Source organism: Autumnicola psychrophila, from assembly GCF_031846645.1.
GTDB lineage: Bacteria > Bacteroidota > Bacteroidia > Flavobacteriales > Flavobacteriaceae > Autumnicola > Autumnicola psychrophila.
Genome location: NZ_JAVRHN010000004.1, coordinates 1 through 57,671 on the forward strand (window position 1 = coordinate 1; position 57,671 = coordinate 57,671).

49 protein-coding genes (1 of these 49 running past the window's edge) are annotated in these 57,671 nt (G+C 38.0%); 33 read left to right on the forward strand and 16 right to left on the reverse strand.

What is annotated here, in order from left to right:
* Positions 1-322: 322 nt before the first annotated feature.
* The gene (locus RM541_RS05880) at positions 323-679 is read right to left on the reverse strand and encodes a DUF4870 domain-containing protein (protein ID WP_311499295.1); all 357 of its coding nucleotides are present in this window, start codon (positions 677-679) and stop codon (positions 323-325) included.
* 183 nt (positions 680-862) lie between these two features.
* Between RM541_RS05880 and mnmE the strand changes: the two genes are divergently transcribed.
* The 5 genes from mnmE (at position 863) to RM541_RS05905 (ending at position 5,708) form a co-directional block, all read left to right on the forward strand.
* Positions 863-2,278 (forward strand): tRNA uridine-5-carboxymethylaminomethyl(34) synthesis GTPase MnmE, encoded by a 1,416-nt coding sequence (gene mnmE / locus RM541_RS05885; RefSeq protein WP_311499296.1) that lies wholly within the window; start codon positions 863-865, stop codon positions 2,276-2,278.
* Between the two features lie 224 nt (positions 2,279-2,502).
* Positions 2,503-3,645, forward strand: coding sequence for a tyrosine-type recombinase/integrase (locus tag RM541_RS05890; protein ID WP_311499297.1), 1,143 nt, complete (start codon positions 2,503-2,505; stop codon positions 3,643-3,645).
* The gene (locus tag RM541_RS05895) at positions 3,635-4,354 is read left to right on the forward strand and encodes a hypothetical protein (RefSeq protein ID WP_311499298.1); all 720 of its coding nucleotides are present in this window, start codon (positions 3,635-3,637) and stop codon (positions 4,352-4,354) included. Before RM541_RS05890 ends, RM541_RS05895 begins: the two co-directional genes overlap by 11 nt.
* 162 nt (positions 4,355-4,516) lie before the next feature.
* On the forward strand, positions 4,517-4,876 hold the full coding sequence (locus RM541_RS05900) for a glutaredoxin family protein (RefSeq protein WP_311499299.1): 360 nt from the start codon (positions 4,517-4,519) through the stop codon (positions 4,874-4,876).
* Between the two features lie 211 nt (positions 4,877-5,087).
* A complete protein-coding gene (locus tag RM541_RS05905) occupies positions 5,088-5,708 on the forward strand; it encodes a Crp/Fnr family transcriptional regulator (RefSeq protein ID WP_311499300.1) in 621 nt (206 codons plus the stop codon).
* Here RM541_RS05905 and RM541_RS05910 read toward each other — a convergent pair.
* From RM541_RS05910 to RM541_RS05950, 9 genes are all read right to left on the reverse strand, one after another.
* Positions 5,705-7,069, reverse strand: coding sequence for an alkaline phosphatase family protein (locus tag RM541_RS05910; RefSeq protein ID WP_311499301.1), 1,365 nt, complete (start codon positions 7,067-7,069; stop codon positions 5,705-5,707). The genes RM541_RS05905 and RM541_RS05910 overlap by 4 nt on opposite strands.
* A 107-nt stretch (positions 7,070-7,176) precedes the next feature.
* Positions 7,177-10,353 (reverse strand): TonB-dependent receptor, encoded by a 3,177-nt coding sequence (locus RM541_RS05915; protein ID WP_432264664.1) that lies wholly within the window; start codon positions 10,351-10,353, stop codon positions 7,177-7,179.
* Between the two features lie 781 nt (positions 10,354-11,134).
* Positions 11,135-12,085, reverse strand: coding sequence for a HipA domain-containing protein (locus RM541_RS05920; RefSeq protein WP_311499302.1), 951 nt, complete (start codon positions 12,083-12,085; stop codon positions 11,135-11,137).
* Positions 12,075-12,410, reverse strand: a complete 336-nt coding sequence (locus RM541_RS05925; RefSeq protein WP_311499303.1) for a HipA N-terminal domain-containing protein — start codon at positions 12,408-12,410, stop codon at positions 12,075-12,077. Before RM541_RS05925 ends, RM541_RS05920 begins: the two co-directional genes overlap by 11 nt.
* Positions 12,411-12,412: 2 nt before the next feature.
* Positions 12,413-12,616, reverse strand: a complete 204-nt coding sequence (locus RM541_RS05930; RefSeq protein WP_311496399.1) for a type II toxin-antitoxin system Y4mF family antitoxin — start codon at positions 12,614-12,616, stop codon at positions 12,413-12,415.
* Positions 12,617-12,761: 145 nt separating this feature from the next.
* The gene (locus RM541_RS05935) at positions 12,762-13,187 is read right to left on the reverse strand and encodes a hypothetical protein (protein WP_311499304.1); all 426 of its coding nucleotides are present in this window, start codon (positions 13,185-13,187) and stop codon (positions 12,762-12,764) included.
* A 17-nt stretch (positions 13,188-13,204) separates the two neighbouring features.
* Positions 13,205-13,471 carry a protealysin inhibitor emfourin gene (locus RM541_RS05940; protein WP_311499305.1) on the reverse strand — a complete coding sequence of 89 codons (267 nt, stop codon included), beginning with the start codon at positions 13,469-13,471 and terminating at the stop codon, positions 13,205-13,207.
* 58 nt (positions 13,472-13,529) lie between these two features.
* Positions 13,530-14,636, reverse strand: coding sequence for a M4 family metallopeptidase (locus RM541_RS05945; RefSeq protein WP_311499306.1), 1,107 nt, complete (start codon positions 14,634-14,636; stop codon positions 13,530-13,532).
* A gap of 14 nt (positions 14,637-14,650) precedes the next feature.
* Positions 14,651-15,220: a hypothetical protein gene (locus tag RM541_RS05950; protein WP_311499307.1), complete on the reverse strand. Its 570-nt coding sequence runs from the start codon at positions 15,218-15,220 to the stop codon at positions 14,651-14,653.
* Positions 15,221-15,745: 525 nt separating this feature from the next.
* Between RM541_RS05950 and RM541_RS05955 the strand changes: the two genes are divergently transcribed.
* The 19 genes from RM541_RS05955 to RM541_RS06045 all read left to right on the forward strand — a co-directional run bounded on the left by RM541_RS05955 (position 15,746) and on the right by RM541_RS06045 (position 33,564).
* Positions 15,746-16,039: a helix-turn-helix domain-containing protein gene (locus tag RM541_RS05955; RefSeq protein WP_311499308.1), complete on the forward strand. Its 294-nt coding sequence runs from the start codon at positions 15,746-15,748 to the stop codon at positions 16,037-16,039.
* 15 nt (positions 16,040-16,054) lie between these two features.
* Positions 16,055-17,239 (forward strand): VapE domain-containing protein, encoded by a 1,185-nt coding sequence (locus tag RM541_RS05960; protein WP_311499309.1) that lies wholly within the window; start codon positions 16,055-16,057, stop codon positions 17,237-17,239.
* Positions 17,240-17,433: 194 nt separating this feature from the next.
* Complete coding sequence (locus tag RM541_RS05965) at positions 17,434-18,300, forward strand: DUF8464 domain-containing protein (RefSeq protein WP_311499310.1); 867 nt, start codon at positions 17,434-17,436, stop codon at positions 18,298-18,300.
* A 221-nt stretch (positions 18,301-18,521) separates the two neighbouring features.
* Complete coding sequence (gene mbpA / locus RM541_RS05970) at positions 18,522-18,818, forward strand: mobilization protein MbpA (RefSeq protein ID WP_311499311.1); 297 nt, start codon at positions 18,522-18,524, stop codon at positions 18,816-18,818.
* Positions 18,815-19,678 carry a relaxase/mobilization nuclease domain-containing protein gene (locus RM541_RS05975; RefSeq protein ID WP_311499312.1) on the forward strand — a complete coding sequence of 288 codons (864 nt, stop codon included), beginning with the start codon at positions 18,815-18,817 and terminating at the stop codon, positions 19,676-19,678. Before mbpA ends, RM541_RS05975 begins: the two co-directional genes overlap by 4 nt.
* A gap of 17 nt (positions 19,679-19,695) precedes the next feature.
* On the forward strand, positions 19,696-20,154 hold the full coding sequence (locus RM541_RS05980; protein WP_311499313.1) for a DUF6730 family protein: 459 nt from the start codon (positions 19,696-19,698) through the stop codon (positions 20,152-20,154).
* A 441-nt stretch (positions 20,155-20,595) separates the two neighbouring features.
* Positions 20,596-21,051, forward strand: coding sequence for an Xre family toxin-antitoxin system antitoxin (locus RM541_RS05985; protein ID WP_311496416.1), 456 nt, complete (start codon positions 20,596-20,598; stop codon positions 21,049-21,051).
* Positions 21,048-21,503 (forward strand): RES family NAD+ phosphorylase, encoded by a 456-nt coding sequence (locus RM541_RS05990; protein WP_311499314.1) that lies wholly within the window; start codon positions 21,048-21,050, stop codon positions 21,501-21,503. The genes RM541_RS05985 and RM541_RS05990 overlap by 4 nt, the downstream gene beginning before the upstream one ends.
* A 417-nt stretch (positions 21,504-21,920) precedes the next feature.
* Positions 21,921-23,540 (forward strand): type I restriction-modification system subunit M, encoded by a 1,620-nt coding sequence (locus RM541_RS05995; protein ID WP_311499315.1) that lies wholly within the window; start codon positions 21,921-21,923, stop codon positions 23,538-23,540.
* A 92-nt stretch (positions 23,541-23,632) separates the two neighbouring features.
* Positions 23,633-24,319: a hypothetical protein gene (locus tag RM541_RS06000; protein ID WP_311499316.1), complete on the forward strand. Its 687-nt coding sequence runs from the start codon at positions 23,633-23,635 to the stop codon at positions 24,317-24,319.
* Positions 24,320-24,325: 6 nt separating this feature from the next.
* Positions 24,326-24,754, forward strand: a complete 429-nt coding sequence (locus RM541_RS06005; protein ID WP_311499317.1) for a TIR domain-containing protein — start codon at positions 24,326-24,328, stop codon at positions 24,752-24,754.
* 28 nt (positions 24,755-24,782) lie between these two features.
* Positions 24,783-25,154 (forward strand): TIR domain-containing protein, encoded by a 372-nt coding sequence (locus RM541_RS06010; RefSeq protein ID WP_311499318.1) that lies wholly within the window; start codon positions 24,783-24,785, stop codon positions 25,152-25,154.
* Between the two features lie 11 nt (positions 25,155-25,165).
* Positions 25,166-26,131, forward strand: coding sequence for a caspase family protein (locus tag RM541_RS06015; RefSeq protein WP_311499319.1), 966 nt, complete (start codon positions 25,166-25,168; stop codon positions 26,129-26,131).
* A gap of 4 nt (positions 26,132-26,135) precedes the next feature.
* On the forward strand, positions 26,136-27,095 hold the full coding sequence (locus tag RM541_RS06020) for a DNA/RNA non-specific endonuclease (RefSeq protein ID WP_311499320.1): 960 nt from the start codon (positions 26,136-26,138) through the stop codon (positions 27,093-27,095).
* Positions 27,096-27,617, forward strand: coding sequence for a hypothetical protein (locus RM541_RS06025; RefSeq protein WP_311499321.1), 522 nt, complete (start codon positions 27,096-27,098; stop codon positions 27,615-27,617).
* On the forward strand, positions 27,598-28,185 hold the full coding sequence (locus RM541_RS06030) for a toll/interleukin-1 receptor domain-containing protein (protein ID WP_311499322.1): 588 nt from the start codon (positions 27,598-27,600) through the stop codon (positions 28,183-28,185). The genes RM541_RS06025 and RM541_RS06030 overlap by 20 nt, the downstream gene beginning before the upstream one ends.
* A 152-nt stretch (positions 28,186-28,337) precedes the next feature.
* The gene (locus RM541_RS06035) at positions 28,338-29,510 is read left to right on the forward strand and encodes a restriction endonuclease subunit S (RefSeq protein WP_311499323.1); all 1,173 of its coding nucleotides are present in this window, start codon (positions 28,338-28,340) and stop codon (positions 29,508-29,510) included.
* Positions 29,507-32,509, forward strand: coding sequence for a type I restriction endonuclease subunit R (locus RM541_RS06040; protein ID WP_311499324.1), 3,003 nt, complete (start codon positions 29,507-29,509; stop codon positions 32,507-32,509). Before RM541_RS06035 ends, RM541_RS06040 begins: the two co-directional genes overlap by 4 nt.
* A gap of 50 nt (positions 32,510-32,559) precedes the next feature.
* Positions 32,560-33,564, forward strand: coding sequence for a type I restriction enzyme HsdR N-terminal domain-containing protein (locus RM541_RS06045; protein WP_311499325.1), 1,005 nt, complete (start codon positions 32,560-32,562; stop codon positions 33,562-33,564).
* Positions 33,565-33,900: 336 nt separating this feature from the next.
* Here RM541_RS06045 and RM541_RS06050 read toward each other — a convergent pair whose 3' ends face one another.
* Both RM541_RS06050 and RM541_RS06055 read right to left on the reverse strand, forming a co-directional pair.
* On the reverse strand, positions 33,901-35,628 hold the full coding sequence (locus tag RM541_RS06050; protein ID WP_311499326.1) for a tetratricopeptide repeat protein: 1,728 nt from the start codon (positions 35,626-35,628) through the stop codon (positions 33,901-33,903).
* Between the two features lie 426 nt (positions 35,629-36,054).
* Positions 36,055-36,819, reverse strand: a complete 765-nt coding sequence (locus RM541_RS06055; protein ID WP_311499327.1) for a universal stress protein — start codon at positions 36,817-36,819, stop codon at positions 36,055-36,057.
* A gap of 1,598 nt (positions 36,820-38,417) precedes the next feature.
* On the opposite strand from RM541_RS06055, the gene RM541_RS06060 reads away from it, so the two are divergent.
* From RM541_RS06060 to RM541_RS06100, 9 genes are all read left to right on the forward strand, one after another.
* Entirely contained in the window at positions 38,418-39,455 is a 1,038-nt protein-coding gene (locus RM541_RS06060) for a LacI family DNA-binding transcriptional regulator (protein WP_311499328.1), read from the forward strand.
* A 221-nt stretch (positions 39,456-39,676) separates the two neighbouring features.
* Complete coding sequence (locus RM541_RS06065; RefSeq protein ID WP_311499329.1) at positions 39,677-42,097, forward strand: hypothetical protein; 2,421 nt, start codon at positions 39,677-39,679, stop codon at positions 42,095-42,097.
* A 36-nt stretch (positions 42,098-42,133) separates the two neighbouring features.
* Positions 42,134-45,172 (forward strand): SusC/RagA family TonB-linked outer membrane protein, encoded by a 3,039-nt coding sequence (locus RM541_RS06070; protein WP_311499330.1) that lies wholly within the window; start codon positions 42,134-42,136, stop codon positions 45,170-45,172.
* 19 nt (positions 45,173-45,191) lie between these two features.
* The gene (locus RM541_RS06075; RefSeq protein WP_311499331.1) at positions 45,192-46,682 is read left to right on the forward strand and encodes a RagB/SusD family nutrient uptake outer membrane protein; all 1,491 of its coding nucleotides are present in this window, start codon (positions 45,192-45,194) and stop codon (positions 46,680-46,682) included.
* Between the two features lie 17 nt (positions 46,683-46,699).
* Positions 46,700-47,857, forward strand: coding sequence for a glycoside hydrolase family 130 protein (locus RM541_RS06080; protein WP_311499332.1), 1,158 nt, complete (start codon positions 46,700-46,702; stop codon positions 47,855-47,857).
* A gap of 20 nt (positions 47,858-47,877) precedes the next feature.
* A complete protein-coding gene (locus RM541_RS06085) occupies positions 47,878-49,188 on the forward strand; it encodes a sugar porter family MFS transporter (protein WP_311499333.1) in 1,311 nt (436 codons plus the stop codon).
* A 726-nt stretch (positions 49,189-49,914) separates the two neighbouring features.
* Complete coding sequence (locus RM541_RS06090) at positions 49,915-50,475, forward strand: aminotransferase (RefSeq protein WP_311499334.1); 561 nt, start codon at positions 49,915-49,917, stop codon at positions 50,473-50,475.
* A 97-nt stretch (positions 50,476-50,572) separates the two neighbouring features.
* The gene (locus RM541_RS06095) at positions 50,573-50,956 is read left to right on the forward strand and encodes a transposase (RefSeq protein ID WP_311499335.1); all 384 of its coding nucleotides are present in this window, start codon (positions 50,573-50,575) and stop codon (positions 50,954-50,956) included.
* Positions 50,916-51,338 carry a type I restriction enzyme endonuclease domain-containing protein gene (locus RM541_RS06100; protein WP_311499336.1) on the forward strand — a complete coding sequence of 141 codons (423 nt, stop codon included), beginning with the start codon at positions 50,916-50,918 and terminating at the stop codon, positions 51,336-51,338. The genes RM541_RS06095 and RM541_RS06100 overlap by 41 nt, the downstream gene beginning before the upstream one ends.
* Positions 51,339-51,357: 19 nt before the next feature.
* Here RM541_RS06100 and RM541_RS06105 read toward each other — a convergent pair whose 3' ends face one another.
* The 4 genes from RM541_RS06105 to RM541_RS06120 all read right to left on the reverse strand — a co-directional run.
* Positions 51,358-52,506 (reverse strand): helix-turn-helix domain-containing protein, encoded by a 1,149-nt coding sequence (locus RM541_RS06105; protein WP_311499337.1) that lies wholly within the window; start codon positions 52,504-52,506, stop codon positions 51,358-51,360.
* Positions 52,507-53,340: 834 nt separating this feature from the next.
* Positions 53,341-54,183 carry a DUF1206 domain-containing protein gene (locus RM541_RS06110; protein ID WP_311499338.1) on the reverse strand — a complete coding sequence of 281 codons (843 nt, stop codon included), beginning with the start codon at positions 54,181-54,183 and terminating at the stop codon, positions 53,341-53,343.
* A gap of 425 nt (positions 54,184-54,608) precedes the next feature.
* Positions 54,609-54,992, reverse strand: coding sequence for a hypothetical protein (locus tag RM541_RS06115; RefSeq protein WP_311499339.1), 384 nt, complete (start codon positions 54,990-54,992; stop codon positions 54,609-54,611).
* A gap of 124 nt (positions 54,993-55,116) precedes the next feature.
* Positions 55,117-57,671, reverse strand: the 3' portion of a protein-coding gene (locus RM541_RS06120) for an ATP-binding cassette domain-containing protein (protein WP_311499340.1). The gene runs 1,936 nt beyond the window's last position; only the last 2,555 of its 4,491 coding nucleotides appear in the window; the start codon falls outside the window, past its right edge; the stop codon is at positions 55,117-55,119.

A 57,671-nucleotide genomic window follows, 5' to 3' on the forward strand; every position in this document is an offset into this window, starting at 1 on the left:
AGGTGACATCCAGGTTACAGTCAAGCTGAGCCTGTCGAAGCGCATTTAATTAACTAACCATAGAGCTTTCGACTCCGCTCAACCAGACATTTAAAATAAAATAATTTGGATTAAAGGTCGATAAATGTCATTTTTGATGTGTGCCTAAAGACCTTATTCATTGTGATGAGATACTGAAACAAGTTCAGCATGACACCCCCGAAAACTCCAAGCCAATAACTGCCATTTTCAGCACTACTCTTGAAAAGGAAAGAGAAAATTACAACTTTACACCTCAAAAGGCTAATAATTGCCTTATTTGAGCCGCCTCCATCAGAAGAAATTAAGAAATCAGCTTCAGGGAAAATGGATAATTGCAGGGTTCACCATTACTTGCTTTTATAGCATTAATTATAGGAAGCACTATTCCAAAAATCCAGATTATTCCTAGCAACAACAGCCCAATTCCGAAGAGAAAAATAAGCGGTATACAAATGATGCTATAAAGAAAAAGGCTAATCTGAAAGTTCATGATCATCTTCCCGTGCTCGTCCATTCCCATGACCCTATCCTTTTGAGTTGCCCATAAAATAAGCGGAACGATGAATCCGCCAATTCCGGTAATTAAATCCAGTAACTGACTTATATGCGTTATAACCAGCATTTGCCGGTCCTCTCTCATTGCTGTATAACTTTCCATTTTTTGATGATTATAGTTAAATTTTCCAACGATCCCGTCAGAAAAAGATGGTCTTTATAAATAAGACGACCTGGTTTTTAAATTGTTACAGGATTTCTGAAATTGAAGCTGATTTCTACTTAAGATTTTCAGCTTACAAAGTCGAATACGGGCAAATTGGTGGCGGTTTCTTACCTTTGCCAAATGAAATTGAACGATACTATTGTTGCCCTCGCCACGCCTTCTGGAGCAGGTGCAATTGCAATTATAAGAGTTTCAGGACCTGAAGCCATTTCTATTGTTTCTCCACTTTTTACAGCTAAGAGCGGCAAGAAACTAGAGGATCAGCCATCCCACACCCTTCATCTGGGAAATATAATAGATGCTGAAAGAATTATAGACGAAGTTTTAGTATCTGTCTTTAGAGCTCCGAAATCCTATACCGGCGAAGAAACCATAGAAATTTCCTGCCATGGAAGCCCTTATATCCAGCAGGAAATCATCCAGTTAATGATTCGGAAAGGGTGTCGTTCTGCGGAAGCTGGGGAATTCACCCTGCGCGCTTTTCTGAACGGCAAAATGGATTTGAGCCAGGCTGAAGCTGTAGCCGATTTAATTTCTTCTGAAAATCAGGCATCCCATCAAATGGCCATGCAACAGATGCGTGGCGGATTTTCCAATGAAATCCAGCGGCTTCGTCAGGAATTACTTGATTTTGCTTCTTTAATTGAACTGGAACTGGATTTTGCTGAAGAAGATGTGGAATTTGCCAATCGCGATCAATTTAAAGAGCTTATTGCCAGGATTCAGCAGGTTCTAAAACGACTTATAGATTCTTTTGCAACAGGAAATGTGCTGAAAAACGGAATTCCTGTCGCCATTGTAGGCGAACCGAATGTAGGAAAATCGACTTTATTAAATTCCCTTCTTAATGAAGAACGCGCAATAGTTTCTGAAATTGCAGGAACAACAAGGGATACCATTGAAGATGAAATGGCCATTGGCGGAGTCGGTTTCAGGTTTATCGATACCGCCGGGATTCGGGAAACGCAGGATGTAGTTGAAAGTATCGGGATTAAGAGAACTTTTGAAAAGATAAGTCAGGCGCAGGTCGTGGTTTTTCTGCTGAACGCGGAAAAATTTACAGAGTTAAGTTCTGAATTTAAGGTTGAAATAGAAAAGATCATAAACAAGTTTCCGCAAAAACCAATACTTATTATTGCCAACAAAACAGACAAAATTGAAGAAACAGAGCGGGAAAGGCTAATTACAGAGCTAAATGCCATTTCCGGAAAAAATGAGAGATCACAAGTCTTACTACTTTCAGCCAAGACCGGAGCAGGAGTTGAAGAATTAAAAGATAAGTTACTGAACTTTGTAAACACAGGAGAACTGCGGAACAATAACACGATTGTCACTAATTCAAGACATTACAACGCGCTCCTGCAGGCATTGGAAGAGATCAATAAGGTTCAGGACGGGCTTAACGCAAATCTCTCCGGAGATCTTTTGGCAATAGACATTCGGCAGGCACTCCACCACTTTGGAGAAATAACCGGCGAGATCACCAACGATGATTTATTAGGAAATATTTTTGCTAATTTCTGTATTGGCAAATAAACAGCAAATTTTATTTGATATCATTTGGTATCAAATAGCATCAAATCCCAACAAACAAGAGGCCTAATAGCCTCTTTATATTTTCCATTCTTTTCTAGTAAAAGGAGGTTGGTACACCTCATTTTGCACCTTTGGTACACCTCGTTGTTAATATTTGTACCCCAGGTGTACTTTGGTACACCTCATATCTTTTTTTTATTTATCTTTATGAAAAAGAAGGGGTTATGAAAATTAAACTTAAGAAGAAGAAACTAGCCACAGGAAAGTATAGTCTATACATTGAATACTATAAAGGTAAGGTTAGAGATGCAGATGGAAAACAAACCCATAAAAGGGAATTTGAATATCTAAAGGAGTACCTATATATTTCACCACAAACACCTTCTGAAAAAAAGGAAAATGCCGAGACACTTTTAAGGGCCGAGCAAATACTATCTATTCGACGGGCAGAATATGCCCAGGGGAAATACGGGATTAAAGACAGATCTAAAGATAAATTATTGTTCCTTACCTATTATGAGAAACTAAAGGAAGAAAGATATGAAAGTAAAGGAAATTATGATAATTGGGATGCTGCCCAAAACCATATAGAAGACTACTGCAAGAAAAGAAAAATAACTTTTGAGGACATTGACGAAGAATTTGTAATAGGGTTTAAACAACATTTAAATAAAAAAGCCAGGACAAAATCTAATGTTCCTCTATCTCAAAACTCTAAGTATGCCTACTATAATAAATTCAAAGCAGCTTTAAAAAAGGCCTTTGAAGATGGTTACACCCGAAGAAACTTCGCTACCACCGTTAAAGCTTTTGCCCAGGGAGAAACTTCCAGAGAGCACCTTACCCATGAGGAACTTCAGGCAGTGGCTAAAGCACGCTGTAAACATCCTGTTCTAAAATCAGCCTTTATGTTCAGTTGTTTAACAGGACTGCGATGGAGTGATATCAATAAACTTACTTGGTCTGAAGTTAGGGACGAAGAAGACGAAACCCGTCTCATTTTTAAACAGAAAAAAACCTCCGGACAGGAGTATCAATTTATTTCAGAACAAGCCAGAGAACTTTTGGGCAAAAGACGACAGGAAAAGGATCTTGTTTTCCAGGGTTTAAAGTATGGAGCCCATTTCAATGCGGAAATCCTCAGGTGGTGTATGCGTGCCGGTATTACAAAGCATATCACCTTCCATAGTGCTCGTCATACACATGCAGTTCTCCTACTCGAGAATGGAGCAGATATCTATACTGTTTCTAAGATACTCGGCCATAAAGAAATCAGAACCACTCAGGTTTATGCAAAAATTGTAGACAAGAAGAAAAAGGAAGCGGCTTATTTAATTCCTAAGCTGGAAATGGATTATGAAAATTGATCTCTTTCAATACCTGGCTAACCTTAGTTTTATCTACACCTATGGGCGATTAGCAATTCACTTTGCCCCAAAACTTTTCTGCTATTTTTTTAATGAGCCCATTGCCTGGCAGCAGCAGGTAGAAAAACCAAGGATATTTCTACACTTGATCGGACTTGGCTTTATGCATCTTATGGCCTACGCCAATTCATTTCTGGAAAATACTGGATTACTTATTCAATTAATCTTGTGGCTTACATTTATTCTTGGCTTCCATGCTTGTCAATTTACCTGGACGAAAAATTTTGAAGTCACTTTTGCGCCACAGCTTAAAAGATCTACAGCTAAATCTTCTGAAAATTTTAATCTCTCTATTTCAGATCTTCAATTAATTCAGCTTTACAATGAACTAGTAAGATTCGATCTGTTAAACCAGGATTTAACTACCGTAGAGGATTTTAAAAATGTCATGCGAAAGGATTGGAAGGAACACAATTCTAAACTTCACTTAAAGATGGACGGCCCCAGCTGCAGGGAATTTTACGAATATTTGGTAAAAACTTTTCCTTCTAATACCTTAACTTTAAAAGGATTCTTTAATTCCTCCCAGCTTGTTCTAAGACCAGATGGTAACACATATAAGTACAACACGGTGAAGAATGCTCCGACAAGAAGCAACTATTCCAAAAGGCACGCCGATTTAAATAAAATCTTCCAGAAGTTCAATTAGGGTATAGTAATCTCATTAAGGAAATCGAGCAATAAAAGAATAATTTAGGGGGACGGATACATTTTAATAACTATATCCTAACTAAAAGAACATTTCAGGAACCTACAATTGACAATATTTTCAGCGAAATTCGTCCAAAGAGCACTAAAACAATAAAACAAAATGAAGCCCTTAACAATTGTAATATTTTTTTTATTTTTTACTCATATCGGTTCATCTCAGGAGAATGTTTCTAAAGGTTTCTCTGAACATCAATCCGTCATTAACAGCTTAGCAATTTATGGTAGCAGTGATTGCCATTATTGCCAGGATACCAAAGCATACCTTCAAGAAAAAAATATCCCTTTTAAATTTTATGATATTTATGAAAATCAAAAAAACATGCAAGAAATGCTTCTAAAGCTAAAAAAGTCAGGCATGAGTCTTAATAACATCAGATTACCAGTTGTAGTACGATCCGATAAGTTGCTGATGAATTCAACCGATTTCGAAAGTTTTCTAAATGAACTTACCAAAGAATAATTTGAAGCCCATAGGGTATATAGTATTAGCTAAAAAAAAGCAATTTATTATTAACACTCTATTTAAAATGTAGATAACAATAAAATAAGAATCTTCAACTATTTATTATTAATGAATCAGGTGAAGTTTATTTTTCTACACAACAGGTTTAAATCTTAACAGAGGTTTATACAATGTATGTAAATAAGCAAATTTTATAAAGACTTTAATTTTGATGATTGAAAGACCCGTTCTTCCCAATAATTCTTATAAAAATTTAGATCGTTTTAATTTATTTGAATATTTGAGCTCAAAATATCTTCTTGAAAAAAATATAACAACAATAGAAATGGGGCCTAACAAGTATATTTATCGTCCCCCAGAAAATCCTGATTTTTATTATGAAATCATAAGTGGCGCCATAAAATTGGGTTCCTACACTCAAACAGGTGAAGAATTTGTGCACGACATTATTTGGACTGGTGATTATTTTGGGAATCTTAAATACTTAAACGGACAATTTTTTGAGTTTTCAAAGACCCTCGTTGCCACTAAAATTCGTTGCTATGATCTAAATGTATTTAAATCCATTATTGTAGAGGACGGTAAAATCTCGGAATGGTTTATTTCTTACCTGGTATCACGGTGGTGCCGTTCTGAGAAAAAAAATAGTATTATAAAAGAAAAAGATCCCAAGAATAAAATTAAATTCTTGAGATCCTATTTTAATAGTACAATCTACGATAGTAACAACGTTAAAAGTGTTCTTTACGAGCTACTAACTCAGAAGGATCTTGGAGATTTTGCAGGTCTTAGCAGGCAAAGTATTGCTTTGGCTCAAAATAAATATTAATCTTTATCTTCAGCCAGTAGTCCAGGATAACAAACCCCATCTGGAGCATCAAATTTGAGGTTCAGTAGATGCGCAATAAAAGGCGCTACATCTTCCAACCCCATCTTCGGAACAGCCTTTCCTGATGAGACACCAGCGCCCCAGGCTATAAAACCGGTCTCGATCTCACGAAAATCAGGATAGTAACCATGGGTCCCACCAGAACTTGAAATTAAAACCTCTCCAGAGGCTTTGCTAGACATTGAAACTCCAGGTATAGGTGCCAGTGCCAAGGAAGCATGAGGATCTGCCCCTATTACTCCCAGTTCAGATTTATCAACAACTCTAAAGAGCTTTCGGTACTTAAGAGGTAAACTATTCAACTTCTCTTCTACCTTCTTTAAAGTAATACTATCACTAGCATCCTTTAAGTGTAAGAAAGCGGAAGCACCGGAGGTATGGAATGCCGCTGTCCAATTTCCACGATCTTCTTTGTCTTCTATTACTCCTAATTCTTTTAGCCATACATTGGGTTTCAAAGCGGAATGTATATTTACGAAACCGTGATCGCCAGTTACAACAAAAGCGGTTTGCTCTAAAATAGAGGCTCGGTCTGCAGCTTCTATTATTTTACCAATTGCACGATCTATAGCACTGATGGCTAGATGTACCTTTTCACCCTCACGACCCTGCTCATGTTGAAAATGATCTGCAGCGATAAGGTGCACGGTAATTAGATCAGGTTGGTAATTTTCTAAAACATATGCTGCCATTTCACCGATACGATCTTCACGGTTGAGATAATCGCCGTTAAAATTGGTCTCATTCATTTTACCTAATACATTTTCTTCCATTTCCGCTAGTAGTCCTTCAGGGTTTTCGTGATTTCGCATGGGTGCAATACGCCCGTAATCGCTATCCAGTGTCCAAACTTCTGGAATGTTATAATCAATGGGCGCTCCTACCGATACAGGCCAGATAAAACTAGCACTCTTGCCGCCTTTTTCCCTTACTGCGTCCCAGAGGGTAGGAGTTTTAATTGTTGCGCTTTCCCAATACCAGCGACCGGTTTGCCCCTCCGGTTCGAACGGACTATTATAAAAAATGCCGTGTTTTGCTGGTTTTGCCCCGGTAATCAGCGTTGTGTGTGATGGATATGTGACTGAAGGGAATACTCCGCGTACACCATCAGAGTAAACTCCATCTTTTTTCATCATCTTAAGATTGGGAGCGGGCCACTTGGCTTCCTTATAAAATTCTGGACGAAATCCATCTATCGAAATTAGGACAACATGTTTTGCAGGCCCAGGCACCTGTTTCTGAGCATTCAAGCTGTTTAAGCCGAAAAGGAAGATAATTGTAAATTTTAGGAGTTGCTTCATCATTATAATGTTTGTTATAAATATTGTGATTTCTACTACTAGAAAAAATTCAGTTGTAGTATTATAATCTTATAGTTTTTTTAGAGTGACTTTACTACGTTTATCTGTTAGTCAAATGAATACCGTGCACCGAGCTGGAAACGCCAAGGCGTACCGTTTATAGGCTCTATTCCTGCACCGGTCTGTACATCATATTTGTAAGAATTGTTACTAGGTTCAAAACCAACAATACGCGAAACGTCTCGATTTCCGAAATTATTATTTACTCCCCAATCTCTATTAAGAAGATTCGCAAAATTGAACACATCGGCAGATAACTCTAAAGAATGATTAGACAACCCGGGAAGTTTAAATTCCTTTTGCAAACGAATATCCACAATGGCTGAAAATGGATTTTTTCCACCATTTCTTTCGGCAAAACCCCCAAAGCTGTCTCTCAAATATTCTTTAAAGCCGTCGGCCGTTTCGGGATCGTTCAGTACCTGATTGTAGGCATCAACAATATTCTGTGGTGTGTTAGGATCGTTAGGGTCATAAATATAGGCGATATCGTTACGCAGATTAAAATCGCCGTTACTACTGGTATTCCCAGCATTGGTAAGGGTATAACGTGTCCCTCCAGTACCGGTAATAGTTGCTCCCAATACAAAACCTTTCCAGGTAGGTGTAGCTCCATTTACGACAAGTTTGGTGTCGAATTGATTATCAGAATACCCATAATTTAAATCTCTGGGATCGCCCGAAACCGGTAAAAAGGTAGAAGTATTGGCTACACAACAATTGTAGGAAGAGTTGTCTTTTGCCCGGTTAAGGGTGAAACTAGCATTTACATAACCATCATCACCTAAACGTGCTGAACCTTCAAAAATTAATGATGCATTATCGAGAATACCATCTGAAGTTAGTAATAGGGCACGGCCTACTTCATTAGAGATTCTTGAATTTAACCAGTTAGAATTTCCATTTTCTGCAATGGTCGATGCCGGAACAAAAACTTCCCTGCCTTCTGGAGTCACAAAATAGGGTTCAGCAACCAAATTTGACTCTTGGTACACATAATTATTGGTAGTATGGCTAAGGAGGGCATTAATACCTATGCTATAGCGTGAACCGAAAAAACGTGTGTAACTTAAATTTGCTTTATAGATGTTAGGTACTTCAAAGTCATCGCTCACGGCATTTATAGTCGAAAAAGGGATGACTCCTGTAGGCACCCCAGGTATCGAGCTTGGATCTTCCCGATACCCTATAAAATCGGGATTAGGTATTTGATCCCCTGTAACATCTACAGCACCTAGCATGGTACCGCTATTTTGGATATTGTTTACCTGGGCGTAATAATGTGGTTGGGCAGAAAAAATACCGCCTCCAAATTTCAGAATATCCTTGTTTTCACCTTTTACATTCCATGTGAACTGAAATCGAGGTTGGATGTTATTGTAATCAGTAGGCCGGTTATCGGTACGTATTCCCAGCCCTTCATAAACCGTAGGGTTAAATTCAGCATTATCTAAAAAAGTTGTCGCATCCCAGCGTACCCCTCCTGTAAAGTTCAGGTCTGGATGTAAATTCACATCTACCTGGGCAAAAAGGGATAAATCTAGAACGGTCTGCTTTACAACAGGAAGCCCTTGTAAAGGTACTTCACGAGCAAATCGGGAAGGATTTATGTTTTCAAAATCGTCTAGTGAATCAAAGAAAAATCGGCCGTTTTGCTCATTTGATAACAAAGTTTCTAAATAAGTGATCATATTATCTGTACCAAAAGTAAAGTTGAATTTACCGGCACTTAAATATGTGGTATTAATTAGTTGAAACTGATTCTCCAAATTCGTCTCCGGGCTGTAGCGCTGTCCACCCAGTTGTACACTTTGTGTTCTACTATTCCCATTAGGAAGTTCAGAAGTTACCTGAACGATTGCTCGCGGGATATTTGAAGAAGGTAATAATGGGCTGGGCAAAAAAGCTCGTTCCGCATGCTGATATTGAATTTTAAATTCATTGGTCACGCTGGGAGAAAATACGGAGCGCAGGGAAAGAAAAGTACTATTTTCTTTTGATTCAAAATCGGAGTACGATTCTAAAAGATTAAAATTACTATTATCGTTATTTCCCAAAGGATTATCCCAGCTGTTATAAAGATTTCTTAAGGTTAAAGTGTTCTTATCGTTTATTTGCCAGTCCAATCTTAAAAAGAGATTATTGGCTACTGTTTCCCTGTCAAACTGACCTACCTGTTGCGTATCTCCAAGACCGTATGATTCCCGTCCAATTTGTAAAAATCTATCCAAATTATTTTGCGTTATACCAAGCCTGTTCTCATCGTCTGTACTTTGAATATCCGCTATGCTCACCGGGTCTCCGGCGTCCTGTCGCTCATATACCAAGAAAAAATGCAATTTATTTTCTATGAGTGGTCCTCCTAGACTAAGACCATATTGTGAATTGTAAAAATCAGCACTACGATCTTCACCTCGTATATTGTACTGGCTTTGCAGGTTATCAGCACGGTGGTAAAAAAATGCACTACCTTCGAGATTATTAGTTCCCGATTTTGTAACCGAAGTAATTGAACCGCCTCCCTGACGCCCCTGAGTAACATCATAATCGTTCGTAGAAACTTCGAACTCACGTATAGCTTCAAGAGAAATAGTGTACGGTCCTCGACCGGCCTCACCCGCAGTAAGCATATTTCTAAAATTAACACCGTCAATGGTAACATTAGTTGATGTCCTCCGCTGCCCGGCAAGGTTTATTCCGCCGCCGCCTTGAAGGGGTGATAAGCTGGTAAGATTTGTAAAATTCCGACCCTCAGTAGGTAATTTTTGGATCTGATCCTCACTAATTTTAGTAGAAGCCCCTAGTTGATCGATTCGTTTATTAAGACCACTACTTTTTATTACGACTGCATCTAATGCGGTTGAAGATTCTTTCATTACAAAATCGAGTGTGACTACATCACTCAGATCAAGTTCGAAATCATCCTTCACCACCTCTTCAAAACCTAAATAGGAAGCAGTAACTTTATAGGGTCCGCCTAGAGGCAACTGGTTTACAGTATATTGCCCGTACTCATTAGTAACACTACCAAAGGTAAACCCAGTAGACAAGTTTTGCACAATTATTTCTGCGCCCAGAAGTGGGATTTTATTTTCATCTACAACAGTTCCTTGTATTTTGGCATTGGTTGCCTGTGAAAACGCTGAATTGAAACACAGACAAAAGCATACAAACACAAATACCTGTGAATAAAAATTAAATGTTTTGGATAATTTGAAATTCATAATTATTATTTGAAAAGGTTTAGAAAGCCAAAAGTAATAGCTGCTTCATGCTTTGTAATGTTAGATTTTAACATGGTCTTCTTATTTGATAATGGCTTAACCTTAACTTAAAATCCAACGTTCAAAACTACTAGTATAGGCTCTATAGAAGTATCTATTGATTATGATAAGTCTTAGCAGCATTTTACTTCAGTTATTGATAGCTATTGTTTTTATCCTAGGATTCCTCTTTTGCCATTTATCCTGGACCGAAAGATTTAAAATTTCATTTCAGGTACAATTAAGAAAAGAAGCTGAAAATTTTTTGAGAATTTTGATCTCTCTCTTCCGGAATTAAATTTGATTCATTTGTAGGGGGAACTCTTTAGAGTCGATTTAGGAACTCAGGATTCAACTTCTTTGGAAGATTTTAAAAATGTTATGCGAAAGGATTGGAAGGAACACAACTCGAAGATTCACTTAAAGATGGACGGACTCAGCTGCAGGGAATTCTACGAGTATCTCATCAGAACCTATTTGTTACTTCTAAGCTGGTTCTGCGTCCTGATGGCAAGAGTTACAATTATAACACCATCAAAAATACTCCTATTAGAAGCAACTTTTCAAAGAAACATTTAGAATTGAAGAAGGTCTTTCAGAAAGAGTAACTGAAAAAAAATAAAATCGTAAATAACTGCTTCAATTAGAAACAACTCTTTTGTATTCAGCCTCCACAATTTGGGAATTATCTTCTAAGCTTTACACTTTGTAGCACCTTAAATTTCTGTTTGGAAAGAGAATCTTAATTTTCCTCAAGTTTGGAATATCTCTCTTCTAATAATCCGATATATTTTTCCTGATATTCCTCCGATAAAAAAGAACTCCTGATCCAGCTTGAAGCAAGCTTTTTATTTCGGAAAAATCTTTTGAAAACACCATTGATTTGTTTCCTGTTCAGTTCCAGGTTCTCTCCCAATCGTTCAAAATGTTCTTTCTTTAATTTTTTCTTTTTGCCTTCAAGGGTCAAGGCCAGTTCCTCATCGTCATCCGGATTAACAATAGACACATTTAACAAATCATAAGCAGGTGATAAAACCCAAAGTTCTTTTCTTTTGATCAATGAAAAATTCTTCAGGTGCATATCATTATTTCCAGTAAGGAAGCTGAAAACGGCTAATTCTAAAAAATAAAGCTTATCCAGTAAGGTATTATTGGAATAGGCACCTATGGCTTTCCCCACCCTTTCCATAGAACCTTTATATTTATCAAAAGCTTCCAGTATCTGGAACATATCCAGCATGTGTATCTTTTCATTGGATTCAGTGCGATCAACTCTCCTGGTAATATATGATAGGTCACCACTTTGCAGCCTGATTAAACTGGACGAAACCGTTCTTATTCCGAAAGCTTCTGCAATTCTCATCGTCACATGTTCATTCTGTGGCATTTCAGGAAAGTTTTCAGAGGGTGGTTTTAAAATATAATTACCTCCTAAAGCACCCACTACAGTTAGCCGCCCCTTTTTTTCTGCAAGAGAATTTTTTACAAGGGATAAGGAAAGTTTCGGTTGTACTCCCGGTACTGTGATTCTTCTTTCCACTACATTTTTTGCCAATTCTGCCATTTGCTCCACAGAATAATTAAGATGTGGTGGCTCTTCTGTACCGAAAAAGGCCAGACTACATCTCTTGTGGAAATCCTTCGGGTCAGAGCTTTTTAATTCCTGATAACAGTAAAGGCACTTAATCTTCATTTCCTTCAAAAATTTGATGAACACTTACTGCACCTATACAGTTCTTACAACAGGCTAATAGAAGTCCCATTCGGTCGTTCCTGTTTATTTTCCAGTTTTTGGAAGCTATGTCCAGTAACCATCCTTCAGGAATAAGGCCTTCAAAAAAAGGAAATAATCTGTTGTCAATGTATAATTCCTTTTTTACAGGCATTGTAAAAGTGATAAACTGGTCAGGGTATTCTTTAATATAGGAGCTGTTATACTGAAATGTATATTCCCCATCATTGGTTTCAGTCAAAATACCTGCTACTTGATCCTGATAATATATTTTGGCTCGTCGCATGATTAAAGATCTTTCTCATTTACAGGAGCCAAAACATGGCCAAACATCCTGAGAACCTGATTGACTTTTTCCAGATTCAAATTCTCTTTACCTTGTTCAATTTTCCGCACTACTGTCAGTGCCACTCCTGCACGTTCAGCAAATTCTTCCTGAGTAAGATTATTTTCTTTCCTCTTTTCCTTCAAAAATTGAGAGAGATTTTTCACTATATGCAAATAAGTATAATTATGTAAATATAGCTTTTTTATATGTAATAGCATACAAATCTATAATTCATGAAGATCTATATGTAATTACGTATAAATATCGGGGATGAAATTTGGATTCTATAATGAGGTATACCTAGAGGAATTATCTTCGGAGAGGCACCAGTCCGCTAATCAGGCTAAAAGCAATAAGAATGATAGAGGCAATATCGGCATCATAAATTAAGCTGCTAAATTTTTCCCCGCTGGTCACGTACGCCCAGATTACAAAGGCAAGAGATGATAAAATAAGATGTATGATCTTAGGCTTGTTCTTTTCGGCCTGAAAATATAAATATATCGGAGTTAGAATGAAACAAAGAAAAAAGATCCCGATTAAAAAATTTTGTTTTTCTACCAGAAGACTTCCTTCTTCTTTATCTAAAAAGCCAACCATGGCTAAATAGCCGGCAATAATTTCAGCTGGGACCAGGGTTGAAACTTTTTCCAGATAGCTGCCTGTTTTGCTTTGCTTTCCTTGCTCCACCCTAAACCGGGTTATTTCCTGATCTTCATAATAAAGCCTGCTCATCTCGATTTCCTAAAAATTTAATTTAATTTGTGATCCACTTTTCTTATAAAAGGCATCATTTCTTCTTCTAAACAGGTTTCTTCTACTACTATTTCTTTTTCTAAATTGTTTTCCTGGAATTTAAAATAATAAATAAAGGTGTCCCTCACATTTTCATCCCTACGGCTCTCTTTTTTAACTTTTTCAAATGCCTTTTTTTCAGACTCGTCTAAATCATTTGTTTCTATCTCACAGCTTCGCTGGAGACCTAAAAAACCACCACTTTTTATACAGTTGATCTTCATGCCACTTTAAAACTTTATTAAATCTAATGTACCTTATCTTTGCAATTCTTTCCATTCTTCATAAAGAATAGTAATCATAATTCACATCATTTAAACCTACTGTTTCCCATCCGTGTACTACAGCTTTAAATTCATCACTGCCGGGTCCATAAAATTTTATGCTAATATCCTTTGTCAGCTTTACCAGCCTTTCAAAATTGCTTTCTGGTGTGAGTTGGAGCATAGCTTCGTACCATATCCTCCCCGCCTTTTCCCAGGAATATCCACCTATTGCTATAGCCGTTTCACAAAATGCTTTATTTGGAATTCCTGAATTTATATGTACCCCGCCATTATCCTGCATTCCGGTGTATTTATTTGAAATGTGGTCAGGCTGGGGATCAGTTCCATTAAGGTCCGGGTCATTTATATATGCAGTTCCAGGATTCTTCATATCACGAATGCCTCTTCTTGTAGGTGCGGGAATTATAATATCATTTCCGATAAGCCAGTCTGCAGAATCTGCATCCTGTTTTAGTATCCATTGTTTCACCAGAGATCCAAATACGTCTGCTAAATGTTCATTTATAGCCCCGGCTTCATCTCTGTAAACTAGGCGTGATGTATAGGAAATTATTCCGTGTGTAAGTTCGTGGCCAATAACATCCAGGCCTTTTGTAAAACGGTGGAAAATAATCCCATCTCCATCACCATAAGCCATTTGGCTTCCGTTCCAAAAGGCGTTATTGTAATTCACATCTAAATGTACCGAAGAAATAAGGGTTAGTCCATTATCGTCAAGGGAATCCCGGTTGAAAATCTCATAAAAAAAATTGTAAGTGTGACCTGAATAATCATATGCTTCATTCACAGCAGGATCATTCACAGGCTCTTCTCCTTCCCACCTCTCCAATTTCCCCGGCATAAGGTCCCGCCGATTCGGTTTATTTTGCATATCATATACCTCCCGGTATTTTCCTTCTTTATTAGTTAAAATAGAAGCCACTGTTTCAGGCCAGATTAGACGGCGTTCCGTTCTAATTTCTGCTGCAGTTTCCATATTCTTTATAGCCCTCATCCTTACAACCTCATTGGATGATGTTGCCATTGCTTCCAGCATATAAGGTGGAACAATACAATGAAAGGGATTGCGGTTTCCACAAGAGCATTCCTTTATCTTTTTCATAAACCTCTTCTTTTCTAATTAATACAGTCGTAGGCCTGACTCGAAGGAATCTTGAAATTCTCCAGGCTCTGGATTACGGCAACTTTTTTTTCTTCATTTCTCCTATTCGTATCGCGTATAATGTCTAAAACTGATGTTGCAATTTGAGTTAATTCTGCTATAGTCACTACCGTTGGAAGAAAGGGTTGATTTTCACAGTCACCCGCTTTTGTTTTACTTAGAGCTATTAAAGCCTCGTAAGCATGATTTAAATTAGGATCAGCCCTGACAAATTCTGAACTATTTATCTGCTTAAAGGTGTTCAGTCCCTGCCGGGATTTGGCAAGCATTAGGTTGTGGATGTATGAGTTTAGAAAGGCATTGTAAGATGCTCTAACTTCCTGGTAAGTAATAATGAAAGCTTCATTTCGGGAGCATTGGCAATAATTAAGGAGCATATGCCCTTCGACCCATATATTTACTTCAGTCAAATATTCTATGAGGTTCCCGTTATAAATCTGCGGGTTTAGCTTTTCCTGTGCGTTTAACTTTCGCATCGGCAGCAGAATAAGAAGGACGAACACTATGGTATTATATATCTTCAAAATATTTTTTTTTAAATATTTCTTTGTTGACAAAGCGACGTAAACACGAGCTTTCACAGTTCCCTTTTCACTGGTTTTCAGGAATTCATATAACAAACATTAATTTATAAAATAAAAAGATACAGTATCCCTTTCCACCTCATATTTTATTTTAAAAGATGAAAATATTCCAGGTGAAAAACTAGCTTGACATAAGTGCAGGTATTTTGAGGAGACATTTTTAGTCTTAAATTCCTACGGAAGAGTAGTACCTGCAACTTAAAATAAAACCTGCTGCCAGACATTGACCTTCTATTATTACTGCACATTGACTCTCCGCGATTATAAATGCTGAAAATTTTATTCTTTTAAAATCCCATTCTTAGCTATTCCAAACTGGAAATCTGTTTATGTGAATACCATAAGTAAAATTTTACATACCATGTATCTAAAGCATACATTCTTCATTATTTCCCTTCCTAGTTTAGCTCCATGAACCGAAAAGCCAAAGCGCTTTTTTCAGTATCAACCTTAAACAATTTAATTATGGACACAATTAAAATTCTGGAACAACTGGATCGTATTGAGAAGCTATTACGGGCAAGTAAAACCGTCATGTCTTTGGAGGAAGCAAGTGAATATACGGGGATCTCCCGGAGTTACCTCTACAAGCTGACAGCTAAAGGAGAAATTCCTTTTTCAAAACCCAGGGGTAAAATGATCTACTTCTCCCGGGAAAAACTGGATCACTGGCTTCTTTCCAATTCAAAAAAATCAGCTGGTGAATTAAAGACTGAAGCATTAAACTACACCTTCAGGAACAAGAAAAGATTCTTCTAATCTAAACTTTTTGTTATGTCCGGTAACGAGGAAAAAATGTATGGGGTTAAGGAACAGAAAAAGAAAACTGTCTATGACTTTATTTGTGAATATGCATCAGAGAAATATGATCTTCGGTACGATGAATTAGGACATGAATTTCAGATTTCATTTAAGGATGAAAACAAATGGGAAATATTGGATGTGAACTCCTTTTTAATTGAACTGGATCAGTCTAATATTCAGGTCAACCCTGCCAAACTGGAAATCTATTTAAGGTCCCAATATGTTCCAAAGTTTAATCCCATTGAGGAATATTTTCGGTCTTTACCTCATTGGCACGGAGAGGATAATATAAAGGCATTGGCATCATACCTACCATTAAAGGAACCTTTACTATTCCAGTACCACTTTAAGAAATGGCTGGTGCGTGCGGTAAGGTGTGCACTTGAAAAGGAATACTTTAATAAACAATGTCTGGTTCTTGTTCACCCGCATCAGAATTCAGGGAAATCAACCTGGTGCAGGTTCCTTTGCCCTCCTGCCCTATCGAAATACTTTGCTGAGGATATGACCACCGATAAAGATGCAAGGATTCAGCTAACAAAAAATTTCCTAATCAACCTGGACGAGCTATCTATTCTGGCAAAAAAAGAAATAAATGCACTGAAGGCCTATTTCTCCAAAACGATGATCAATGAGCGGTTACCTTATGATCGTAAAAATTCCACGCTGTACAGAACCTGTAGTTTTATCGGCTCTACAAATCGTGCAACTTTTCTCAATGATGAAACCGGTTCTGTACGCTGGTTATGCTTCGAACTGGAAAGCACCATTAACTTTTCCTATTCCAGGGAAATAGATATTAATAAAGTCTGGTCCCAGGCCTATTACCTCGCTTACATAGATGAAAACTTCTATCCGGAACTTACTTTAAAGGACATAGCTGAAAACGAAGAAAGGAACAAAACTTACCGGGAAACTACCATGGAAGAAGAGCTGCTATGCAAATATTACTCACAAAGTTCCAATCCTGCTGATTTTAAAACCGCTTCAGATTTGGTTGTTCAATTAGCCTGTATTAATCCCCGCCTGAACATGTACTACATGGGAAGGGCTTTAAAGGCTTTGGGCTATGAAAGAATAAAATCCCCTCAAAATCGGATTTACGGTTATCTGATTAAAAAAAGGTTTAAGTCCTCTCCTTTAGAACTTTTATAAAAAGTATTTACCTAATTACCCCAATGAGCTTGAACACTGATGAACAGTAACTTAAGGTGTGGTAAATAGATTTATTAAACTATTTACCCATAACTACCCCCGGGTAATTAGGTAAATAGAAAAAATAGCTAAAAAAGAAAGAAAAGCCAGCATTCATAGGGGCTGGGTAAATAGGTAATTAAAAAATAGAAAAAATGGAATTAAATCAGTTATCGTGGAGAAGCGCCCGTAATATTTGCATCGTGAAAATACTCGCAAAATTAGGGCACTACCCCACCAGAAAATCGGAAAAAGAAGCTTGGTTTCTGAGTCCCTTACGGACAGAAACTCAAGCCTCTTTTAGCGTCTCTTTGATCAAAAACTTGTGGTTTGACTTCGGATTAGGAATAGGAGGTAATACCATAGATCTTATTATGGTAATGAAATCCTGGTCCGCAAGGGAGGCTCTGGAATTTTTAGAACACGATATAGAATCTTTTTCTTTCAGCCCGCCGGATGTTACGCATCTTTCCAAAGAACCAGAAATCCAAATATTAGACGTTCAAATTATTCAGCTACATGCTTTAATTGACTATTTAAATTTTCGGAATATACCTTTTGAGATCGGTAGGAAATACTGTAGACAGGTTTGGTATGGATTTAAAGGAAAACGATTTTTTGCTATTGGTCTGCAAAATTATAAGGGAGGATGGGAGCTGAGAAATAGATACTATAAAACCTCCAGTAGCCCAAAAACCTATTCTTCTTTCGAAAGAGGGGCTAAAAATCTACTGATTACAGAAGGGATGTTTGATTTTCTTTCCGTGGCTACCATAGATGAAGACTTAGTACAAAACTCAGATTATATCATTTTAAATTCTCTGGCTTTTCTGGATAGGATTAAAATGCTCATACCTAAATATGACAAGGTTCTGATCTATTTGGATAATGATTCGGCAGGAAAAAAAGCAGCCACTTCACTTTTAAACCTTTTTGATAATGTTACGGATTGTAGTGATTTGTATGGGGCATATAAAGATCTAAATGAAAAATTGCAGAGTGAAGGATGTTGGAAAAAGTAAGGAAATACACAATAAAGTTCAACAGCCTGAATGGAAAGAACTTCTTACTAACTCACAGGAGCAGCAACAAAAAATGTGTATCAAGTCAAAGAAAAATGAGCGAATTGGTAAATAGTAAATACCTATCGGAGAATTTCAGTTGAAATGGTAAAGCAAGATGTGTCATTGTCATGACATTCTTGCTTTACGCCCGGAGGTTGCAAAGACTTTAAAAGAAAAAAATGAAAAGGGAATACATCCAGATCCGTTGCTCGATTTACGAGAAAAAGCTGCTGAAAAAAAGAGCAGTTAGGGCAGGAATTTCCCTTTCAGAATATCTCCGTTCCACTGCTTTTGAAAGAAATATTGTAGAACGGATTACTCCGGAACAGCTGGAGTACTACCGGATGTTGGTGCAATACAAAAATAACTTTGCACGGATCAGCAGCATGTTTAAAAAGCGGGACCCGCAATTAGCTGCAACGGTGGAAAAGCTGGCGGAAGAAATCAGGAACCATTTAAAAAATTTCAAAAAATGATAGGGAAAGGACATTCAATTTCCAGCACAAAAGTATCCATATCCTATGGCTGGAACCAGGAGAAAGAGGCTGAAGTAGTGCTGAAAGAACATTTGGCCGGAGATACTCCCGCTGAGATAACTGAAGAGTTCAAAATTATCCAGTCCCAAAATGAGCGTTGCCACAACAACACCTTAAGCTTTATAGTAAGCCCATCGATTGAGGACGGAAGAGATTTAACCAAAAAAGACCTGGAAGAAATCGCTAAAAAGTTTTTAAAGGAGATGAACCTGCAAAACAATCAATCCATTGGATTTGTTCACCGGGATAAAGCGCATACCCATATTCATATCTATACCAATAGGATTAGTTTTGATGGAAAGGCCTATAATGACAGCTTTATCGGGAAACGAAGCCAGATGGCTGCAGACAATGTAGCAAAAGAATTAGGGCTTACCAGAGCGCGGGAAAAACAACAGGAAAAACTCCGGGAATTAAAAAACCTTCGACAGGAAATCAAAATTCTAAATGACCGGGTGCTCCAAACAAGGCCAAAGTCCCTGGATGAATATATGAGCAAAATGAAAGCTCATAAGGTGGAAGTGATTCCCACTATCAATAAATCTAATCAACTGCAGGGGTTCCGTGTGGAATACAAAGGAGTAAATCTCAAAGCAAGTGAGGTTCACCGGTCAATGAGCGGCAATAGATTAATTGCGCAAATTTCTCAAAACAGGAGTTTTACCAGATTAAAGGAAGCTCCAAAAAGCCTGCTGATAATGAACAAAACAGTACAGTTAAGTACAAATCTAACCACCAGAATAGCCAAAGAACTTATAAAGGGAGCTCTGAAAGCACTGGATACAGGTATAGGAATATGATTTAAAATTTTTAAGCAATGAAAAAACTAGATGAAATTATGGAACTGATGGCCGACGAGATGGCTGATTTCAAAACTACTATTGTGGAACTTCAACGGCTTTCGGATAAACTATTTAGTCTCAGCATCCCAATTACAACCGAAGCTCTGGAAAAGGACCTAAACACTTTTCTGAAAAAACAGGAAACGGAAAGCCAGGAAAGGGATGAAATTCTAAAAGGCATCGATAAGAAACTAAAGAATGCCAGGCTGATACCAAATTATCTGTTGATCCTTTTAGGTATTATGGGAATACTTGCTTTAAGTTTAATAGGGTACTTTAGTTACACCTCCAATAAACAAACAGAGCAAAATTTTGAAATCTACCAGATGATCATGGAATCTGAAAATAAGCGATACGATGAATATTTCGCAGCATATCCGGAAATCCACGAGGCATACTGCAAGTGGCTAGAGAGTGGATACCAGAGTTTGTAATGACAAATGTCCTGGTGCAAAAATTAGTAAATTTGCGGCAAATGGCCTGAAACCCTCAGTAAAACCATTAAAATTTGCGGCAAAACCTTGAGTAGAATAGATCAGACTTTTAAAAATAAGTGGTGAATGAGGAGAGATTTCCAGTAAATCGCCTGAAAGACCTTGAAAACAGGCTGAAATTTACTGGTTTTGTAATATAAGTAGGATGCGCCCTATGCTGTTTTTACTTAACGCTTAACTTCCCGTACGCTATAAAAACAGCATAGGATCCGGCGCAGGTTATGGTAGATATGGGGCAATAAATTGGATTCTTTATCTTTAAAATACAGGTTATACTTCCATTGCTTATGAGCTTTTAATGAACAAGCTGAGATTTCTACTACATGTATAAATAGGAACTTACGACATTTGTCAGTATATTTGTGTAAAATGGCGGTAATTATGGTTCTCACAGTTGATCACAAAAAAGAAAGAGAAACAGTAGCAAAATGGCTCGATCTTGAATCTCTTTCATTATTTAAAGGAAACTCCTCTTTTGCATATCTAAAAGTATTAAAAGATGGGTTGCACAGAAATTCTGTGAATTCATTTATTAAACATTCTAACCTTACCCAAAAACAGGTTTCCAGGCTTATTCATGTTTCTGAAAGAACCTTACAAAGAAAGTCACCAGATAAGCCGATGGACATTAATTCTTCAGAACGGCTAATTGAACTGACACGTCTTTTTTATAAAGGGATCGATGTATTCAATGATAAAGAAAAATTTCTTGCATGGTTAAATAGACCTAATAAATCTCTGGGAAACTCTAACCCTCTGGATTTGATTGAAACCAGTATTGGTATTGACCTGGTTATGGATGAATTGCTTCGAATAGAGCATGGTGTATTCTCATGATAGTCTATAGAATTACAAAGAAAAAATGGATCAAGGATTTAAGTGGTACCGGAGCTAAGTTAACTGGTGGTCGATGGAATCCGAAGGGTTATCCCGTGATCTATTGTGCTGCAACTTCATCCCTGGCAATTTTGGAAAAATTAGTTCATGTGGATTTTGACCTATTGCCGGATGACTTGTATATAGCAGAATTAGAAATTCCAGATGAAAGTATTCAGAAATTAAAACTGACAGATCTTCCAAAAAACTGGAATAAATATCCGGCACCGGATAAGCTAAAAATGTTTGGAAAAAATTGGATAGAACAAAATAAGCATTTAATTCTCGAGGTGTCCAGTGCGGTAAATCCGAATGAAATGAACTATCTAATCAATGTGAATCATCCGGATGCCGGCAAAGTTAAAATCAGAAAAACATATCCTTTTGAAATTGACGTTCGTTTGATCAAATAGTAATTTATGATAATAAATTTGTTGAAATTCCCTGTTATGTATAGTTTGCTCACTAGACTCAATCAGGAAATTAAAAAGACGCACCTCTACTCTTGAACTTTTCCAGATCAGGACAATTTGGTAGAAAAAAGGGGCTCGACCTTAAAGCAGTCATGTCTCAAGTACAGCCTATTGTTCATCCAGATCGTTTAAAGATAGGAAAAAACAGGAATCTAATTTATAGCCAGGTCTGGTTCAAAGCTTAAGGTTTCCCGAAACCATACCTTTACTCTTTCTTTTATTTTAAAAGGGAAATTTTTTACTCCTACAAAAGGCTATTAAAAATTTCCTACATGTTAAAAAAATTAACTAACTTTCCCCTTCAGATTCTTCCCTACACGAACCTGATTTCCATAAACAACCTATTTACCCCATTTAATGGCAAAAGCAGACATTGATTTTGAAAAAGAACTCTGGGATGCGGCGAACGAATTACGCGGCGCGGTATCTGAGAATAACTATAAAAACTACATCCTTCCCCTTGTTTTCGTAAAGCACCTTAGCGAACGCTATGAGGTGGTGCGCGAGAAATTGAAGGAGCAGCTTAATGATCCAAAGTCTGATTATTACACTACAGATAAGGAAGAGATCAATTACGTCCTGGAAGACCGGGATGAATACCGTTCCCGGAATACCTTTAAAATTCCGGAAACCGCTTCCTGGCAATATTTGAAGGACAATGCCGAGCAAGATGATATCAAGGTGAAAGTTGATGATGCCTTTGATGTGATCCAGGAACTTTTGACAGGCTACAACCCCCAGCTGGTGAATATTTTGCCGCGGATCTTTGTGCGGAGTGAACTATCCCCAAAACAAACCGGCGGAATTATCAACCTGCTTTCACACCCTAAATTTTCTGAAAAGGAAAATCCCGAAAGTGATATCCTGGGTCGTATTTATGAATATTATATTGGCCGATTTGCAATGGCTGAAGGTTCGGGTGCGGGGCAATTCTTTACGCCCGGCAGTATTGTAAGGCTGCTGGTGGAGTTGCTGGAACCTTACAAGGGGCGGATCTTTGATCCGGCTTGCGGGAGTGGCGGTATGTTTGTGCAGAGCTTAAAGTTCATCAAAGAACACGGCGGAAACAAAAAAGACATCGCGATCTACGGGCAGGAAATGACCGCACAAACTTTGCGCTTGTGCCTGATGAACCTGATGCTGCGGGACCTTTCTTTTGATATTAAACTGGGGAATTCCTTGCTCGATGACAAATTCCCTAACCTGAAAGCCGACTATATTATTGCCAATCCGCCATTTAATGTGAGCAATTGGCATCCTGAAGATCTGCCCGATGGCGATCCCCGGTTATTTGGCCCCAAGGAAGAATTCACTACAGATGGCAGCGCCAATTATATGTGGATGCAAACCTTCTGGCACCATTTAAGCGACACCGGAACTGCCGGAATTGTAATGGCAAACGGCGCGATGACCTCCAACAACAAGGGAGAAAAAAACGTGCGGCAGCATATGGTAGACAATGCTATGATAGATGCCATTGTTCGCCTGCCCGATAAGCTGTTCCTCACCACCGGGATCCCCGCCTGCCTTTTTATCCTGAGCAAGAACCGCGACGGCAAAGACGGCATCCACCGCGAGCGAAACAACGAGATCCTGTTCCTGGACGCCTCTAAAATGGGCACAATGGCCAGCAGAAAACTGCGGGTTTTTAGTGATGATGATATTAATAGAATTGCAGAAACCTACCACAAGTGGCGTAATGTCCAGGATGTCACCCTGAGCGAGGATGTCAGGTCGAGCGGAGTCGAGACCTACCAGGACATCGAAGGTTTTTCTAAAGCAGCAACAATAGCCGAAGTTCAAAAACAGGATTACAAACTCACCCCTGGGATTTATGTAGGCACCGAAGCCGAAGAAGATGACGGAATCCCTTTTGAAGAAAAGATGGAGAGCCTAAAGGCACAGTTGTTAGAGCAATTCGATAAAGGGGAAGAATTAAAGGAAAGGATTAAAGCCAATTTTGAGAAAATAGTTTAAACGTAAGAAAATGACCATAGCTGGTGCAAATAAACCATAGAAGGAATCAAGGATACATTTTGCGATTGTTATGCAGCATTAAAAGAAACTTTATGAATTGTTATAACTGTGGGAAAGAATTAACTGATGAAACTAATCACGTTGAACACATTCCTGCGAAAAATTTATTCAACACCTATCCCTGTGAATACAAGCAACATTTGCTTACTGTTCCAGCTTGCTATGACTGCAACATTGGTTTATATTCAAAGATTGACCAAGAGATCAGAGATGCAATTGGAATTCTGAATGAAAATGATGATTTGCAGCAAGAAATGACTGCAAAAGCAGTAAGATCAATTATGCGTAAAAGCAATTGGAAGGAAAGGGTTTTCAGTATAGACAATGGAAAATCATTCGAAGTAAATTTTAGCTATAATGACATTGAAAGATTACACGTAAAAAATTTTAAAGGTTTATTCTATGAAAAATATGGAATGCCAATATCTAATGAATACGAAATAAAAATAATTGCAGAAGGAGACGAAGAAAACGAAAAATTGCAACGGGTAAACAACTTTTTCAGAGAATTTATAGATTATGAAATGGAATGGAATAGCATCGGACATCCATCGGTCTTTAAGTATAAAATTAAAGCAATGATACCTGGTGAAAATGATATGTTCTATGATGGAGATAACCTAGAAGATGCTATCGGTTTCGTCTGCACTATGGAATATCATGGGGCCTTAAAACCTTTAGTCATCGCACAAAAAACCGAGTTCATTGATGAGGAATAAGAATAGATGGGACTTTTAGAATGGCTGTTTGGAGTCGAAGAAACCAACAATGAGAGGCGCAAAAAAGTTTTTATAAGTTTTGCGATTGAGGATATTGAATATAGAAATTATTTAGTCGAACAAGCAAAACGGAAAAATTCACCATTTTACTTTATCGATATGTCAGCAAAAAAAGCTTGGAAACAAAGTGAATGGAAGAAGAGATGTAGAACAAAAATAAAGAGATGTGACGGTGTAATCGCGCTGTTAAGTAAAAAAACCCACCTTGCTGGAGGTGCAAGATGGGAAATCAAATGTGCTAGAGAGGAAGGAGTAAATATTATAGGAATGCACATTTTTAAAAACAACAAAGGAGCAATTCCAACAGAATTGAAAGGCAAAAAAGTAATTGAATGGAACTGGAATAATTTAGAAAAATTCATAAATGATTTATAAATAATTTCTACTAATAAAACCAAGTATTATGGCAGACAAAAGAGTTGTATTTATTGCTTTCGCAATTGAAGACGAAATTCAAAGAAATTTTCTAAAAGGACAATCTCTTCATCCAAGAGCACCATTTGAATTCATAGATATGTCAGTGAGAGAGGCATATGAAAAGGATTGGAAAGAAAAAGTAAGAACCAGAATAAAACGTTCTCACGGAGTTATTGTGCTTGTAAGTAAAAATTCTCTTACATCAAGTGGTCAAAAATGGGAAATACAATGCGCAAGAGAGGAAGGAAAGAAAGTTTTAGGCATTTGGGCTTATACTTTTGATAGAACTAATATAGTAGGTGTAAACACAAAAGTGTGGTCAGATACTAACATAAGTACCTTTATCGATAGTCTTTAAGATAAATTAGCATGGAAAAAGCACTAGTAATAGGAATAAACGATTATCTAAGTCACCCTCTTAAAGGAGCTGTAAATGATGCTAAAATCATTTCTGAGCTCCTACAAGTTAATGGAAATGATACTACTAATTTTGAAGTAACTACCCTTTATAATGTTGGTACGAAATCAGAATTATTGACTGAAATTTCCAATTTTTTTAATGTTAGTGCTGACATGGGGCTATTATATTTTGCTGGCCATGGCTATGTAAATGAATTAGGCGGATTTTTAGTAACTCCTGATCACAAAAGATATGATGAAGGAATTGACATGAATTATATCTTAAAATTAGCCAATAACTCAAAAATAAGGAACAAGGTTATTATTCTTGATTGTTGTAAATCAGGAAATTTTGCAGAACCCGTTGAAGATGGAAGTATAACAAATATAAAAACGGGAACTTCAATCCTTACATCCTCAAGAGAAGATGAACCATCAAAAGAAGTAAATGGTCATGGAGTTTTTACAAATCTATTTATTGAAGGTCTTAAAGGTGGTGCGGCAGATATTAGAGGACATATTTCTCCTGGAGGCTTATATGCCTATATAGATCAGGCTTTAGGTGCACACGAGCAAAGGCCAGTATTTAAAACGAATGTTACCGAGTTTGTTAAATTAAGATGTATCATTCCTCAAGTTCCGCTTAGCACACTCAGAAAGTTAATAGAATATTTTGATTCTCCAACTGATGACTTTCAATTGAATCCTTCATTTGAAGACACAAACTCCAATGAAAATGAACACAAAATCGTTGAGCCATATGCTGATGAAGAAAATATATTAATTTTTAAGGATCTTCAAAAATTACGTAATGTAGGTTTAATAAATCCTGTAGATGAAGATCACATGTATGACGCAGCAATGAAATCAAAAACATGCAGACTTACCGCTTTAGGCCATCATTACTGGAGATTAGTTCGCGAAGGAAGAATTTAGAAATATGAAAGGGTATGATGTTCATTTTTTAGGAGAAAACTTTGTAATTGGAATGCCTAATTACGAAGAGTATAGTAATGATATAGCACTAAATAAGAAAACCACTAAAGATGAATTAGATTATATCCATTACAGTGTAATTCAAAGTAAAAGCAGAAGAGTTCCAATTGTTAGCGCAAGCAATATTTACAGAATTAAATATGAGAAAGTTGGCAGAGTTGGTAGTTTTAAAAAAGATGATAGGATTAGTAGTAACGAGCAATTAACTACAACGGATTATAAACAATTTAATACAATAAAAGCAGCAACTATTGAAAAGGGTCATATGACCAAAAGAGAAGATGTGCAATGGGATTTAGATGGAGATGAAGATGACGCACAAAAAGCTGCAATAAGTACATTCTTTTATCCTAATGCTGCCCCCCAACATGATTCTTTAAATAATGGCCCATGGAAACATTTGGAAAATTCGATTATTATAAAAGGGAGAGTTCCAGAGCCTGCAAAAGTTTCAGTTTTTACTGGTCCGGTATTGGATAAATTAGACCCTGAATTTAAGGTAAGACTTAAAGACGGTTCAATATTTAAAATCCCTATATTATTTTGGAAAGTAATTTATTATTTAAAGGTTGACGGTAAGCTTTATAGAGCAGGCTTCCTGATGGGGCAGATAAATCCTTTAAGGAAGGATGATTTGATTAATGAAATCGGTTTTCGAGATTTTGAATTAGTCGAAAAGAAAACATCGCTCAAACCTTTTCTTGACTTTAAGGAGGATGAAAATTATCAAGTTTCTGTTTCATTGATTGAAGAACTCACAAAATTAAAATTTCAAAATGCTATTGATCGTCATGAGAATATAAAACCAACAATTCTAAAATTAGAAGAAGTTCAAATTAGAAGTTTTGAAGACAGTTTAATTAATCAGGAACCCTCTTTTGAGGTTACTGGCTTATTAGTTTAAATGGAAAAAGATATTAACATTTTTATTTCGCATCCCACTCCTTATAATAGATTTCAGAAAGGCTTTCTTGCTTTAATTGACCTTGAACTAAGGAAACACGGATTAAACCCCACAAATTTGGGGAAGAATAATTGGAGTTTTATAAGTCCATTACAACCCATTAAAGAAATAATGGATACTTGTGTTGCTGCAATAGTTATTGGCTTAGAAAGACATCATAGTTTCATAGGATATGATAAAGAATTTTCTAAAAGCTCAAAGGAATTAATTCATAAATACAGTTCATCGCCATGGATTCAAATAGAAGCAGGAATGGCGTATCAAGCTGGGTTACCTATATTAATATTAAAAGAAGACAAAGTCTATGGTGAGGGAATATTAGACCCCCAGATAAGTAATTCATTTGTTTTTGAATTCAACTTAAAGAAACTACAAAGAAAAATCTCACCTGAACTGGAAGAAATTATTTGTAGTTGGGTAAATCATTTTAAACCTTCCATTAATGGCAATATACACAAGTAGTTATCTGAAAAATCTTTCACAAAGGAAAACTGTTCTTTTGAGTAGTAAAATTTTAAATGAAAGTAAAAAAACTCATACCAGCTTTGATATATTTCTTTCACATAGTTTTCTTGACAAAGATGAAGTTGAAGGTTTATATATTGAATTAACTAATCAAGGTTTTTCTGTCTATGTTGACTGGATAATTGACCCTCATTTAGATAGAACAAATGTGACAAAAGCATCTGCAAAATTAATTCAGAATAGATTGAAAATTTCCAAATCACTATTACTTGCGATTTCAACCAACGCCACCGTTTCAAAATGGATGCCGTGGGAATTAGGTTATGTTGATGGAAACACGAACAAATGTGCAATTATACCTGTTTCTAAAAGTGAGTATGCTCCAAATTCATATGCTGGAGCGGAATATTTATCCATTTATCCTTTTATAAAAAAGGTTCCAACACGTGGATCAGGAGAAAAACTATTTGTGATTGAAGAATCTTTAAAATATATAATATTCGATGATTGGATCAATTTAGGAGAAAAACCCAAAGCACAAACAATAAATATTTATCAATATTAAATTTTGCGAGATATATCCTGGAAAATAAAAGCCGGTTTAGTAACAAAGTCAAGGGTTTTAGAATGCCTCAACTTTTTTTTGTTTAGCAAGGCTGCAGCCCGCAGTAAGCAATAATCTTAACCTATCCGTAAAATAAGGTAACCCAACAACTAATGCCAGAAAATTGGAAAATATATAAACTTACAGATTTAGGTTCCATAGCAAGAGGGAAATCCAAACACAGACCGAGAGATGCTTCGCACTTGTATGGTGGAAAATATCCCTTTATACAAACCGGAGATGTCAAGGCTGCTAACCACAGGTTAAATACACATACACAAACATATTCTGAAGCTGGATTAGCACAAAGCAAGTTATGGCCCAAAAACACAATGTGTATTACTATTGCCGCCAACATTGCAGAAACGGCAATTCTTAATTACCCTGCTTGTTTTCCTGACAGTATTATTGGTTTTGTTGCAGACGAAGAAAAATGTGATATCGAGTTTGTAGAGTATCTAATGCAATTTTTCAAAAAGCAGATTCAAACTCACTCTATTGGTTCTGTCCAGGATAATATAAATCTTGGAACCTTTCAGAGAGTAGAATTTACTGTACCTCCTTTACCTGAACAAAAATCCATCGCCTCCATCCTCTCTGCTTTAGACGATAAGATTGAGCTCAACCTCCAGATGAACAACACCCTGGAAGAAATGGCAATGGCCTTATACAAGCACTTGTTTGTGGATTTTGGGCCTTTTTTGGATGGGGAATTTGTAGGTTCTGAAATTGGAGAAATTCCGAAGGGATGGGAAGTTAAAAAGTTGGAAGATCTATTAGAAATTAAATATGGGAAGGATCATAAAAAACTTGAAAAGGGAACCATTCCCGTATATGGTTCCGGAGGTATAATGAGATATGTAGATACGTTCCTCTACGATCAGGAGTCGATTTTAATCCCTCGAAAGGGTACTTTAAGTAATTTGTTTTATTTGAGTGAACCTTTCTGGTCAGTTGACACAATGTTTTATTCTAAATTCAGAAAACAAAATTTTGGAAAGTATATTTTTTACTTTTTAAAATCTCAGGATTTAGCTTCAATGGATGTTGGTTCTGCAATACCCAGTTTAACAACAGAATTACTAAAACGAATAAAAATTTTAGTTCCATCTACCCAAGAAGTAGAAAAATTTAATGAAATTGTGAGTGGGTACTTCAAAGTAATGGAAAGCAATAAAGATGAAAACAAATCTCTAACCCAACTCCGCGACACCTTATTGCCAAAACTCATCAGCGGGGAAGTCCGCGTGAAAGACGTGGAGAAAACCTTATCTGAAGTCTTATGACACAAATGATCGAGATCACGGTGCAAAAGGCTGCCATAGAGTGCCTCAAGGAGTTGGGATACACCTATAAAGAAGGCAATTCCCTGCAGCGGGATCTCAAAAAGGTGGTTTTGGAGGAGGATCTTCGGGAATTTTTAACAAGCTCCTATCCCGGTGTTCCGGCAACCGCCATTAACGAAGCACTTTCAGCTTTTACGCAGCACGAGGGAATGGATCTCGATCACCGCAACCGCGATTTTCATCTTAAAATGACCCAGGGGGTTTCCATTACCTGGAAAGATGCTTCGGGCAAAGAACAGGCCCGCCACCTCTACCCTATTCATTACAAAGAGCCGGAGAAAAACACCTTTGTATGTGCAGATGAAGTAAAGATCATTGGCAAGAACAGCCGGCGCACAGATCTGCTCGTCTTCATCAACGGACTTCCGCTCATTGTTTTTGAGTTCAAGAATATGTTTGATCCCGAGGTGGGCGTGGAAAACGCGCACCGGCAAATTGGGCATTACTTTCAGGATATTCCGCAGCTGTTTGATTACAATGCCATCACGGTAGTTTCAGATGGGCTGGAAACCCTGCACGGGATGTACAATTCTTCGCTAAAGTGGTTTGCTCCGTGGAAAAGTGTACACGGGGATGACCTTCAGCAGAAACAGGAACTTCAGCTGGAAACCTTGCTGAAGGGATTATTTCCGAAGAAAACCTTATTAAATTACCTGCAAAACTTCATTTTCCACGAAGACCACAACGGGAAAATAATCAAGAAAGGCGCAAAATATCACCAGTACTGGGGCATCAAAAAAGCGGTGGACTCTGCGGTAGAAAATATAAAACCCACGGGTGACGGCCGGCTGGGAGTGATCTGGCACACGCAGGGATCTGGCAAAAGCATTTCGATGGCCATCCTTACCGGGATCCTGCGGCAAATGCCCGAAATGAAAAATCCCACCATCCTCATCCAGGTAGACCGCAATGACCTGGACCAGCAACTCTATGAGAATTTTGTGCTGTGCAAAGACCTGGTGGGCCACGTACAACACGCCACTACCACCGATGAGCTGCGGGCCCAGCTGAGCACCGATGGCGGCGGGGTGATCTTTACCACCATTGAGAAATTTCGGTTAAAAGAACTGGCTTCGGGAAAAGAGCTCTCCCACCCTGTACTTTCTGAACGTACCAACCTTATCGTGATGGCAGATGAAGCCCACCGCACCCAGTACGGGTTCCATAGCGGCGGCTTTGCGCAGAACATAAGACGCGCCTTGCCCAATGCCTCTTTTATAGGCTTCACCGGAACTCCCGTAGATGGCAAAGATGCCGATACCCAACAGGTATTTGGCCCCACCATTCACACCTACGATATCAAACAGGCCGTGGAAGACGGTGCCACGGTGCCCATTTATTACGAGCCAAAAATGGTTCCGCTCAACATCAAAGCCAAATATGATAAGGAGCTGGATGAAATGGAAGAAGATGAGGACGAGGAGAACAATGCCGTTTGGGCCGCGATAGAAGATGCCGCCGGGGCTGCTGACCGCGTAGAAAGGGTTGCCAAAGACATCCTCACCCATTTTAAGGCCAGGACCGAAAGTCTGGAAGGCAAAGCGATGATCGTTTGTATGAGCCGCAAGAACTGCGTAAAAATGTACAATGCGCTTAGCGCACTTAAAAAATGCCCTGAAATAGCCGTGATAATGACCGGAAACATCAGCAAAGATCCGCCAGGCTGGAATCCTCATATACGCACCAAAGATGCGATGGAAGCCATAAAAAAGCGTTTCCGCACGCCTGAGGATCCGCTGCAAATCGTGATCGTTCGCGATATGTGGCTCACGGGATTTGATGCCCCCTGCGCCCATACGATGTATGTGGATAAGATAATGAAAGGCCATAACCTGATGCAGGCGATTGCAAGGGTGAACAGGGTCTTTAAAGACAAACCCAACGGACTCGTAGTAGATTTCATAGGCATTTCCGGCTTCCTTGCCGAAGCCACCAAAAAATACACCGCCGGAGGCGGGGAAGGAAAACCGACTTTGGATCTTGAAGCTGCGGTGGAAATTTGCCTGAATCAGTTTCAAAAAGTGAAGGATCTGATTGGTGATTTTGATGCGGAAACAGTCAATTCAATGGCCGAAATGGACAAAATGAAATGGTCCAGCGGAGTGGTGAACAATCTTCTGAAATCTGATCCTGTTACCGATGCTTTTTTGCTGGAAGAGCGAAAGCTGACGGAACTGGTGGCGATGACGAGTTCAGATCCCCGTGTTTGGGAAATACAGGAAGAGCTGGCGATCATTCAGAAGATAAGGCAACTAATCAGAAAGATCAAATTCCCTCCCGGTCCGCGCAGAGAGAAGAATGAAAAGATAAAAGACCTGATAAGCAAATCCCTGGAATCGCAGGAAATTGTAGACCTGGCAAAAATGTATAACCTGGACAAGATCGATATTTCCATAGTAGACGACCGCTTCCAGGCCATTGTAAAGGAAAAAGGCGACGAGAACATCAAAGTCGAATTGCTGCGTAGGATCATCAACGACGAAATAAGAGTGAGAATGCCCAAGAACATCCGCCGGATGCGCAAGCTGAAAGACGAGCTGGAAAAAGTGCTGAGCAACTACCACAGAAACTCGCTGGATTCCATCGCCGCCATTAAGCATCTGCTGGACATCGCGAATGAATTTCAGCAGGATGACATCAGGACCAAACAACTCGGTTTAACCGAAGATGAACTGGCATTCTACGACCTCTTATCAGCCAACGAAAAGTTATTAAACCAATCCGGTCCCATCCAGGACCTGGTGCATAAAGTAGTGGATTCCGTCAAGAAAAACCTGCAGCTCGACTGGACCAAAAAAGAAGACGCCCGTGCCGCCATTCGACTGGCAGTGAAAAAGGAATTACGCGGCAAAGTGCCATTTTCAGAACTGGACAATTTACTGAAGGAAGTAATTGAACAGGCTGAGGGGCAGTATAGGGATTGGCCGATGGAGGCTTAGGGAGTACTTTAAATTTTTGTTTTTTGTCTAATAAATTAAAAATGATCTAAATGAATAAAGACAAATGGAATGAATTCTGTTTTTTGTTATCTGACAATGTAAAAGCAGATATCAGCGAAAATGCATTTGAACAAAAAGTTATTCAGGCTTTAATGGTTTTAAACTGGAAACAATATTCCGGCGATCTTGAGGTGAGATCAACTTTTCAGGTTGGAGCGGCAAACAAAATTACTCCCGACTTTATAGTTAGATCTCCAGAAGGTCAGAGGTTATTTGTTATTGAAATTAAACAGCCCGCTATTCCGTTCAACTCCTCTTTCCAACAACAGCTCTTCTCATATATGCGCTTCCTGAGGTTGGAGTACGGTGTTTTAATTGGGCAGGGGATACAGATCTTTTATGACGGCAAGCTGAGTAATCAGGAAGATCCTGTTCTATTGGAAACCATAAATTTTGAAAAAGATAATGAAAAAGGAGAAAAGTTTGTAGAACTTTTCAGCAAAGAAAATTTTGGTTCTGAAAATTTAGTTGCATTTACAAAAAAGGCTCTCAAAAAAATAAATCGTAAAGAAGACGCTAAAGAACTAAATGAAAAAATTCTCGCCCTGGACTTTAAAAAGAAATTGAGAGAATTGATTAAACAGAATTTCATAGGAGAATACGATGCAGAAGTTATTGATACCGTTCTTGAGGAAATAAGATTTGATATAACTACCGTAAATAAAGCTTTTTCAAATCGAGAGCATCCCGTTCATAATACTCCCACCCGAAGAACATCACGTGTACAGGGTAATTTTGATTATAAGTCCTCAACCCTTCCAATCTTACTCAACCCGGAAAACGAATATGAATTTAGGAGAAAACTTTTATTAACTAAAAGAGCTTATATAACCACTTACTATGCAAATGGGAAAAGTGAGAAAAAAACCTGGAATGCACACAGCTTCCGTGAAAGTTCCCACGTATTAGGAAATATAAGGTCACGGCCGGAATTCAGACAGGGAGAATGGCAAAAAAGGGGAATTGTGAAAGTATTTCTTTCTATTAATGAATGAAATTAATTGATTTTAATATTACTCTAAATTAAAATCTAACCAACCTCAAATTTTTCGTTTTCTGAATTATATAATTTGTTATAGGATGTACTTGAACAGGCTGAGGGCCAGTACAGGGATTGGCCGATGGAGGCTTAAAATTAAAACAGTTAAATAAAAGCCTTGGAAAACATGCTCTAAAAAAACAATTATAATTAAATTAAACGCAACAAAATTAAGCCCCCAAGCCATTTCCCAAAGGGCAATATTTTGAGGAGTTTTTAGAAAAAAAATTAAATTGGGATCTCACAGGAAAATCTAATTGTGCTAAATGTGGATAAAAAGAAGCATTTTCTTCTATTTTATTCTTGATGTTTCTATAACAACATCTGCTGTAGACCAGGAATCTTTTAAATGAGATTCCAATTGCTTTACCTTTTGTGGGTTATCCATTCTTTGGTAAGCCAGTTTCATCCCGTGCTGTGCCCAACCATTTTTTGGCAGGATGTTAAGATCCTCCTCATAGGTTTTAATAGCATCGGCAAAATGGCCCGCCTCTATTTGTACCGCACCCAGAGTATGACGTACAGAGAAAAACCAGTCTGGCGGTTCCTGAAAGTTAAGTCCGTCTTCCAAAGCCACAGTTTTCTTGAGAAGATCAATACTCTTTCCATAATTTCCTTCAGAGGCGAGAATCTCTGCTTCTAAAACATTCCTTGCGATTTCTACAATGGACTGCATGGAATTGATTTGCCATATGGTCATATCTTTCAGGCGATCATCCGCCGCCAAAATTTCCAACTTATCCAATTCAGATTTTGCCTTTTGCATATCTTTTTTTCCCAGGTATGCCATACCACGTGCGTAGTGAGAAATTGCATTTGGATACAAAAGGGTATCCTCCAGTTTTCTTGCCAGGATCTTATCCCACTCCCCAAATTTCACTTCCACAAAATAGGGGATCATATAATAGTGCTGCAGGGTAGACCATCCCGGTTCCTTCATAATATCCGGATGTATTCGCTCTGCGAGCTTATTGGCCCCCATTAAGGCCCAGTTGCTGTTACCTTCCAGGGTTGCGGTAGCTGCAAGAAAATGATAATTATGCGGATAATAAACCAGGGGATACGCACCCTGAGCATGACAAGCGGTGATATAGGCACTATCCACTTCAACAGCCTTGAGATTGGCCAGACTCCCTTTGTGATAATCTCCTGTTTGAATATAGGTATGTGAAGGCATATGTATAAGGTGCCCGGCACCGGGAACCAGGCCATTGTCAAATTTACTGGCACTTAAAAGTGCTCGTTCTGGTGTATTTGAAGCTTCTGTAGCGTGTATATAGAAATGATGAGCTCCCGGATGATCGGGATACTCATTCATCAATTTTTCCAGCAATGTAATTACCCGGGGAGTCCATTCCTTTGGGTTGCCCTCCTTATCATAAAGATCCCAGGGATAGAGGTTCATTACAGATTCAGCATACAGCGCCGCTATCTCTGGATCATTATCATATTTCTTATAAAGGTTTTCCATAGCCTCAAAGTAGATCACGTCCAGTTGTCGACGATCTTCAACAGGTTCAGCCACATACCTCTGCGCCAGGGCATTAATCAGGTCCTTTTCCTTATCTGTCGCCTTTTCTGATACTTTGATTGCAGTTTGAATGGCTTTGTATGCTCTTTCATAATTATCTGGTTCCATCCCGGCATTATAATTAGGCCCCAGCACATAAGCAAAACCCCAGTAGCACATGGCACAATCGGGATCCAGTTTTGTTGCGTAATAGAACGATCTTGCTGCCTCGGCATGATTAAAACCATAGGACAGCACCAGGCCCTGGTTGAAATATTCCTGAGCTTTGGATTGGCTGGTGGTAATTGGATAATCAAGGACATCAAGCCCGTCAAGTAAAGGTGCAATATTATCCTTGCGATACCATTCAATATCCACCGTGGGTGGCGCACAGGAATATTTGGAGCTAACTATTGCCTGGTTCACAGGATCTACCTCCGCCGGTTGAGTTTTTTTACAAGAGAAAAACAAAAACGGTAACATCATTAAAATAATACCTGCATTTTTCATAGCCCCAGAATTTAATCTTTAACTCATAAATTTAATCTAAATAACTGAATATCAGAGATAAAATATCATTTTTAGTTTCTTATTGAAGAGGAAATTTTCTGAGGTTTCCCAGGAAAAAAATACTCTACAGAACCTCAGGCATATTCCTGGCAATACCATCCTTCTTTCTGCACTGTCCGCCTGAAAGTATATAGCTTAAAAGGAATTAGATTTGTCCTTAATCCCTTAAAGAATTATGAAAATCTGGTAGCTCAAATATTCTTTATTGGTATTTATTTTTAGCCTTATCACTATGTTCAAGATAGATTGAGAAACAGCAAAACGCGGTTGGTCTTCTACTGTTGAAAAAATTACACCGGCTCCTGCTAAACTGAAAGTATGCCGAAGAAGGAGTGAAGATAAAAGGATATTTCTATTTTGTTTTTGTCACTCTTTATTTAGCTCCGGGAGAAGTAGTACGGGAACAGACGGATCAAAATCGATATCTTTTTCCATACTTTGTTTAAATAGACGGGTAAAGAAACCTTGTTTTCGACGGTATAAAGTTAACATATTGCTACTTCTACTTTGGATAAAAATTCTGATCCCTGTGGAAATTGTAGTGTCGGTGAGCTTATGAAAAGTAAATTTTACCCCCTGTAGTAAATCGTTTAGATTTTCTTTATTATCTAATTGCTTTTTATTCAAATTCCCATTGGATTCCTGGATTTCTAATACTCTTATACTCGCGTTTGTAAGTTTTGCTACATGGATAATAGTTTTCAATTCCTGGCTTTTATAGCTATTATTGAAAGGGGTTGGAAAAACTATTTCAGTAAATTCCTTTTCATCAAACATACTGCTTTCAGGAATTACAAATATGGGAAAACTGTCCAGACTTTCGAGTATTTCTGAAACCCTGTTATGATATGCATAATTAATACCCGCAGAGTCACCCGGTGAGCCTAATATTATGATATCGATTTTAAAAGAATCAGAAATATCACGAACCGCATCCTGAATTTTTTTCTTAGAAGAAATAGTTTCAAATTGATGTGCAAGGTTTTCCTTCCGAAAACTTATTCCCTGCATAATTCGTTGCAAACCAATTTCAGATTCAGATTTTTCCTGCTTTTTATCCCGCTTTAGCAGTTCATCTTTATAACAATGCAGAATAAAAAATTTTGCATTCGTTTTTTTATAAAATTCCATCCCATAAATCAAGGCATTCCAGGAGGCCTTAGAAAAATCTGTAATAAATAAATTATAAATAAGTTTTTTTGCTATCCTATGAATTTCAGGAGGTATCAGTTTTAAGCGATTTAAAGTGTCCTGTTCAAAACTGGAGTAAATATTCTTACATTTTTGGAGAAGATAACAAAACTGATAATCAATAAGCTCCTTCCCTACGTTCCCAATTTTCAGCTATAAGCAGCGAGCAATTTCTGTAGCTGTTCTGCAACCTCCCTTTTCAAACTTTTTCTTTCCTTTTAGTTCCTCCATATTAATAGCAAAAAGTTTAAGGCCATTATTTGTCATAAAACATGGAGTAAAAGGATGGATCTGATTTATAATAACCACTCCTGGGATCATTTCCACATACGGGGCAAATCCTTTTAATTTTATAAGTGACTTGTTTCCTGAAGATGGAAGCATGCCCATAAGACAAGTAAGAAGAAAATTTTAATGATATCAAAAGCAGAACAGTTGGAGACACTATACTGACATTTAAATGATGTAGAGGCGAAATTACAGGCGAAATCACTGAGTTTATTTCAAAAAGGATTAAATACAAATGGCTCAACTTTTTTTCTGATTTAATAACAACAGCGGCATAACTCCCACCAGTCCTTGCAATTAGAGATATTGTACTTTAGATAGAACGAATCCTTCAGTAGAAAAACTGTAAGATTATCCAATAAATTTCTAATTTGGTGAAATCACCGGCGAAATTACCAAAGACTAAATATTTGATAACATTTTACGACTTTTTTTCAACATGTTACAACGGCTGTGTACCTAGATTACACCTCAATCTTCTGCAACTCCCCTATTTTACTGAAAAGCAAACTTCTGTATTGGCAAATAAACAGCAAATTTTATTTGATATCATTTGGTAATAAATGACTCTAAAAATACAACAAAGAAGACTTTATAAGGTTTTATAACTTCTATATATTCTTATAGTAAATCCTTGTGCACCCCATTTTGCACATAAATTGCACCCCGACAAAATGAACTACACGAAGATTATTTGCAACATATTAGGAAAATTAAAGAGGAATTTTGCCAGTGGCTGGAAGAAAAAATGCCAGGATATTTAATAACAATTGCCATTATTCAAAATCCTTAAAATTTGTGTCAAATGCTCTGGAATCCGCAATAAAACCGTTAGTTTGCGGCAAAACATTGAGTAGAATAGATCAAAGTTTTAAAATTCAGTGCTCAATATGGGAGATTTCCAGTAATTACACACTAGGTGACCCTGAAAAAAGGCTAAAATATACCGGTAATGTAAAACAGAAGTAGGATGCGCCCTATGCTGCTTTTACTTAAGGCTTAACTTCCCGTACAATATAAAAAACAGTATAGGATCCGGCTCAGGTAAGCTATGGTAGAAAGACAAAACTTGAAGTAAGATCAGAATTATTAATTTCCGGAATATAAATTTTTAGCAGGCGGTAGAAGAATTGAAAGTAATACAAAAGACAAAAGTCACTGTTCTTTTTAGTAAAACGTTTTACTTTAGAAAATCTTTTGTAGATTTACATTCCTTGCCAAACCGGCAATTCTATTAATTATCACTTAAAATGAAAAAGAAACAACGGGTATCTATTAAAGATATTTCAAAAGAGTTGGGTATTTCTATTACCACTATCTCCTTTATTATCAACAAAAAAGCGAAAAACCGTATCAGTGATGAGGTGATAAAAAAGGTTGAAGATTATATAAAGAAGGTTGGCTATAAGCCAAATACTTCAGCTCAAACGCTCAGAACGGGAAAGACGAAAACAATTGTGTTTATGGCCGAGGATATCTCCGATCCATTTTTTTCTGCGGTGGCCAAAGAAATGGAGGATATTGCTTATAAAAATGGTTACAAGATTATTTACTGTAGTACAGAGAATGATAAGGAGAGGGCATCTGAACTAATTTCGTTATTTCAGGACAGGCAGGTAGATGCATTTATAATTACTCCCCCTGAAAACTTCCAACAGGAAATACAAGAGCTAATTGACCAAAAAAATGAAGTGGTTATGCTTTTTGACCGTCGTTATAATACGACAGAACATAGTTATGTGATCCTGGATAATTTTAATGGAGCCAAAACTGCAGCTGAAAAGTTAATAGCTTCCGGATGCATAAATGTGGCTTATGTAGGAATAGCATCCGATTTCAGTTGTATGAGTGAACGATTTGAAGGTTATAATGATGCCATTAAAAATCACCAATCTCAACCTATGTCCTTGCTTTTACCTTTTAAGGATGTAAAAACCAAAGCAGGACGTGCTCAATTCAAAAGCTTACTCGATCAACATAAAAATATTGATGGTATTCTTTTTGCCACAAATGGGTTGGCGATAAATGGGCTTAAGGGATTAAAAGAATTAAATAAAAAAATCCCTGAGGAATTAGCTGTTATTACTTTTGATGATAGGGATCTATTTGAATTACACTCCCCCTCTATAAGTGTTTTATCCCAACCGGTACCAGCCCTGGCTACTGAATTGATTAAAGGTACTCTCCAACTTCTCAAAGGTAAAAATGGTCCTGATGAAACTTTTCAGAAAATTTTACCCGGAAAACTTATAACCAGAAATTCCTGCAATTTAGGGGTTTACGACTAAATAATTCTTATCTCCCATTTCTGATTATTGCAAATAATATTCAAATAATTAAAGATATGTAAAACGTTTTACTAAAATTTGTTTACATTAGCTAAATATATTTTTTGTTAAACAAGTAAAACGTTTTACCAATTCGCTAGTTCATAGTTCATAAGAAATTTAAATAGCTACTCATGCAGCATAAATTGAAAACTATATTATCTATTTTAAACCTCTGCCTGTTGACAAGCACCACTGCATGTTTTGCTCAGGAATTAAACCTGAAGGTATCGGGTGATAAAAATCAGGGTTTTTGGGTTACTATTTATGATGCTGAAAAACCCCTGCTTCAAAACAATGGAGAGTTTTCAATGCATCTTTCCAACCTGGATTTAAGCGTACAAAAGGAAATAAGATCCTGGAAAGCATCATCATATTCCCAAACTTCTAATGGGTTTCATTTGGATAAAGATATATATCTGCCAGAGTTTGATGCTAATCTCTCCATCTGGGTAGATTATGAAATTATAAATCCACAACTCATCAGGAAAACAGTACATCTCTTTCAGCCTTCCATGCCTAATCTTTATTATACGCTGGAGGTAAAAAATATTCCCGCAAAAGTTCCCCATCGGTATGTGACATTTGAACATGAAAATTTTCCGGGAGGTTTAGTTCACGAGTTATATCCCTCTGCAGGTTTTATTACCAGTAAGAATAAGGTAGTTGGTTTTTTAACCGACCCCGGCTATAAAAATGAATTCACACGCACCACCAGAAGACGTTTTAGCGGAAGAGGTGGCGGCATGATTGGTATGCGCATTTTACCTGATCCGAATCTTTTAAGCGTGGCCAGCCGCAAAGAACAACTGAGTGGTAACAATTATATAAAATATACTTTTGGCGAATTCTATAATCTGGACCGGGGAAACACTTCTAGCTTAGATCTTCCTGCAAATTATAAAAAAGAAGGAAAAGTCTCGGTTAGCAGGAATGATAGCTTGATTGAAATTAGTTTCGATCAACCGGGTAAAGCCGGAATCCAACTTATAACTCCCTTCGAAGATCAACAGTTATATACTATTTCATTCCTGGCTAAAGGAGACGTTCCGGTTGCCCTTAAACTTTACAGGATTCAGAACGGAGAAATAAAGGAGGAATTGGAACATGGTATCAAGTATATTGATAATTTCCCGGTTACTTCTGATAGTCTTACCCAATTTAAGGGAAGTATTCTACTGCCTTATATCGAAAACGATAGCGTAATGCTTTTTTTAGGTAAAACATCCGAAAACAGAGGTTCCCTAATCCTCAGGGATCTTCAATTAATCGAACATAAACCTTTCACACAAGCCTATAATAATCTACCTCTGGGGGACACGATTGTGAAGACGACCTATATTTTTTCAGAACCCTGGAAAGATCATAAAGCATATAAGATTGCAACACAGACAAAGCTCGCCGAAGGAATGGGTTTTAAAGGTACCGAAATTGAGAAGATGCTTTACGCAAACTTCCAAATGATGAACTGGATCACCGGGATAGATAACCTGGAACCTTTTAACGTACCAAATCTGAATTATTCACCCGATATGTACAACAGGGATACATTTTGGTCAGTAATTTCCACGCACAATAAAAGACTGAATTTATCTATCTGGAATCAATGGGCCAATACCCAAACTTCAAGGGGAGCTATTGGCACGATCATTACTCCATATATGGGTTCCATAGAAGCAAAAGATAATGAAGCTACCATCGAATGGCTTGTTTGGGCTTTGCTAAATAAAAGACGCTTTAATGCTGAACTTCCTGCGGAAAAGATAAAAAAAGCTGCTAATTATATTCTTAACGAATTTGATCCCGACAAGGATGGGATTTGTGAATCTCATTTCTCAATGAGCCAGATTGATGTAATGGAATACCATCCTAAAACAGATCGAATGGCCGTAAATCAGGGAATGTTTGCAGTAGCCCTTAAAACTATCCAGGCGCTCGGAATTGAAATAGACAGCACTTACGTACAAAAAGCAGAAAGCGAATATGTGAAGTTCTATGATCCCAAAAGGAAACATCTATTATTTGATCGGGATTATCCCGATTTGATTACCCTTACCGATCTTATCCCGGAATTTCTATCACTGTGGGTTTTTGACCATGCCATGTTAACTGATGAGATGGTTATACATCACCTTGATCAATTTCCGGTTTTAAACAGGATGGAAGATGCCCCTTATCCTGAAATAGGTACAACAGCCCCAATTTGTATCCGCTTAACAAAAGACGCAAAAGGATATTCCTACATGGATGCTGATTATCAACCTTTTGGTGAATTTGGAAAGATTAATTATGCAGATGATAGCAGGGATGGTTTCTACTACAACGGCGGCAGCTGGCTTAGAGCAGAATACTCTGCTTACGTGGTTGGATTAAAACACGGCTGGGAAAAAGCCGGAAAAAGGATGAAAAACAGATTGTGGGCTGAAATGAATCTTAACCCCAACTGGCCGTACAGTAAAGAATTCATTCCCACAAAATGGTCAACTTATGACGATTGGTGGCCTTCTACACGCGGTTTAAGCTGGAATGTCTTCGTCCTCATGGCTAACGAATTTGCAAATCTCAGAACACCCGATATGGATCCTGACTATAGAAAATTATAACAATAGCTTTTATACTAATCTTTTCAATAATTTATTATGAAAACAAAAAATAGCATTTCCGGCCTCTTATTTCTGTGGGCAATCTGTGCAGGAAGTGTAGCTTATGCACAAACAATTACAGGAACCATTTCAGATGATCAGGGCCCCCTACCCGGAGTTTCTGTTATTGAAAAAGGCACTGACAATGGTAGCGTTTCCAATTTTAATGGAAATTATGAAATTAATGTTTCAAATGAAAATGCTACCCTCCTATTCTCTTATATAGGTTTCGAGACTCAGGAAATTCCTTTGCAAGGTGAAAATTCCATAGATGTCATAATGCAGGCAAGTATGGACCAGCTGGACGAATTGATAATTGTCGGCTATACATCCCAGAAGGAATCAACTATTACCGGCGCAGTTTCTTCTGTAAATGTAGAACAGTTGGAGTCCCGCAGAGTTCCCGGTGTGACCCAGGCCTTACAGGGACAGGTTGCCGGAGTCACTATTACCCAAAGTACCGGAGCTCCTGGAGAAGATGTAGAAGTGCGGATACGTGGTAACGGAACGATTGGTAATAACAATCCGCTATATATTATTGACGGAGTTCCAAGCAGGGAAATCTCCTTCCTGAATCCTTCAGATATTAAATCGATGTCTGTTTTAAAAGATGCGGCGGCCGCATCGATCTATGGTTCAAGAGCCGCAGGTGGTGTTATTGTTATAGAAACCAAAAGCGGAACCGGACGAAGCGGAATTCAAATTGATTACTTTGGAGGTATTCAAAAAGCAGCAAATTTACCCAACATGCTCAATGCCGAGCAATATCTTAACACGGTAACTACTGCCTGGAACAATGCAGGCTATGCTGGAAATAATCCATATCTCGCAGACGCAGGGAGGTCTGATTTTGCAGATGTAGATTATCTTGATGAATTATTTGAATTAGGAGAAACACATAGTTTGCAACTTTCGACATCCGGAGGTAGCGAAAAAACAAATTTCTTTTTGAGTGCCGGATATTATGGCCAGGATGGAATTGTAGTCTATGATAATGATAAGTTTACCCGTTTAAATCTTCGTTCAAATATAAATTCTAATATTACAGACCGGTTCAAAGTTGGGGCCAATGTTCAAATATCATATCAGGAGCAAGATCAAATTTCTTCCAGGGGGGATGCTCCGGGAATAATTCGACATGCCTTTCTACGTCCTCCTATAATTCCCGTATTTAAAGATCCTTTAGAACCTACTTATTCAGAAGAAGACCCTTTTACAGATCTGCCTTTTTATGTGGACCGGGATAATTTTGAAAGCAATAAATATGAGTACTCGCAAAACCCAATAGCGCTTGCTTACTTTACAGATAATACTACGGAAACTTTTAAAACCTTTGGGAATCTTTATGCTGAATACGATCTTCTGAGCGACAGCTCACTGAAATTTAAAACCAATTTTGGTGCAGATATCAATTTTGGACATCAAAAAGCATTCAACCCCAATTTTGGAGATGACGACGGGCAGGGATCAGAAATTGACAGGGGCTTAGGCCGTCAGAACCGTCCCACCAGTCTTTCCGAATCCCGGTATCAGGACATGACCTTTACATGGAATAATAGTTTTATCTATAACAAAACATTTGGAGACCACGAAATCAGTGCCCTGGCAGGAATTGAATTTATAAAAAATAATTCCTCCGGAATCAATGCTTCCAGACAACGCTTTGACTTTACCGAACCTAATTTCAGATATCTTGATTTTGGTGGAACAGACCGTGACTTATGGAATGGTGGACTGGCTGAAGAATGGGCATTATTCTCCTATTTTGGTTCTGCAACCTATTCCTACGAAGATAAATATTTACTAACTGCCAATTTAAGAGCAGATGCCTCTTCCAGATTTTCAGAAGATAATCGTTGGGGTTACTTCCCTTCTGTTTCTGCGGGATGGGCAATTTCAAAAGAAGAGTTTATGAGTGATGTGGACTGGTTAAGTCAGCTAAAACTGAGAGCCAGCTGGGGAGAACTTGGGAATCAGGAAATCCCGAATTATGCTTATCTGACCTTATATCGAAGAGATGCAGATCGCTACCTGATTAGTCGTTATGGAAACCCCGACTTAAAATGGGAAACTACCGCACAAAGTAATATAGGGATTGATTTTGGAATTGATAACAACAAACTTTCCGGAAGTATTGATTATTTCGAGAAAACCACTTCTGATATTTTATTACCTATTTCTCTTCCTCAATTAGTAGGCGATGTTTCGGCCACCTTTTTGAATTCAGGAGAAGTGAGCAATAGTGGTTTAGAATTCGGACTTTCTTACAGGAACTCTGACAATCCTTTAAAATTTCAGATCAGCGGGAATTTCGCTACCTTAAAAAATGAGGTGAACTCTTTACATTCAAATCTGCCATATATTACCGGAAATGTTACCAGAACTCAGGCAGGACATCCTCTAAATGCATATTACGGTTTTGTTCAGGAAGGGATTTACCAGAATGACGCTGAAATTGTCGAACATCTATCTGGTACAACTAATCCACCACAACAACCGGGAGATATCAAGTTTAAAGATCTTGATGGGAATGGGATTATTAATGATAATGACAGGGACTTTATTGGAAATCCAAATCCTAAATTATCATACGGTTTAAATGTTTCAATGAATTATAAAGCATTTGATTTTAACTTTCTCTTTCAGGGTGTTGAAGGTGTAGATAGATATAATGATCTGAAAAAGATTATAGATTATGATACCCGACCATTTAATTATACCGATCGTGTTTTAGGCGCCTGGGATGGAGAAGGGTCGACAAATAGTATACCCCGGGTAAGCTTTACAGATAATGGAAGTAGTAAAGTCTCAGATATCTTTGTGGAAGACGCTTCTTATTTAAGACTGAAAAATGTAGAACTAGGGTATACTTTTGATGTGGAGAATATAGGTAACTTTAGATTATATGCTTCAGGACAAAATCTACTCACTTTTACCGACTATAGTGGATTGGACCCGGAATCAACCGATTTAATAGATTTTGGTACATACCCGCAATCTGTAACCGTATTATTTGGTGTTAGCGCAAATTTCTAAAAATTTAAAAATTTCAGTTATGAAAAATTACATTGTAAAATTATTAGCAATGGTATGCTGTGTGACAGTTATAAGCTGTGAAGCATATCTTGATGAAGATCCTATTGGTTTGATCACCCAAAACCAGATTAATACCGAACCCACCGCCGCTTCAATTACCTCCTCGGTAAATTCAACCTATCAACTATTGTCGAGTACCCTTAATATTGTTGGACAATGGAACTGGGATGATGGGACGGTAACCAGAAACGACTTTTTACTACAGGATATCGCATCCGGAGATATGCAGAAAAAATGGAATCCAGATGGTGATCAGGCCTGGATGGATGAAATCGCTGCTTTTAATTTCACCTCTATGAACCCCGGTTTTAATGGCATCTGGAGCTATAATTATGAGGGGATTTCCAGAGCAAACCAGGCGATAAGTACCCTTAATAATGAAGAAGTATTATCTTCAGTACAAATGGATGCTGCCACAAAAGATCGATTATTGGGAGAAGCATACTTTTTAAGAGCATTCTATTATTTTGATTTGGTTAATAATTTTGGAGGTGTTCCGCTACTTACTGAACCATTAAAAGATTTTGCAGATGCTTACAACGTAGCCAACCGTAACAGTGCAGAAGAGGTATGGGCTCAAATAAATGAAGATCTTCAGGAAGCAGTTTCTTTGCTACCAGCACAAAAATATTCCAGCAGTTCAGAACCATGGAGGGTTTCTCTGGGAGCGGCCCTTGCAATGCAGGCAAAAGTTGCTTTGTTTCAGGAAAACTGGAGTGAAGCTATAAACAAGGTGAATGAACTTCAAGCTCATAACTTCTATTCTCTGAATGACCATTATTTCGATCCATTCGATGTAAGTAATGAATATCAGGAAAACGAAGTAATTTTCTCTTATAATCATGTTTCCGGAGTGAACCCAGCTAAAGGAAATGGTCTTGCAGCCTTAATGGGCTGGGGCTTTGTGGCACCTACTGACGATTTTATAAATGCATTTGAAGAAAATGATCCAAGGCTGGGATACACCGTTCAGATAGACGAGCAACAACCTAATAAATTGCTGGGTTCTACAGATGGAAATTATAAAGGAAACGAAGATTCTCCCGGAAATAAAGTATTCATCCGTTATGCCGATGTGTTGCTTTGGAAGGCGGAAGCCCTCATTCAAACTGGAGAGGTAGAAGAAGGCTTACAAATTGTAGATCAAATTCGTACCCGTGCCCGTAATACTCAGATGGTAGACGGTAGTTCTACCCCTTCCGACGCTTTACCTAATTATGCCGGAACAGGTATGTCTCAGGCCGAAGCTTTACAAGCTTTGCGTCATGAAAGACGAGTGGAGCTGGGATTTGAATCGCAAAGGTTTAATGATCTCAAAAGATGGGGTATAGCTGAAGAAATATTGTCTGATATGGGTAAAAACTACAAAGATTTCAACAACCTCTACCCTATTCCACAAGGAGAAATAGACCGTTCTGGAGGACAAATTGAACAAAATACGGGATACTAATAAATAATTCACATATAATGATCAGTACTAAATTAAAATATATTGCAGTAAGTTTTCTGTGCGTAGCTACTGCTTGCAATACCTCCCCTCAAAAGGAAGAGGTTACAAAGGAAAACAGTGAAGTAAGTACAACGGAAAAACAGTGGATGATAGGGCCTTTCGAACGTCCGGAAAATGCACAACCTATCATACAACTTGATACCACAGCCACTTTTGATGATCCTATGACCGGTGAAGAAGTGGTTTGGCAATCAATGGCTACTTTCAATCCCGCCGCTATTGTTAAAGATGGGAAGATAAATGTACTGTACAGAGCAGAACAAGATCGTCATACGGATTCCATTGGAGGACATACTTCAAGAATTGGCCTGGCGACTTCAGAAGACGGGATTACTTATGAAAGAGCTGAAAAACCTATTTTTTACCCGGATAATGATGACCAGAAAGAATTTGAATGGACCGGCGGCACAGAAGATCCGCGGATTGTAGAGAGTGAAGACGGTACTTATGTTCTAACCTATACGCAGTGGAACAGAAAAATTCCGAGACTGGCTTTAGCAACTTCAAAAGATCTAAAGAACTGGACCAAGCACGGACCCGTTTTTCAGGATTTTCAGGATGGAAAATATCATGATATGGATACCAAATCTGGCGCTATAGTCACCCGGTTAAAAGACGGAAAACTTGTTGCGACCAAGATAAATGGTAAATATTATATGTATTTTGGAGTGCCACATATCTGGCTGGCAACTTCCACAGATCTTGTGGACTGGGAACCGGTAGAAGATTATGCCGGGAATCTGGCACCGGTATTAAGTCCTCGTCCCGGTTATTTTGATTCGTGGCTGGTAGAAGCCGGACCACCACCGGTTTTAACAGAAGACGGTATTGTAGTACTTTATAATGCCGGGAATTCAAAAAATATTGGGGTTGAAGATCTGGGCAACCGGGTTTATACCAGTGGTCAGGCATTGTTTGATGCTAATGAGCCATGGAAGTTATTGGACCGTACCGACAAACCGTACCTAAAACCAGAATTACCTTTTGAAAAATCTGGCCAATATAAAGACGGGACTACCTTTGTAGAGGGACTCACCTATTTTGATGGAAAATGGTACCTGTTTTATGGTACTGCAGATAGTATGGTAGGAATGGCTACCGCCGAGGCTAAATAATCTTTTTACTTATTTAATTTATGCAATTAAAAAAGAAATTACTTGTAGGAGCTATAGTATCAAGCCTCGGGGGGTTACTATTTGGATTTGATACAGCAGTAATTTCCGGAGCAGAACAAGGTCTGAAAGAATTTTATGAACTTGATAATTTTGCTCATGGTTTTACAAATTCCATCGCATTAATGGGAACCATAATTGGAGCTTTATTTGCCTTCTCACCTGCAGAGCACCTGGGAAGGAGGAAATCTCTTTTAATCATTGGGCTTTTCTTCGGATTATCTGCCATAGGATGTGCCTATACAGATAATTGGTATCTTTTCCTGTTCTGGAGATTTTTAGGAGGTCTGGGAGTTGGAGCATCATCGGTTATAGCTCCTATGTATATTTCTGAGATTTCACCTTCAGCTTACCGGGGAAGATTAGTAGGTCTTTTCCAGTTCAGTATTGTCTTTGGAATTTTATTAGCCTTTATTTCAAATTACTTTTTAAGAACTCATATAGGTAGTGACTCCTGGCGCTGGATGCTAGGAGTAGAAGCAATTCCCGCTTTTACTTTCTTCGGTTTAATATTTTTAATACCTAAAAGTCCGCGTTGGCTCATTCTTCAAAAACGCTTTGAAGAAGGGTTGGTTGTTTTAAAACAACTTGGGGATGACAATCCACAGGAAAGGCTTGACACCATAAAAGCTTCTTTTCAGCAAAAAGGCGATCGGGAAAAATTGTTTCAAAAGAAATATTTTAAACCAATCATTCTCGTCTTCCTTATGGCTACTTTCAACCAATTTTCCGGGATTAATGCGATTATGTATTACGCCCCAAGGATTTTTGAAACTGCGGGTATTGCAAAAGATAGTGCATTTTTACAGGCAGCCTCAGTAGGTTTTGTGAACATGTTATTTACTATCCTTGCCATGATGTTTATCGACAAAGTGGGGCGCCGTAAATTAATGATTATAGGTTCAATAGGGATGATTTTAAGTTTAGTGGTCACTACCTATTTACTGAATAATCCTGATGTTGGCGGAAGCTTTCTCGTAATACCTATTCTCTTTTTTATAGCCAGTTTTGCTTTTTCGCAAGGTGCAGTAATTTGGGTTTTTATTTCAGAGGTTTTTCCAAACAAGGTACGTGCGGCAGGGCAATCTTTTGGTACTTTCACCCATTGGTTCTGGGCCGCCAGCCTAACCTGGTTATTCCCAGTGGTAGCAGGATTGTCTAACGGCACAACCTATGCCTTCGGCTTTTTTGCACTTGCCATGGTATTGCAACTGGTTTTTGCAGTTAAATTTTTTCCAGAAACCAAAGGAAAATCATTAGAAGATGACATTTAAAGTTTCCAAACCCGAAAACGGGTTTAACTTCTAACCCCGTACTTTAAAAGGTCGATAATTGCCATTTAGAGGCACGATCTTAAAACTGTTGTCAGTTGTCCTTTTCACAAAAGTGAAGAGTGAAGAGATTAAAAATTTTAGCAAATCCTCAAATCACAAGAATGTCGCACTGCACTCAATTCACAATCTCTCGTAAGCGTCCCATATGCGATGTTGAAACAACTTCAGCATGATAAAATCTATACTACAGGTCGATAACTGGCTATTTTGAGCTATCGTTTGCTTTACGCTGAATCAAAATAAAAACGTCCCAACTCCGCCCGACGTTGTCGCGTACTTCTAACTCCTAATTTTACACTTCAGAAGGTCGATAATTGCCATTTTTGAACCACGATCTTTAAAAAAGTTCTCAGTTTCTCTAAACTACGAACACCAAACTCCAAACTTATATTTGCCGAAGATTGCCATTTATGAACCGCGATCTAAAAACTGTTGTCAGTTGTCAATTTCAGTACTCCACAGACTGCGAACCATGATCTCCGAACTCCCCAAACTCCAAACTAATAATATAAAGATATTTCTTTCACACTTCCTTAACTTTTATCTTTTTTTCCTAAATTACTGGAGCAGTTTGAAAAAGGGGAAAAATTGAAGGAAAAGATCAAAGCCAATTTTGATAAAATCCTTTGCAAGACAATGTATGAATAACCTGGAAAATAAAGAGTTTTGACCATAACAATATGCATAGAAGGAATAAAAAATACATTTAGCACATCCCCAGGTACAGTAAAAGACATTTATATGAAAATAGTATCAAGTTCAGGAAAGGGAAATTTTAAGATAATTAAAAATGACCAGGAGGTCTGTGAATTGGTTTATAACAATTGGTTTTCGGACAAGGCTCAAACTGTTTTGAACAGAAATAACATCGAAATTAAACCAAAAAATATCTGGACAAGTAAGGTAGATATTTTCACAAATAAAAAGAAAATAGGTGATATAACTTTTAACCTTAAAGGTCATATGGTGATTAGATTAGAGAAAGAGGATAGCAAAGAATATAATTATCTATTAAAGAATAAAGCCAAATGGAAATTAAGATTTGAGGTTTATAACGAATCTGAAATTTTACAGTTCTCGTTAAATTCAGTGAATAAATGGAATAAACTAAATTATGATTATAATGTTGAAGTGGCTGATTATAATTCAGAATTTGAATTAGAAGAACTTTTAATTTACTGTGGTTATGCAGCTAATCTCTATTTAGCTATAATTAGTGCAGCTTAATAAAAAAATCTACCCAGTATGTAGGCAACGAAGCACCGCTACCGCGCGATTGCATCGCGTGGAAAAATCTGATGAGAGAAAATATTATTCTTAAAATATGAGCCGAAATTATAAATTCCATAATCCTGAAGGTCTTCATTTTGTAAGTTTCGCGGTTGTGAATTGGCTTGATGTTTTTACTCGTAATGAGTATAAGGATATTTTGTTGCAAAGTCTTTCTTTTTGTCAAAAGGAGAAAGGAATGGAAGTAGTTGCCTGGTGTATTATGACTAATCACGTGCACCTAGTTTTTAGAAGTATAAAAGGGCAGCATCCGTCGCTTCTTTTGGAAGATTTTAAACGTTTTACTAGTAAGAAATTGGTAAAAACTATACAGAATAATCCAAAAGAGAGCCGAAGAGAATTTCTCCTGGAACAATTTATAAAAGAACATCCGCCGGATGCGCAAACTGAAAGAAGAACTGGAAAAAGTACTGAGTAACTACCACCGGAATTCCCTGGATTCCATTGCCGCCATCAAAAATTTGCTGGATATCGCGAATGAATTTCAGCAAGACGACATCAGGACCAAGCAACTCGGTTTAACAGAAGATGAACTCGCTTTCTATAACCTGTTATCTGCCAACGAAAAATTACTCAATCAAACCGGCCCCATTCAAGACCTGGTGCATACGGTGGTAGCTTCCGTGAAGAAAAACCTCCAGCTGGACTGGACCAAAAAAGAAGACGCTCGCGCCGCCATTCGGCTGGCAGTGAAAAAAGAATTACGCGGCAAAGTGCCATTTTCTGAACTGGATAATCTGTTGAAGGAAGTGATTGAACAGGCAGAGGGGCAGTATAGGGATTGGCCGATGGAGGCGTGAAGAATAATAAGTTAAAGAGTTATTTTAAAGAAATGGCATATTCTCTCGGTCTAACCCCTACATGGCTTTTAAAGGTTATACTTAAGGAAGTTCCGCTAGCGTATCCGCATTCCTCAGCCAGAGCGTCGATGGTATTGTTTTCCAGAAAACCTTCTTTAATAAGTTTCTTCACATGCTCAATCCTCAAGGTGCTTTTATAATCTGCAAAACTTAACCCATATTGTTGCTCAAGAAAATAGGAAATATGATGCGAAGGCATGTCCAGTTCCTTGGCACATGCTGTAAGATTAAAATTTTGATTTAAGTACAGTTTATTTTCTTTGAGGCTTTCAAGTTTTGCACCAACTTCCTGCTTGTTTAGACCAAATTTCAGGTTTTCTGTAATGGTGTTCCTGGAAGGTTTTACAGACTGAGGATATCCGTGTAAAATGCTGGGAAAATAAATTGGGATAATTCCAATAAGGAAAAGCACCATATATAGAATTAAGGTTACAATACCACCATTTTTTCCGATGATAACGAAGGATTGAAACAGGTTCCATTCAAATATCTTTTCTATTGCATATGTACTAGCCAGGATGGCCATTAACATCAGAGTTCCCCAAAAAATGAGGAGCCATTTGTTAAGTACACTTTTTAGTTTATCATTCCCCTCCTTATTAATAAAAGATAGTATTTGTGGCATTAAAGCTACTAATACACTAAATTGCCATAAGTGTCGCATTAGAAGGTGTTGATCAAGACTTAGGAGCCAATATTCTGCTTCTAACCTGTACTGAGGAGAGGAAATGGCCTGAGAGATAATATTATTATAAAAACTATCTGGTTGAAGATAAACATAACCTACATCAATTAAACCTAAGAAAAACGGAATAAATAGAAAAATTTCTTCTTGCTGCCATTCGAGTTGGTCTGTTATAATGACTTTGAAGTAATAATAAATAGGGACAAATAATAAATTATACGGGAGGAGCGGCCATAAAAAGAACCAGGTGAAATGCTCTAAATAACCACCATCTATGATATAAGCCTGTAATGCATAAACCGATAATAAAAAGTAAAAGCTACCTAAAATTCGGGTTGCAGTAGTATTGGTAGATTTTTTGAGGAACAGCGTTGTAGACAGAACAAATCCGAATATGGCGGCTATAAGTAAAATTAGGATCAAAATGCTTATAAAATTTTTTTGAAAAAAAATTAATAGCGAATATACAGATATATGTACCAACATAAATCCTCAAACGGAAAACTTCTGAAGGGCTAAAATGAAGTGTTGCATCAAGTTTTGGCGGTAATTAATTAGAAACCGATAATTAGTTTTCTAAAGCATTTATTGCGGAAGAAGTATCTCTCTCAAATTTCGGATTCAGTGAAAAGCCGATAGTAATAGTTGGAAAAAGAAAGAAGGCCCGTGCCGTCATTTGCCAGGCAGTGAAAAAAGAATTACGCGGCAAAGGGTCATTTTCGGAACTGGATAATTTGCTGAAGAAAGTTATTGAACAGGCCGAGGGGCAGTATAGAGATTAGCCGATGGAGGCTTGAAGCACTATAAATACAGATCTCCCATTGACTCAAAAGAAAAAAAGAAGACATGAAGGGTCCCATCAAAACTTTAAATTTCTCTGGAACTTGTCCAGAGGAATTTTATGTACAGACTCTGTTATTTCTTTTCCTCCTCTTTTAAGGAATATCTAATGCCCACACCGAGAAACCAACTTGCCTCCCCAGGATCTTTCTGTTAAATTAGTATTGGTAAGATCCGCGATATCCGATAGATCTCTTCCTTGATACTGATCTCTTTTTATGGAATTGATACTGCCTAAGGCCACTCCCCCATAAGACTTAATTTTACTTTTTGCCCTTCGCAAATGATTTGACTCAAAAAAAAATTTAAAACCTCACAAGCCCTTAAATTTAAAGGGCTTTTATTTTTCACTCTAGCAAAAAAGTTTTACTACTGTACACTCGGTAATTTGCCATAGCTATACAAACCAACCTAGCTTCAGCTTTTCCGCGAATGAAAATTGGGGTCTGAAGGATCATTATCCAAATCGTAGGTGATACCCAGTGCAAACATAAATAAGCCGTAGCAAATAATTCCAAAAGCCACTATCGCAAAAGGAACCTTGCCGATATGATCGCCAATAAAGTTAAAGGCTTTATCAGTGTTGACTACATAACCTGGATCGCTAAGAATGCCTGATTTGATGAAAAAGAAACCAATGATGCCCAGGATGACTCCGCGGGCAACATAGCCAGTAAATCCCAGGAAAAAAATGGTTGCCTTTTTTCTCCGGCTGAATCTCACAATATCAAGACGCTCCCGGTAACCCCGGGTTATTCCATAGAACAATTGCACTGCGGCAGTTATGGTTATTAACACACCTAGCCCTATGACCAGCCATTTGCCCACACCATAATCCAGCATATTAGCCGTCATTTCCCTCTTCTGCTCAGGGGTGCCGTGTTCAGAATAATTAGCTGAACCCAGTAAGACTATCAGCGCAGAGTAAGCGATAAATGCATCGGCAAGGGAGCTGAGACCAATACCTGTACGACGGGCAAGTCCTTTCAAGCCCTTTCCATAATGGTAAGGATCATGAAAGGATTCATAGATGCGCCATACTATATAACAGAGCATTCCCAGAAGGATGCCCCAGATAATAATTTTTCCTCCCGGTAAATCCTGCACATACGCCAAAAGGCTGTTTTTGGAAGCGCCGCCCTCCTTAAGCTTTAACAGGGAAAGCATGGCAATCACCCCTATAGCTGTATAGATGAGGCCGGTGGAAATACAACCCAGAATAGGAAAATATTTTATGTACTTCTTCTTTGATTTTTTCACCAGAACACGGAATTTAATCCTGAAAGTAAGGAAATTTTCTTTTTCTGGCGGCAGACAAACGGGAAACAACAATAGTTCATAGCATTACCAGAACAAACTTCTCTTTCAGATTCCACACTGTGAAAATTAGCAAAAAAACTGATAGTCTTAAGGGTAGTAAATGATCATTTGTTTGTTTAGCAAACCTCCAACTCCATCCAAAGCATCCAAAAAGTTGATCGATTTTTAGTCTAATAAAAATCTTTGTCTGTCTCATATTCTACTGACAAAATCTCCATGTCGCTCCTGTAAATTGCGTAATATTTTTTCTTAAAATAGGACAAGTTCCTGAAAGTGTGAAAATTTCATTTACAACAGCAAAAAAGTTCAACCGTGTCACCAGTTAAAAGCAGCAAACAAGAGTATACTTCGCTATCTTTATTTTCTCAGTAGATCTGTTCTACATAGAACGTTAATTGGTATTCTTCTCTCGTTCCTGGTTCTCGCGTATAGTAATTAATCTTATTTACCTGTTCCTGTTCTGGTAAATCAATAGTGACTTTTCGACCATTGCTTGAAGTACAAACAAAGGTGAGAGTACCTTCCCGGGAATGCACCTCCTGTACCGTGAGAACTTGAATTTCTTTACCTCCCTCTATTTTTGTTGCAATTGTAATACGATTAGAACCGAAAGTAATCTGGCGATTTATATTATCTGTCTGGCTGGTGAATATTGAAGGATAAGATTCTGTAAAGTAGGAGTTAAATATTGCCTGGCAAAAAAGATTTTCTACAAATAAAAATAGTAATATGCACCCCCAGCACCTCATCTATTAAATTTAATAAAAAATATTTTCTTAATTTAATTTACAGGCTATTAACTGTAGGAAGGAAATCTTAAAGGTCCAAATCAAGTTGAATAAATATTATAAAATGAGAATCTAGATTGACTTTTCATCCTAAAACTACTCCAACTCCAATCTTCTGTAGCAAGTAAGGATTATGATCAATAATTAGGATATCATTGGCCAGACTTAGTTTCTTTAGGATCGCGTACAACAAATCAATATCAGCATAATGCAATCCGGTACTGGGTTCATCTAATATATAAAGCACCTCGTTAGTTTGATCCTGCAGCCAGTTCAGTAACAATAATCGTTGCTTCTCCCCTGAGGAAAGGCTTTGTACCGGCTGATCTAATCCAAGATGTTCCAATCCTATTTCCGCTAACTGATTCAGGAATTCAAAGGTTTTGTGAGATACCTTGAATCGTGTTAACCATTCTTTTAATTCACAGAGATTCAGTGCGAGTACCTCAGCGATATTTTTTGAACCAACAGTACGTTCCAGTATATACGGTTTGTAGCGCTGCCCCTTACAAACTTCACATTTCTCTATTGCATTGGCTGCTACATCCAGGCTGGTTTCCAAATAGCCTTTACCTTTACAGTTTGGGCACTGACTTGTTTTTGTTTTATAAGAAAAATCACCTGATTTTAAATCCGTTTCACTTGCAAAAATTTTGCTTATATCCTTGAGCAAGTTCAGGTATGAAACCAATAAGGTCTTCGCATGTGCGCGGAGTTTTTTAGGCTCAAAATAATGCACCTCCCTGTATTTTTTCGGTAACTCGATGCTTTCGCAATTTACCGGCGTTCCGGTTTCTATACTGGGAATAAGGATGTCTTTTACCAGGGTCGTCTTCCCTATCCCCGATTTACCGCTGATAGCTGTTATTCCTCCTACGGGAACCTTCAGCGATTTCTTTACTAAAGTATGCCTGGACAGGTTTTGGATGGCTATAGAATCCTTTCCTGCCTTCAATTTTACCGCTCTTGAAGATGTTTTTAAATATGGATGACAATCTTCCTGATTTAAAAATTCCCGTGGCGTACCCTGAAATGTAATATAGCCGCCTAACTTCCCCGCCTGAGGTCCCAGCTGCACCAACTTATCGGCTGCAAGAATGATCTCTTTATTATGTTCAATGACAAGAACTGTATTGCCTTTTGCAATGAGCTCTTTCAGAATATTGACCAGATCCGGAATGTTGTCACTTGATAATCCTGCGGAAGGTTCATCCAGTAAATAGGTAATACCTTTCAGCGGACTGTTCAGCTGTTTAATAAGTGTAACCCGTTGATTTTCTCCGCCGGAAAGGGTGGATGATTTACGATTTAGTTGCAGATGATCTATGTGTAATTGCTTTGCTCTTTTGATGGTATTGATCAAAAGAGGTCGTAGCCTGGAAAGCAATTTTTGATCTACTACCTCTTGCTGGAAATCAGAAGAAAGCCATTCTGCTAAAACTTTAAAATCCATTAACCTGATTTGATGAATAGATTTCCCTCCGATTTGAAACTTTAAGCGCTCAGGTTTTAATCCGCTTCCCGAACAGTGGCTGCATTCCTCCAGCGAAAAAAGTGCTTTTAGCTTTCCGATATGTTTATTTTTCCGGGTCTTATAATATTCTTCTTTTAAGTAATGGAAAAGTCCTTGCCATGTCATACTTATATCCTGTAACCCTTGTCTTGTTTTGGTTTTAAAAACCCATTGTGTCTTCCATACCGTTTCACCAGTACCATAAAACAGAACGTCTTTTTGCTGGTCTGTCAATTCTCTAGAAGGTGTTTCCAGGCTAAATCCGTGGATAGCGCCTATCTCGTTTACAATCGCCATATATTGACTCCCGGCATGCCCATAATAAGCAAGGGATTTGTTGTGCTCAAACAATCCGTCAGCGATGCCTTTCTCTTCATTGAGAACCATTTTATCAACATCAGGGAGTAATTCCTGACCTATCCCATCACAGATCGCACATTTCCCCAGTTCGTGATTATTGGAAAAATGGCTGGCAGATAAATCCTCTCCGTCGTATTGCGCTTTTCGGGAAAAGGCAAACCTTAGAATTTTATCAATTCCCGTTTGTTTGGCAATATCCGAACGTTCTGTAAAGTTTCTTTCTTTACGTGTAATGCAAATAGTGGGGCTAAGGCCCTCGATTTGATCTACCTCGAATTGAAAATTCACTCCTACCCTTGACTGCTGATAGCTTGAAAACTGTTTGGTCATTTCCTGCAGGCCATAACCATGCAGGGTGTCAATCACCAAAGAAGACTTTCCCGAACCCGAAATGCCCGTGATCACCGATAATTGATTCCCGGGGAAATTTATATCAAGATCTTTGAGGTAATGGGTTCGAGCCCCTTTCATTGAAATCATATCCCAGCGTTGATCTGCCAATTCGTTTATTTCTGGTGCCTGGACTTTTGGTGCATTCTCCACCAAAACATCGCATGAAGTCTGAAAAAGCGGATGATTTTCAAAACAAATAATACCTGCTGTTTGCTTTTTTAACTCCTGCAAAGCTTTCAGAAGTTGTCGAACATTTTGCTGATGTAGCCCTATACTGGGTTCTTCCAGTAGTAAGAATGTTTTTTTCGACTGTTTTGCGAAATGTTTAGTGAGTTTAATCCGCTGCGCTTCACCCCCTGATAATGTATTAGAGG

Bases quoted from the DNA above. Each gene is read 5' to 3' on its own strand.
- RM541_RS06000 (WP_311499316.1), top strand. From the start codon at position 23,633: ATGAATTGTTATAACTGTGGGAAAGAATTAACTGATGAAACTAATCAC.
- RM541_RS06075 (WP_311499331.1), top strand. From the start codon at position 45,192: ATGAAAAATTACATTGTAAAATTATTAGCAATGGTATGCTGTGTGACA.
- mbpA (WP_311499311.1), top strand. From the start codon at position 18,522: ATGAAAAGGGAATACATCCAGATCCGTTGCTCGATTTACGAGAAAAAG.
- RM541_RS06045 (WP_311499325.1), top strand. From the start codon at position 32,560: ATGAATAAAGACAAATGGAATGAATTCTGTTTTTTGTTATCTGACAAT.
- RM541_RS06100 (WP_311499336.1), top strand. From the start codon at position 50,916: ATGCGCAAACTGAAAGAAGAACTGGAAAAAGTACTGAGTAACTACCAC.
- RM541_RS05920 (WP_311499302.1), bottom strand. From the start codon at position 12,085: ATGAAGATTAAGTGCCTTTACTGTTATCAGGAATTAAAAAGCTCTGAC.
- RM541_RS05910 (WP_311499301.1), bottom strand. From the start codon at position 7,069: ATGAAGCAACTCCTAAAATTTACAATTATCTTCCTTTTCGGCTTAAAC.
- RM541_RS06020 (WP_311499320.1), top strand. From the start codon at position 26,136: ATGAAAGGGTATGATGTTCATTTTTTAGGAGAAAACTTTGTAATTGGA.
- RM541_RS06005 (WP_311499317.1), top strand. From the start codon at position 24,326: ATGGGACTTTTAGAATGGCTGTTTGGAGTCGAAGAAACCAACAATGAG.
- mnmE (WP_311499296.1), top strand. From the start codon at position 863: ATGAAATTGAACGATACTATTGTTGCCCTCGCCACGCCTTCTGGAGCA.
- RM541_RS05915 (WP_432264664.1), bottom strand. From the start codon at position 10,353: ATGAATTTCAAATTATCCAAAACATTTAATTTTTATTCACAGGTATTT.
- RM541_RS06035 (WP_311499323.1), top strand. From the start codon at position 28,338: ATGCCAGAAAATTGGAAAATATATAAACTTACAGATTTAGGTTCCATA.
- RM541_RS05955 (WP_311499308.1), top strand. From the start codon at position 15,746: ATGGACACAATTAAAATTCTGGAACAACTGGATCGTATTGAGAAGCTA.
- RM541_RS05990 (WP_311499314.1), top strand. From the start codon at position 21,048: ATGATAGTCTATAGAATTACAAAGAAAAAATGGATCAAGGATTTAAGT.
- RM541_RS06010 (WP_311499318.1), top strand. From the start codon at position 24,783: ATGGCAGACAAAAGAGTTGTATTTATTGCTTTCGCAATTGAAGACGAA.
- RM541_RS06085 (WP_311499333.1), top strand. From the start codon at position 47,878: ATGCAATTAAAAAAGAAATTACTTGTAGGAGCTATAGTATCAAGCCTC.
- RM541_RS05895 (WP_311499298.1), top strand. From the start codon at position 3,635: ATGAAAATTGATCTCTTTCAATACCTGGCTAACCTTAGTTTTATCTAC.
- RM541_RS05890 (WP_311499297.1), top strand. From the start codon at position 2,503: ATGAAAATTAAACTTAAGAAGAAGAAACTAGCCACAGGAAAGTATAGT.
- RM541_RS06025 (WP_311499321.1), top strand. From the start codon at position 27,096: ATGGAAAAAGATATTAACATTTTTATTTCGCATCCCACTCCTTATAAT.
- RM541_RS05975 (WP_311499312.1), top strand. From the start codon at position 18,815: ATGATAGGGAAAGGACATTCAATTTCCAGCACAAAAGTATCCATATCC.
- RM541_RS05940 (WP_311499305.1), bottom strand. From the start codon at position 13,471: ATGAAGATCAACTGTATAAAAAGTGGTGGTTTTTTAGGTCTCCAGCGA.
- RM541_RS05935 (WP_311499304.1), bottom strand. From the start codon at position 13,187: ATGAGCAGGCTTTATTATGAAGATCAGGAAATAACCCGGTTTAGGGTG.
- RM541_RS06095 (WP_311499335.1), top strand. From the start codon at position 50,573: ATGAGCCGAAATTATAAATTCCATAATCCTGAAGGTCTTCATTTTGTA.
- RM541_RS05985 (WP_311496416.1), top strand. From the start codon at position 20,596: ATGGTTCTCACAGTTGATCACAAAAAAGAAAGAGAAACAGTAGCAAAA.
- RM541_RS06050 (WP_311499326.1), bottom strand. From the start codon at position 35,628: ATGAAAAATGCAGGTATTATTTTAATGATGTTACCGTTTTTGTTTTTC.
- RM541_RS06015 (WP_311499319.1), top strand. From the start codon at position 25,166: ATGGAAAAAGCACTAGTAATAGGAATAAACGATTATCTAAGTCACCCT.
- RM541_RS06060 (WP_311499328.1), top strand. From the start codon at position 38,418: ATGAAAAAGAAACAACGGGTATCTATTAAAGATATTTCAAAAGAGTTG.
- RM541_RS06030 (WP_311499322.1), top strand. From the start codon at position 27,598: ATGGCAATATACACAAGTAGTTATCTGAAAAATCTTTCACAAAGGAAA.
- RM541_RS05880 (WP_311499295.1), bottom strand. From the start codon at position 679: ATGGAAAGTTATACAGCAATGAGAGAGGACCGGCAAATGCTGGTTATA.
- RM541_RS06055 (WP_311499327.1), bottom strand. From the start codon at position 36,819: ATGGAATTTTATAAAAAAACGAATGCAAAATTTTTTATTCTGCATTGT.
- RM541_RS05925 (WP_311499303.1), bottom strand. From the start codon at position 12,410: ATGCGACGAGCCAAAATATATTATCAGGATCAAGTAGCAGGTATTTTG.
- RM541_RS05965 (WP_311499310.1), top strand. From the start codon at position 17,434: ATGGAATTAAATCAGTTATCGTGGAGAAGCGCCCGTAATATTTGCATC.
- RM541_RS06040 (WP_311499324.1), top strand. From the start codon at position 29,507: ATGACACAAATGATCGAGATCACGGTGCAAAAGGCTGCCATAGAGTGC.
- RM541_RS05980 (WP_311499313.1), top strand. From the start codon at position 19,696: ATGAAAAAACTAGATGAAATTATGGAACTGATGGCCGACGAGATGGCT.
- RM541_RS06115 (WP_311499339.1), bottom strand. From the start codon at position 54,992: ATGAGGTGCTGGGGGTGCATATTACTATTTTTATTTGTAGAAAATCTT.
- RM541_RS06070 (WP_311499330.1), top strand. From the start codon at position 42,134: ATGAAAACAAAAAATAGCATTTCCGGCCTCTTATTTCTGTGGGCAATC.
- RM541_RS05995 (WP_311499315.1), top strand. From the start codon at position 21,921: ATGGCAAAAGCAGACATTGATTTTGAAAAAGAACTCTGGGATGCGGCG.
- RM541_RS06080 (WP_311499332.1), top strand. From the start codon at position 46,700: ATGATCAGTACTAAATTAAAATATATTGCAGTAAGTTTTCTGTGCGTA.
- RM541_RS05900 (WP_311499299.1), top strand. From the start codon at position 4,517: ATGAAGCCCTTAACAATTGTAATATTTTTTTTATTTTTTACTCATATC.
- RM541_RS05960 (WP_311499309.1), top strand. From the start codon at position 16,055: ATGTCCGGTAACGAGGAAAAAATGTATGGGGTTAAGGAACAGAAAAAG.
- RM541_RS05945 (WP_311499306.1), bottom strand. From the start codon at position 14,636: ATGAAAAAGATAAAGGAATGCTCTTGTGGAAACCGCAATCCCTTTCAT.